The following is a 57,671-nucleotide window of genomic DNA, read 5'->3' as shown; positions in this document are numbered from 1 at the left end:
GGCCAATACCGATGAATAACTCTTGATATTCGTCGTTCAGATTGGCTATTTCGCTAGTGCTAGCAGATTGCTTCAAGGCGTGCCACGCTTGTTGCATGGCACTGCTTTCTGTTTCTATATCTAGTGACGTTAAAAACGCAATGATTTCAGCACTCGGCGGCTGTCGAAACAGCGTAGCAATCAGTAAATAGATGTCAGCACGTATTTCTTGATGTTGATTATCCAAAATGCGCTCCTAGTAAGTGAGTTGTTTCGTTGGGTCGTCAGCCATTGCTTCGAAAACGTCTTTGACTCGACAGTCTTCGCACATCGCGATACGGTTAATAGCGACATCATCTGCAAACATAGAGTGACCGCGTAACCTATCTTGCAACATAGTTATCATCGATTGCGGGGCGAAAGGTTTGCTACAACGTAAACATTCGGCAGGCTTCTCGTGATGCAATACAATAGCTTTGTTACGCTGTTCTGAATCCCAATTGATGCGCGGTGACAATGAAAGCGCAGATTCAGGGCAGGCCTTCTCGCACATGCCGCATTGAATACAGTCTTGTTCGATAAAAAGTAGTGAAGGAGACTCACCATCGTGGTGAAGTGCTCGCGTTGGACACACGGCTACACACGCCATACATAAAGTGCAATCTTTTGATTCGCAATCAACGCTGCCATAGGGCGCACTTTCCATTAGTGGTGTTGTGTTTTCAGTGGGTTGATGATGACGAGTAAGGGTATCGAGTGATTCGAATAACCGATGACGTTTAGATCCACTCACCCCACCCATGATTGGGCTCAACACTTTCGTTTGTAAACTCGGTATTTGACGATCCGGGGTTTGAAGATCGAGAGTGTTCACCGCAGATGTCTGATCTTGCTGAGTACCTGAATCTGCCTTAACTCTGTGCATCGATTCTAAATACAAGATCTCTATGCAGTCAGAAGCGATACCCAATGGCGCTAATAGTGCTTGTGCCATGGCGACTTCTTTGGTTAAAACTCGAATAATCGTTGGGGGCATGTGCTGGTTGGCTGCAAAGAGCACCTGAGTCGCTCCATTGGTTAATGCGGCGAACCAAGTATCAATACCCACTGAGGGTAGTTCTTCTACCACGATCGGAATGACGTTATCTGGCAATTGTTTTAACGCCATGATGGTGTATTGTTCATGGCGGGCGCTGCAAAATAAGACAATTGGGTGCTCGCCACCCGCTTTGCGGTAATTCTCAAGCGTACGTTCTACAAATTGCTGTGTTTCTTCAGGATTGGGTAAGGCGTAACGAATGGCTTCTGTCGGACACGACGTTGCGCAAGTGCCTACTCCCTGACAGAGATAAGGGTTTATCTCAATGTTATAACCTGTTTTGTCACTGCCTATGCTTGAAAGAGCTCCAGCTGGACAAGCATCTACACAACGATCGCACCCTTTTACACCTCGTGAGCTGTGAGCGCATAAATCGGTATCTAATCGGAAGTACTTGGGTTTATCGAAGGTCCCCATAAGTGTTGGGATTTCCGATAGCGCTTGCTGCATGCTTGGGTAGCCCCTCCCGACAGGATAATAGCCCGGAACAGGCACTTCTTCTTTCATGATTCCTGTGAGCGAAAGATCGAGAATGACATCAAAGCATTCTCGGTTAACTGCGATGGTAGCGAGGTTTCTTTTACTTTCTGAGCGGAAACCTCCAGCGTTTAGATCGGCCTCACCATGATGGGATATATGGACGTGAAATGTCCCCAAAAAGCCTGACACTTCGATCGAGGACGAGAAATAAATGTTGTTACTTTCGCCTTTCTCTCCATCAGTAGAAAGCAGAGTCAACGAGGCCATGCTCGATAACTGTTTTGCTGTAGCCTGAATAATATCCGTCGGGCCGATAATTAAGGTGTGACCACCACTTTCGTAGCTTACGGTCGGTGGAATAAGATTCGTCAGTTCTACGGTATTTTCTATTGCGTAAGAACGGGCCTTTCCATTATTTGATGTCGCTTGTTGTAGTAATTCTTTTAGCATTGCTCGGGTCCATGTGAGAACAGGGATTCACATACAGTGCAATGCAATTAGTATTCCAAAAATTTTATTATTTAAAAACAATATGTTAAGAGTAAGTTGGATTGTATTTAAAACGAGGAGATAAGAACAGTAGCGAGGTGCGACATAATGTCGCACCTCGAATTTCTCGATTAGGTCAAAATGTACCTATTAATTGTAAGGTTACTATTTTTCTTCTAACGAATCGCTGAGTAAATCAGTATTTGATTCACTACCCAGCACAAGATCTGTTTCTGATGTGCCTAATGTTTGTTGTTTTACGTCGTTCGATGCACCACACTCAGAATTATCATCCTCCGAGACAGGTTCTAAGTCGGGGTCTGGTTGTGGTGAATTAGAATCCGACTCTTTTTGGACTGTCTCATCAGCACTTTCCTTCGATGTAGGCTTAATCCATTCCCGCAGTGATTGAGCGACGTCTTGGGATAAACTCGGAATGGCACTGTAGTCATGGTCATAATCATTGAGTGCATCGACATGATTAAACTCTTCACCACTGAACAGCGCCCTCAGTGCCGCTTTTTTTAGCAAAGGGTCGCTGTCACTCTTTAAGAGTGAAGCGATAGAAAGGGATCCTTCCTCAATAGAGTCTCTTTCATCCCGTTGGCTATCCTCTAATTCATCCGCAACAGAAACCGCGCTTCGTTCTTCCTGTGAGCTCTGACCCATTCCCTGCAACGATTGATTCGTTGGGGAGACATGGTCTATCGTGGCTTTGTTTGTTGTTTCTCTGTCTATTGTCACTTTGGCTAAGGGGTCATTTTCTGCTAGAACAACGGCTTCTGTTGCTATGTCACTTGCCTCAGGTAATGTTGTAGCCGATTTTTGTAAGGTCGATGCTTCAAGGTGTTTCTTGCTTGACCAACGTGATAAAAAGTTATTTGCCACTGGCTCTACCCGCCCCTTTACGCTTTTTCCTCTTCTGCTCTAACAATTCCCCATGCCGACCTATGTAGGCTTCCATCCAAGCTTGTACAGCCAATGGCATATCAGTAGAAAGTACGAGATAGTCGCCGTCCATGTATTGACTGGCGACACTTTGTGACGCCGTAAGTGTCACGACGGACTGAACTTCTGCATCATCAAAATTATCTAACACTAAGAATAATTTAGGCTGATTTGAACTCAAGTTAAAGCGATAGTCTGTTCTCTCATCTTTAAATAGCTCTAAAATGACCAGTGGGTTGTTGCTACTGGTTTCTGATTCGCACTTGTCTGGTGTGCGAGCGTTCAAATCAAAACCTTTTAATTGCCATTGAGTCGTTGTCCAAACTCCAGTGGTGATCTCATGCGATACTAAATGGCAGCGTATTGGCCATAGATTTTCATCTTTAACCAACTCTGTGTTGGGATAGTCGTTGTTAGACATGGTTCACCTATTTCACATTTACATGTTTATTGTGGTATTTATGGCACGATAAAAGCAATATTTACGCCACCTTTAACTTATTTATCTCAAGTACCGATTTTTGAGGTTACTTTGCTTCGACAAACATCAGTATTGACTTCCCTTTAGAGGAAATAGCTTAAAAACAATAGCGCATTGCAGCATGAAAGGTGTCACATGATTAAGAAATCTCAATGTGAACGCGAGAGCAGCATACAAAGGCTGTCATTTTTCACCATGCGCCTCTTTACTAAGGTCAACAGGCCCTAACCATAAGACAGGAATTTAGAGTGACTCAACCTAGTATTATCAAAACCCAAGAGAACCCAGTACAAACCATTGAAGTCGAAGTGTTCGATGAATATGGTGAGAAATTACTGAAACAAATCGCTTGTGAACGCCCTCTTACGGTTCTTCTAAATTGGAAAGAGATTGTTACCTTGATGACCCTAGGCTCACGCCCGGAATCACTTGTTCTCGGTTATTTAAAAAATCAGAGCTTCATCAAGGATCCTGATGCGATAGAATCGATCATTATTGACTGGGAAACGCACAGTGCAGCGGTGGTGACGAAAGAAGACACTTCTCAGTTAGAAAAGGCGTTGAAGAAAAAAACCGTCACCTCGGGTTGTGGACAAGGCACAATGTATGGAAACGTGATGAAGCAGCTTGAGGGTTACCAAGTTCCTCAAGTCAAACTAAAACAATCAGATATCTACTCTGCCCTCGAAGCCTTAACTCATTATAACGATACCTATAAAAAAGCGGGTGCCGTACATGGTTGTGCAATTTGTAACGCCAGCGAAGTGATTTCCTTTGTAGAAGATGTTGGCCGCCATAATGCGGTTGATACCTTAGCCGGAGAGCTTTGGTTAAACAAAGACACGGGTGCCGATAAGATTTTCTACACAACGGGCCGCCTAACTTCAGAGATGGTGATTAAAGTCGCGCAGATGGGAATCCCCATTTTATTGTCACGTTCAGGAGTGACCCAAATGGGACTGGATCTCGCGAACAAATTTGGCATTACGACTATCGCTCGCGCTAAGGGCCTGCGTTTTCAAGTATTTACGGGCGCAGAAAAAATCATCTTCGATGTTAAAGGCTAATTTCTCTATTTTTTGTCATTTTTTGCAGGTCGTTTAATTCAGCTTTCAACTTGCAAAACCATACCCAGCTGCTATTCGTTGTATATCCACTGTAATAAAAAGTTCACATAATAAGCTAAAAGTGGGTATTCAACGTCAATCTATCACCATTACTATGGGAGGTGCCTATGGCTGGGTCACCGAGAACAACGTCATTTCTACAAAATGTATCGATAAAAGCAAAGTTGCTAACAGTGGTTTGTACTTTAGTCATTGGCATCGTGAGCTATGCCCTGTACCAGCAGGCGAGCTTCTCTACTCTTGAAGACATTGAAAAAGCAGCAAAACAGAATCAACTTAGTGCGATAGATTTGTTAACGTTAAGGCGGCACGAGAAAGACTTTCTTTCTCGTAAAGATCCTAAATACGTCACCCGCTTTGATGAAACTTTCGAGCAGTTAGAGCAACGTGTTTTATTTTTGCAAGACACCCTTTCAAAATACGACTCTTCGGCCTTAGGTCAGCTCACCACGATCACTAGTACATTAAGACAGTATCAGGGGCAATTTCATCAACTAAGCAAGCAAGTATCGCTGCTGGGGATGGATCAACAGTCCGGTTTGGGTGCGAAACTCAATGATAATCGTCTAGGTCTTCACTATGCAGTCAAACAAACACAAAGTGCTGAGCTAGAGGCGAGCTATTTGGCCCTAGTGAAAGCCGACTTCCATTACCTTATCGCCCCTTCTCAAGAGGCTGTGCTCGATTTCGAAGCAGCTATCAACAATTTCACGTCCCGTTCATCAGCCTATACTCAGGTTTTAACTGAAATGGTTCGCTACCAGCAGTCATTTCTACGGTTTGTGGCTGAGAACGATGTTTATGGATTATCACCACAATTAGGTATGAGAGGTGCCTTAAGAACCAATGTACACGGAGCAGAAGAAGCTATTCATCAACTTCAAGAATCGATTAATGTGGTGGTGGATAGAACGAGAACGCAGGTAAAGACGGAGCTTAACGTCTTTGGTGCTGCATTAGCGTTTATTATTTCTGCGTTACTTGTCATCATTACCACCAGCATCACGAAGCGAATTGGTCAGATTACCCATTTAATGAAAGATATTTCGGAAGGCAATGGTGACTTGACTGTGAGAATGAACTCAACGGGCAACGATGAGCTCGCTCAGTTATCGAACTCGTTTGATCATTTTGTCTCTAAACTGCATAACAATATCAAAGATATCGCAGGTGTTATGCATGTGCTTAATGAGTGCTCATTGGCCTCAAAACATATTGCCACCGAGAGCATGAATAACGCTCAACAGCAGAAAATTGAATCTGAGTTAGTGGCCACGGCGGTCAATGAACTTGTGATGACGAGTAACGAAATTACAGCCAATATTGAAAGTGCCGCTGAAAATGCACATCTGGTTAAACAAGAGGCGGATAAAAGCTTGGATCTGACTAACGATGCGAGTAATAGCCTTCATATACTGACCAGTAACATCGAGAACTCTCAACAAATGGTCGCGGAACTTGAAAAACACAGCAGCGAGATTCACTCCGTCATATCAACCATTCAAGGTATAGCGGAACAAACTAACTTACTCGCGTTAAATGCCGCCATTGAAGCCGCGCGTGCGGGCGAGAATGGTCGTGGCTTTGCAGTGGTTGCTGACGAAGTGCGCCAATTGTCATTAATGACCAACAACTCTACCCAGCAAATTGAGTCAACAATAAATGGGTTAACAGCAGGTGTAAAAGGAACGATTGATTTAATGCAAAATAGCTTGGAACAGGCACACATAACCAATGATAAAACGGCACAAGCGGTCTCCGCAATTGGCTTGATTACCGAGCAGATCAGCGAGATGTTTGATATGAACACTCAAATAGCGACAGCATCCGAGGAGCAGTCGATGGTGTCGTCAGATATAGACCGTAATATTACGCAAATTGCTGACTTGGCAGGTAGCACGTACACCACGATTTCAGAATCAGCAGAGTGCAGTGTTCAGGTTAATCAGGTGGGGGAAAAACTGGAGCGTATTGTTGGCGAATTTAAATACTGAAGGCGAACTTAAATGCTTAAGGAACATTGGAATACTATCGATTAATGTGTATACCGAACAATATGAAATGCCATTATGAAATAGAAAAGCCCATCTTTGATGATGGGCTTTCGTTAATGGGGAACGTAACGATTATTTGCTTTCAGCAGCTCGGGCCTTAAGAAGCTCTGCATAGGTACCGCGGAAATCATGAATCATATTATCTTTGATTTCAAGAATACGGGTTGCAAGAGAGTCAACGAATACTCGGTCGTGAGAAACAAAGAACAGGGTTCCTTTGTAGTTCTCAAGCGCTAGGTTTAACGCCTCGATAGATTCCATATCCATGTGGTTGGTTGGCTCATCCATCAACAGAATGTTAGGTTTGTGCATCATGATCTTACCAAGAAGCATACGACCTTGCTCACCACCAGAAATTACTTTGACCGACTTCTTAATATCATCCTGACCAAATAGCATACGACCAAGGAAACCACGGACAACTTGCTCGTCTTCGCCTTCTTGACGCCATTGGCTCATCCAATCAAACAGATTCATATCATTTTCGAAATCATGAGCATGATCTTGGGCATAGTAACCAATGTTAGAGTTTTCAGACCATTTGTACTCACCGGTACGCGCTTCTAAGGCACCTGCTAGCGTGTTAAGCAGTGTGGTTTTACCAACACCATTCTCACCAATAATGGCAACACGTTCACCAACTTCAAAGATCGCATCGAACTTACTGTATAAGTCTTCTTCAAAGCCTTGTGATAGATTTTCCACTACTAGCGCATTACGGAACAATTCTTTTGATTGCTCGAAGCGAATGAATGGACTTTGACGGCTAGAAGCTTTGACTTCTTCTAATTGAATCTTATCGATTTGCTTAGCTCGTGATGTTGCTTGCTTCGCTTTAGATGCATTCGCAGAGAAACGCGATACGAACGTTTGTAGCTCAGCAATTTGGGCTTTTTTCTTCGCGTTATCGGTCAATAGACGTTCACGCGCTTGTGTTGCTGCCGTCATGTATTCGTCGTAGGTGCCAGGGAATAGGCGTAATTCACCATAATCCAGATCGGCCATATGGGTACATACAGAGTTTAGGAAGTGACGGTCATGGGAAATAATGATCATCGTACAATTACGCTGATTCAATGTTTCTTCAAGCCAAGCAATGGTATCCATATCCAAGTTGTTGGTGGGTTCATCAAGCAACATGATATGCGGGTCTGCAAACAGAACTTGTGCGAGTAGGACACGAAGTTTCCAACCAGGAGCCACCGCACTCATCAGTCCGAAATGCAACGACTCTTCAATACCAACGGCTAGGAGAAGTTCGCCTGCTTTGGCTTCGGCCATGTAACCGTCCATTTCAGCAAACTGGACTTCTAGATCCGCAACTTTCATGCCGTCTTCTTCACTCATTTCCGGCAGTGAGTAAATACGGTCACGTTCTAGCTTAACTTCCCAAAGCTCTTTGTAACCCATAATGACGGTATCAATCACAGTGAACTCTTCATAAGCAAACTGGTCTTGGTTTAGTTTAGCGACACGTTCATTCGGATCGTAACTGACGTTTCCACCAGTAGGCTCTAATTCACCGCTGAGGATTTTCATGAACGTTGATTTACCACAACCATTCGCACCGATTAAACCATAGCGATTGCCTTCGCCAAATTTGACAGAAATATTTTCAAAAAGTGGCTTAGCGCCAAACTGCTGGGTGATGTTCGCTGTGGAGATCAATGCGGTTACCTTCAATTTAATGGATGACATACAAACGGCGCAACGTTACTTGTTCGTAGCAAGAACTTCAAGTCTTGTTTGCTTTAGATCACATAAATTACACCGCAAACCTGGATAAATTTCAACTTTGTCCTTTATTTACTGACCGATACACTAAGTGAGTAATACTGAATGCGTATTGTCATCTTTCTTGGGTAAATAAACACTAAATACGCTGCCTTTCCCCAATGCCGACTCTACTTTTATTTGCCCACCGGATTGGCTGACGATACTTTGCGATACTGATAGCCCCAGTCCCGTGCCATCACGCTTGGTCGTATAAAAAGGGTCAAAGATGCGTTTCAAATGTTCAGGGCTAATACCACACCCTTCATCAGCAACTTGAATGACAGCGCCTTTGAGAACCTCATTTTCATACCAATCGTGACTCGAAATAGTAAGCGTCCCCTGCCCGTTCATTGAATAAATTCCATTCATCTGAAGATTAACTAACACCTGAAGGAACTGGTGGCGATTAACTTCGACGGAGGTTCGGGCATGCAAATCAGCGATAAAGGTAATGCCTCGTTTGTTCGCGCCAGTTTTAACAAGGGTCATACTTTCTTCTATGATCGGATTGACGCGTTCCCAATTGATTTCATCTTGTATGCCGCCCTGTCTGCTGTACTGTAGAAGGCTGCGGGTAATGTTTCGTATTCGATCAATTTGCTCCAAAATAGAATCAATTTCTTCTTCGATTTTTTTTGCATCATCACCAAGTTCTATTTTGATCAACTCCGCATTGCCAAGAATTACGGCGGTTGGGTTGTTTATTTCATGAGCAATGCCCGCGGTTAGCTCGCCTAATGCGGCCAGCTTTTCGTTAATGATGAGTTTGTCTCTTGTTTGATTGAGCAACGTGATGTGGTGCTCCAATTGAGCGGTTTTCTCTTCCAAGCTTGCGGTTCGGGTTTTGACTTTAACTTCCAGTTGCAATGCGGCCTGTTCTATTTCTATCTTTCGCTGCTGAAGAGAATCGAGCATATTATCGAACTGCCGAGCAAGTTGAGCTAACTCATGCTGCTCATCAAGGCCTAGCTCTCCTATCCTTTTGTCTTTTCCCAGTTGAATGAGCTTGACCACTCTATGAATGCGTTCAATCGGTTGAAACAGATCTCGCGATCCTCGGTACACTACATACCCCGAGCCCAATAGTAACGCCAGTGTCATCAGGCTGACTTCAATAATGTTGGTCATGTACTCTTTAAAAAACGGCCAGATCAAATAGCCGGTATACAGCATACCAATAACGCTATCTTGGCTATCCTTGATAGGTCGATACGCCGTGATATACCAAGCATCGTAGACATACGCGCGATCCACCCATTGTTGACCATCAATAAGAACCGCTTGCTTAACCTCCTCGGATACCCTTGTACCAATCGCTCTACCTACTTCAGTATCGCTGTCTAAAGGCACGTTGGTACTAACCCTCACATCATCAAGAAATACCGTTACCGTTCCTTTGGGGCGTCGACTGTCTAGTGTGTCGTTTGGATAGATAAGCTCTTTAATCTGGTCAACAAGAATGGTGCTATTGTTCAGTAACAGTCCCCCATCAAGATACCCAACGAGTTGATTATTGGAGTCTAGAATCGGAAGAATTGAACGACTTACCAACCCATCGGTTTTTATTTGACTCGATTCACCTATTTCACTTAATTCGACTAAGGGGATTTGCGCGTACAGGCTCAGATCACTCCCGAATGCTTCAAGCTGCTGTTGAGAGAAGCGGTCGAAAAAGGTGTGAGCAGTAGGAAGAACACCTGACTGCGATTGAATTGGAAAGATCTTTTTATCGAGCTCCTGTTGAGTTGATGATTTGGGAAACAGGTTCTTATTATTTGGGGAATCAGCAGCAGAATCGATCGGATAAAACGCGAGAAAATCGAGATCATAGCGATATCTTTGTGATTCGACCCATGACGTAAATTGTTCAGATGTAAAGTGACCATTTGAGTGCGTTTTATTCAGACCAATACGAAAATCGTAGGATTGAGAAAGTGACTCAATGGCCTTAGCTTGCTTTTGTTGAAGCAATGCGATGCTATTGTTTGCCACCCCTAGCCGTTCTGACACATCAACTAATGCGGCATTCCATGTGTAAGTAATAGACCAGTAAATCGTAATACCAATCAAGGAGATGAGCGTAAGAACAATGGGCGCAGAAGTGAGGATTAGCAGTCGATAGCGCACCATTGAATTAAATCGATAACGCCACTTCCCCAAGATATCCCGCCGAGTGCTATGCGTTGCTCTTGAAGAAGCGTCATTATTTTTCAAGTTCAGTTTCCTCTGTGAGCCATTCTTTGAATTTTCGCTCGAGTGTTTTCCTAGCCACCCCTAACTCACGTGCCGCCGCCGATTTATTGCCATCATATCGATCGACAATTTTGAGTATGTGGGCTCTTTCTACTTGTTTTAAAGACCAGGAATCTGGGTAACCGCTTTGACTGCCAGGACCTGTTGGTGAACTTCCATCCGTGCTGATTAATTCGGATTGTTCAGCTTCCACGTTCATCGGATGAACCGTCTCACCATTTAACTCACGCCAATAGTGAGCGGGAGGCTTGCCAAGTAAAATGCACCGCTCAATCAGGTTTTTTAGCTCTCGTATATTGCCTGGCCAGTTGTAATCGTTAAGTGCTGAAATATCTTCATAGGCCCAATTTGGTGTGGGCATGCTTAATTCACTGGTAAGCATTTTTGTAAAGTGAGGCACCAACTCTTTTAGGTCTGATTTCCTTTCTCTTAAAGGAGGAACGCTAATTTTTAGTACATTAAGGCGATAATAGAGGTCTGATCGAAATAACCCGTTTTTTACTTCCATTTCAAGATCACGGTTGGTTGCCGCAACGATACGAACATCAACGCTGACTTCTCTTTCGCTACCCACGGGTCGAATCGTCCTTTGTTCAAGCACGCGCAGCAACGACGCCTGCATAGTCAAAGGCATCTCACCGATTTCATCTAAAAACAATGTGCCCGCGTTAGCTACCCTAAATAGTCCTTCTTTGCTTTTCTTTGCGCCCGTGAATGCGCCAGAAGTGTGCCCAAACAGCTCACTGGCAAGTAGATCGGGTGTCATCGCGCCACAATTGATAGGAATAAAAGGCCCTGAGCGTTCACTGGCTTCATGAACTCCTCTTGCCACCAACTCTTTTCCAGTGCCTGATTCTCCTTCAATTAGCACCGATCCTTTTGATGGCGCAAACATCGCGATCATCTGTTTTAATTGCTGAGTTTTGCTGGAGTGGCCAATAATGCTCGTTGCGCAATGACGCAGCACATCACGCTGCAGTGCGTATTGCATCCTTTGGGCAAGTTTCTTTTCCATGCATCGCTGAACAGCTTGAAGCATCTGCTCTAGATTAAAAGGTTTAAGGATGAAATCACTAGCACCAAGCTTTAGTGCTTTAATAGCGGTTTCAAGATCCGCATACCCTGTCATAAAGATCACGTCGCAACGTTTGTCGGAATCGCTGAACGCTTCATGCCAATCAACACCGGATCGACCAGGTAAATTAATATCTAATACAATGAGGTCAAAATGATGTTCTGACCGAATCCCCTCTGCTTCTTCAATGCTGGCAGCGCACTGCACTGTCGAAAACCATTTACTTAACGCTTTTTTTAATATGGTTTGCATTCCAATTTCATCATCTACAACTAGAACTGAAAACGCACCGTATTTTTGATTATTGTTTGCATTGAGTAAGGACGACATAAGTATCTCGTGTATGAACAAAAAGTTACATCCGATTGTAGCAATGTTTTTCGATCCGACTGTGACTTATGTGCGACATTTTGTCCTTTCTCTCTCATAAGTTAATATTTATCTCGTTATTCTCATGTTTTTAATTGCAATAGCCTTGTATTTCAATAGATTACAAGTTGGCATTTGATTTGCTTAATAGGCATAACTTTTAAACCTATTTATGCATTTTATTATTCAACGGAATTATTAATATGGACTTCGCTCGTTCGGCTTTAATCACTGTGTCACTTGGCTTATTCAGTTTTACTTCTTACGCGGCTAACCAAGAGTTACCTCACGTTCGCTTAGCAACCACGACCAGCACATATCATTCTGGGTTACTCAATCATTTGTTACCTGAATTTGAAAAAGATACCGGTTATAAAGTGGATGTGATTGCTGCGGGAACAGGTAAATCCTTGAGAATGGGCGAAAATGGTGACGTTGATCTAGTCATGACCCACGCACCTAAAGCAGAAGCGACTTTTGTATCCTTAGGCTACGGTGTTCAGCCGAGAAAGTTGATGTATAACGATTTTGTGATTGTCGGACCTAAAGACGATCCCGCTAATATCGTCGGTGAAAACACCGTTCTTACCGCTTTTGAAAAAATAGCTCAGAAAAATGCGACGTTTATTTCCCGTGGCGACGACTCTGGCACTCACAAAAAAGAAATGGGCCTATGGGAACAAAGCAAGATCGACCCTAATTTCGGTGGGTATCGCTCTGTTGGACAAGGAATGGGGCCAACGTTAAACATGGCCGCTGAGATGCAAGGTTATACCATGACCGATAGGGGTACTTGGCTGGCTTACAACAACAAACTGGATCTCACCCTGCTTTTCCAAGGCGATAAAAAGTTATTTAATCCTTACCAGGTTATTCTGGTTAACCCAGAGCGCTACCCAAGCATTAATTATCAAGGGGCTAAGGTTTTAAGTGATTGGTTAGTCGCCGAAAAAGGACAAGCGCTGATCAATCAGTTCAAGCTCAATGGCAAGCAGCTGTTTGTCTCTAACGCGGCTGAATAGTAAAAACCTTAACCCAATAAAGTAATGCAAACCCCATTCTTCGCTGAAACGAAAACGGTCGTATTTAAACGAAAACAACTTTTTTAGCGAAGAAACTTTTTAGGCGAAGCGTCTTGGGATTTCAATAATGAAGAGAACAATAACCTCATGAGCCTTTGGCAAACAACGTTAGATGCGTTAGCGCTTTTATTCAGTCTTGATCATGAACTGTGGGAAATCGTAGCGGTATCGTTTAGCGTCTCATTGTCAGCGATCTCTGTGGTGTTACTTCCTGCTATCGTATGTGCGTTTGTCCTCGCGTACAGTGAATTTCCTGGTAAATGGTTTTTATTGTCTCTTATCAACACGCTTCAGGCTATCCCAACGGTCGTTATTGGGTTGCTCCTATATATGATGCTCTCACGAGCGGGGCCATTGGGAGATTTACAGCTCCTTTTTAGTCAAAAAGCGATGATTGTCGGACAGATGTTGATCTGTTTTCCCGTTCTGGTTTCAATGATGCACGGTTCATTACAATCGAGTGATAGACGCTCAGTTGAAACCGCCGTAACGCTCGGTGTATCACTCTACCGAGTCGCATTGACGGTCACATGGGAATTAAGGTTTCCACTAATGGCGGCTGTTGTTGCGGCGTTTTCTAGAATTGTCACTGAGGTCGGCTGCTCAATGATGGTTGGGGGAAATATTATGGGGCTGACTCGAAACATCCCAACCGCCATAGCAATGGAAAGTCACAAAGGCGCGTTTGCACAGGGTGTGGCTCTTGGTATTGTGCTATTAACGCTCGCATTGGCGCTTAATTCGGCAATGTCGATGATGCGTGGCAAAGGCTATTTACGGACCTAATGGAGGAGGTATGACGATTAAAATTACGACTCAACAACTTTCAATGCGTTTTAAAGATCGTATTCTTTTCCATATACCCGAGCTATCGATCGGCCCCAGTGATGTGGTCTACCTGAAAGGAGACAATGGTGTAGGTAAAACAACGCTACTTAAAATCCTTTCCGGTTTGGTTAAACCGAGTGCAGGTAACATTGTCACCCCCAATCGACACTGGTTAACACGATTTACCGGATGTGTTGGGTACAAAGATATTATCTATTTACATCAGACTCCTTACCTTTTCGATGGCACGGTTTATCAAAATGTTGTTTATGGGATTCGTTTTCAAAAACTCTCAAAAATAGATAAACGATCGCAGGTTATCACTGCCCTTAGAATGGTTGGTTTAGAGACATTAGCCGATGAACATATTTCGGTACTTTCAGGTGGTGAAAAGCAGCGCGTTGCGATGGCAAGAGCCTGGATACTGAAACCTTCAATCTTATTGATGGACGAGCCCAGCGCATCACTTGACCAGGAGTCGATTCACCGATTGGTCGTTATGGCGCAAGATTTAATCAATCGAGGCGCAAGTCTGGTCATTACGAGTCATCAAACTAATGCACTCACTCAATTATGTCGAAAACAATGGTGGATAAAAGATTCGACTCTTGTAGAGTCACCATTATTACAAATTATTCCAGATATAGAACAAGAGAGTTCATATGTTAACACCGGTGCAAACTAGCTGGGTCATCTTAGCTGGCGGACAAGCCACTCGAATGGGCGGGCATGATAAAGGATTGATTAATCTTGCTGGTAAACCGCTCATTGAACATGTGATAGCGAGGTTAGAGCCTCAAACGGATTCCATTAGGATCAACGCAAACAGAAACCTCGCCATTTATCAACAATACGCCTCGGTCATCGATGATCAGTTCAAAGGCTACCCTGGCCCGCTCGGTGGTATCCACGCAAGTCTTGGTAAATCAGAGACCGAATGGGTCGGATTTGTCCCTTGTGATAGCCCACTCATTAATCTCGATCTGGTCGAACGTTTCGAGAGCCAAATAACCGAGAGTGTCGATATTTTAGTGGCACACGACGGCGAATATAAACAGCCTGTCTTTACCTTATTTAATAAGCGCGTGTTACCTAAGCTTGATGCGTTTCTTGAGCGTGGCGAACGAAAAATCATCTTACTTTACAAAGAATGTCGCGTTGAATACGTTGATTTTAGCGATTCTCCAGATTGCTTTCTTAATTTGAATACCCCCGATGAACTGACCCAATTTGGAGCGATCGAATCATGAACATGCCTTCTATTCAATTACCACTGCTGGGATTTGCCGCCTACTCAGGGACGGGAAAAACAACACTGCTGGAAGCTTTGCTACCGAAGCTGGTTAACTCAGGATTGCGCGTCGGAGTACTCAAACACGCGCACCATGATTTTGATGTAGATAAACCCGGAAAAGACAGCTTTAGACTTCGAAAAGCAGGCGCTTCTCAGATGTTGATTTCTTCAAGAAACCGCCATGCGCTGATGACCGAAACGCCGGATTCTGAATCTGAATTTGATTACCTATTGACACGTTTTGATGTAAATAAGCTGGATTTGGTTTTAGTCGAGGGATGTAAAAATATCGCATTCCCAAAAATTGAGTTACACAGAGAAGAAGTCGGCAAGCCTTGGATCTACCCACATGACGAGAATATCATTGCCATCGCTGCGGACTTAATAGTTGATGCGCCATTGCCTCAGATGAGTATCGACGACATTGAAGGTATTGCGCAGTTCGTGCTGAGTTATGTAAACGATCATAATGAACAGTCTCATGACGACATAGCGAAACGAAACACAGCGATCAGTCAAAGTTCAGTAGCCCCTGTTATTTCAGCGTGTTGTGACACCTTGTCTCCTGCGTTTTTATCGGTTGAACAAGGAAGAGACAAGATTCTTTCAATGGTGTCTGGTGTCGAGTTACACGAATCGATAGCCATTGAACAATCGTATGGCCGCGTACTAGCAGAAGATATTACTTCGCCAATTAATGTGCCATCGTATACAAACTCAGCAATGGATGGCTATGCGATACGCGGAGACGATTTAGGGCGCTCTTTCTATAAAGTGGTCGCCGAGATACTTGCTGGTCATTCTTACGATAAATCATTAGACAAGGGTGAAGCGGTTAAGATAATGACGGGTGCACCGACTCCCGATTTGGCCGACACCGTTGTCATGCGTGAACAAGCATCATTAAACGGTGACACGGTCACTTTTGGTGATGCATCCATCAGCAGTAAACAGAATGTACGCCAAGCTGGTGAGGACTTAGCACAAGGAGAGGTTGTTTTTACTCATGGTACTCGTATTCAATCTCCTGAAATGGGTATGCTAGCCTCACTCGGTTTTGACAGATGCCAAGTTAACAAGCCACTCAAAGTTGCTATTTTCTCTACCGGAGACGAAGTACAGGCACCAGGAAGCAAGCAACAACCCAATACTATCTACGACTCGAATCGCTATACGTTAATGGGCCTATTGGAAACACTAGGCTGTGAAATCATTGATTTTGGTATTCTAGAAGATAATGAACAAAAAATGATAGACGCGTTGGAAATGGCCTCTAAACAAGCGGATCTTGTTCTTACCTCTGGCGGGGTTTCAGTAGGTGATGCTGACTATATAAAACTCGCCTTAGAAAAACTCGGTAATATTGATTTCTGGCGTATTAACATGCGCCCAGGTCGCCCTCTCGCTTTTGGTCATGTCGCCAATAAACCGTTTTTTGGCCTACCCGGTAACCCGGTTGCTGTAATGGTCTCATTCATTAATTTCGTTGAACCTGCGATCAGAAAAATGCAAGGGCAAGCCCACTGGCAGCCATTAAAAGTATCAGCGGTGGCAGAGGCCCCGTTACGTTCTAGGTTAGGCCGTACGGAATTTAGCCGTGGTGTTTATTCTATCGATTCTTCAGGTCAGTTATCTGTTCGTACGACGGGAAAACAAGGATCGGGTATATTACGTTCAATGAGCGAAGCCAATTGCCTGATTGAAGTAGCTCCTGCGGTTGATACAGTAAAAGTCGGAGAAAGCGTGACAATTATACCGCTTCAAGGCAGAATCTAGCCCCTATAACCTATGTTAACTAAGGTCGGAAGTTCCGGCCTTTTATTTTGAGAACTATTTTTATGGCACGTACTATCCTTTACACCTACAAAAGTGAAGCCAAAGAGCTTGTATTTTCTTACGAGAAACACCGCAATATTCACGAAGCGGTTGCCGAAGCTGAAGGGATTGATTTAAGCGGCTATTTAAAAATGGAACAACAAATTGAAGCGGTATCAGATACTAAAGCGGTTCGTAATTACCGTGATAATCACTTTGCGCGACTTGGCTTTGGTAAAATCACCTTAAAGCAAAAAGAAAACTTGGGTGTTGGTGAGAAAGAGGTTGGTGAGAAAGGCGTCGGTAAAAAATAACGTCCTCGATTATCGATATTCATTTCTTGATACGATTTGTCTAGACACTTTTCTCATCTAGAGAATAGTGTCTAGATGAGAAAAGGGCTTGCCGATGCAAGCCCTTTTCTATTTGTATTGTAGCTAAGCTCCAATCTACGCAAAATTCCGTACAGAAAATCAAAGTGGTATGTACAAAGCAAAACTACTTTATATTAAGAAACGCAGCACCACGTACACCACCAGAATCGCCATGTTTTGCTTTAATGATTTTTGGACACTTCGCAACCGACAATAGATACTTTGGTATACGCTTAGGCATCTCTTCATAGATCATCTGGAAGTTTGAAAGGCCACCACCGAGTGCAACTACATGGGGATCATTACCCGTAAAAATGTTAGCAAAACAGATAGCAAGGAGCTCCATAAAACGCTCTACATGCGCTACTGCATTAGCCTCGCCTTCTGCTTGGGCCTTAATAATATCGATAGCTGCTTTCTCCTCGCCATAATAATGCGCGTAAAGAAGTTCAAAGCCACGCCCCGACAGATAATTGTCTAAACAGCCTTTCTTACCACAACCGCAACTCAGTAAAGGCGCGTTGTCCCCTAAGTGAAACCATGCATCGATAGGTAAACGAGCGTGACCAAGTTCACCCGCAACGTTGTTTCTGCCGCCAAACACTTTTCCTTCATAAACCAAACCGCCGCCGAAGCCTGTACCAAGAATTAGCCCCATAACACTCGGTTGATCTTTTAGATCGTCATCCCATGCTTCAGACAAAGCAAAACAGTTGGCATCATTTTCTATCTTAACTTGGCGACCTAAGCTTTTTTCTAGATCTACGCGTAATGGTTTCCCTTTCGCGGCAGGAACGTTAACCGTTAAAACCGTACCATCATCAGCATCTTCCATTCCCGGTAGGCCTAGCCCTACTTTGCCTTCACACTCAAATTGTTGGTCGTACTTTTTCACTAATGAGGTAATGGTTTCGACTAATAGTGGATAATCGTCCGTTGGCGTTGGTACTCGTTCCGTCGCGACTCTTTCTAATTTCTGATTAAAAGCCCCAAATTCAATTTTTGTGCCGCCCACATCAAAGCCGTAATACATTCCAATCTCTCCTTAAAAAGCACCCAAGCGAGGTGCTAAAATTATTCTCTTGTCATTATCCATATAGCTCAGCCTACAAACCGTGACATACGACAAATTTATCTGGCACTTAAATGCAACTGTACATTTATAGACCAACGAGTTTCCAATTATTAGAGTTACTTCTCGAAATTAGTTTCACTTAGGAAACGTTTCAGCGCGGGTTTAGTGAGATCCGGTTTCAAGCGCGTCTTTGTTAATAGATAACTTTCGCGAAAAGTCTCAAACCACATTTCTAGTACCTGAGCCGCTTGGTTTTCGTTCACTTTGCTAAGCACAATAGAGGCAACTTCTGCGGTAGAAAGATGGTCATCGTTATCAGACTTCCTCATCATATATTGAGATACGGATTCCGGCTTAATTGAAAAGACGGGAAGCTGGCTTAAATAATCGGACTTTCTAAATATCTTTCTCGCCTCTCGCCAGCTACCATCAATAAAAATCAGCAATGGCATTTTATTGTGGGGTAAAGGAAAGCTTTGTTCATTAATCAACCGAGATTTGTCATCAACATAGTCTTCAGGAAAAACAATGAGTGGGAAATACTTGGGATCGTTAAGCTGGGCCAACATCGCTTCGTCTGGTTCGGTACGATTCCACTGATACACGCTTGTTTCTTTCACAACATCCGCTATTAATCGCCCTGTATTACTCGGTTTAAACACTTCATTGTCAGAAACGATCAGCATAACCGCCACATTAGTCTCGATATCTGGCTGATATTCACAGAGGCAGTGCTTGGTGGCGACTTGGCAATAATCGCAACGGGATACTTTAGCCCCTCGTGCTTTAAACGTGCGAGTCGACAGGCTCTGACGATATTTAAGTAGGTGGTGGAAGGCGTGAATTCTCATGATGCTTGATTAGTACTAGAAAGTTGACGGCATTGTACTTACAGTACACTAAGAATCAAAGGAAGTTGTTATGAATAATCCAGAGTCAATCCGACTGATATTTTTTGTCTCTATTTTCATGTTGTGCGCAATATGGGAGTGGGTATTACCGCGTAAGCGCCTAACACAAAGTAAAAGCGTTCGATGGCTAAATAATATTGGACTGGTTTCTTTAAACAGCGTACTTCTCGCTGTGCTTTTTCCTGTTGTCGCATACCAAGCCGCCCAATACGCGACGATTAACGAAATAGGACTCTTTAATCGAGCCTCGATGCCTGCTTTCCTTACGCTTATTGTTTCAGTATTGCTGCTGGATCTCGCGATTTATTGTCAACACGCGGTTTTTCACAAGATTCCTTTTCTTTGGCGATTGCATCAGGTGCACCATGCAGACCAAGACATCGATATGACGACAGGCGCTCGCTTCCACCCCGTTGAAATCATTCTTTCGATGTTTATCAAGATTGCTATCGTTATGATTGTGGGTATTCCAGCAAGCGCTGTGGTTATTTTTGAGGTGTTGCTTAACGGCAGTGCTATGTTTAACCACAGTAATGCTCGACTTCACCCTACCATTGATTCGGTGTTAAGAAAGTGGATAGTGACTCCCGATATGCACCGTGTACATCATTCTATCATCGCACGAGAGACTCACTCTAACTTCGGTTTTTTCTTATCAATTTGGGACAGGCTGTTTAACACTTATATTGCTCAACCGAAGCAAGGTCACGACCAGATGACCATAGGCTTACCCGTATTTCGCTCAAAAAGAGAGCAATGGTTGGACAAAATGTTAACTCAACCTTTTCGTAAGCGTTGAGTTAACTAAGCACTTAACTAACTTAGCACTTAACTGACTACGCACTGAATAAACTCAGATTTCATCTGTGATGAATTTACAGTGAGTATTTGTGAAGCATGGTTTGCTGATGCCCAGCAATCGTTGCCACTTGCTCTGAGCTTTCGACCATGGATTGCAGCTGATATTTCGTTTGGTCACCTTGCTTAGAGACAAGAGCAATGGATTGACTCACTTCTTTGGTCGCGCGCTCTTGTTCTTCTGTCGCCACAGTAATTTGCTCTACCCTTGTTTGAATTTGATTGACCGCTTGTTCTATATCGGAAAATGTCGCCTTTACTTCCACACTTGACGCTAATGCTGACACCATTTCTACACGAGAATGCTCAACCGCCACACGAGATTTATCAGCAGCGGCGATCAATTGGTTCATTTTGACTCTGATATTTTTCGTCTGTTGTGAGGTTCCGCTCGCCAACTGCCTTACTTCATCAGCAACCACGGCAAATCCTCTTCCTTGTTCCCCAGCCCGTGCGGCTTCAATGGCAGCGTTCAACGCCAATAGATTCGTATTATCAGCAATGGCCGATATCATCTCTACCATTTCGCGTATTTGTTTTACTCGATGATCAAGTTCGACCATTGAATCTTCATTTGCATTGAGTGTTTCTTCTAACTGTTCCAGTCGTTGTCGATTGGTTTCAACGACGTCCAAACCTCGTTGCGAGTGTTCTGAGGCTTGACATGAATCTTGATACGATTGGTGGGTGATCGAGGATATTTGACTAATTGAAGCCTCAAGTTCATTCACTGTCGTGATCATGCTCTCTAGTGACGTATTTTGCTCAATTAAGGTAGCATTTGAACTTTCTGCCGCGTTATGGCTAATTTCGGCTGTTTTATATAAAGTTTCACAGTTATGGGTGACGGTAGAAATAGATCGGCTTGTGGATTCAATAACAGTATTGAGTTTCTTTGATACTTCCTGAAATTCACTAGGGCCGATAATAGGTACACTCGATGAAAAATCATGATCACTTAAACGGTTAAGATGAATAGTGATGTTTTTGAGGCTAGTATTTAGCCAACGTCTTAAACCGAGACCAAATGTAACAATAATGAAGGCAATCGTTGTCCCAATCATTGCAATTCGACTGAACGTTGAAATGATCGTTTTATTAACCGCTAACTCTCGCTGTTCAATCAGTGATAATGCCGTTTGAGAAATAGCTTCAAGTGCCGCTACGGTTGTATCTCCAAGGCGCACGACTTCGGCTATCTGCGTTTTTTGGCTAGTCGACAATGACAATTTAGTCATGATATTTTTCAAAATTCCTTGCTGTTTGAACCCATCGTTTACCATAGTGTAAGGGGTGGTCAAGCTGGAAAACTCTTCGATATCTGGATGCCAATCCTTGAAGTCATCATAGGCAAGATTGATCCCTGCAATTCGGTTTCTCATTTCTTGATATTGCTCTTCCGCTTTTTCTAAGTCTACCTGCATCATCAGCATCAAAAATGTACTCTCTATAGAGCTAGCGCTGGCGATAAACCGATTAGCAGCGTCAGATGACTCCGGATTATTGTTGCTTAGAAAGGAAGCGATACGATTCATCTCTGGGCCAATGGAACTGAGCCCATAACGAAATGCTCCCACTTGGTCATCGATTGTGTTTTGTTGTTCAAGTAAGCTTTTCTGAGTATCGAGTATAGAAATGGTTGACGCGTTTAATTTTTGTAGGCTATTTTTTAATGTCGTCAGTAGACGGGAATTTTCATCTTTTTCTTCACGCGTCGTGAACCCATCGGAAAACTGACTGACATTATTCAATAGCAGGTTACTTTTCTTCATTAACTCATGAATGTTTACTGTGTTCTCGTTTAGTGCTTCCACCGTTGTCCCCTGTGTGGCATAGCTTATATGTTTCACTTGTTCGAGAATGGTCTGAGTCAACTTGGCATTATTGATCGCTAACGGCAGCGCTTTTTCCGATAAAGCACTAAACTCATGGCCAACTCGATCAACACTTTTTGTGGTAATAAATGACAGTGCAAGAATTAAGAGTAAAATGCAGATAAATACCGCACTGATGGTTTGAACTAACGATAGAGAAAATGATGTGTTTCTTTTTTTGTTCATGTTTTTACTAGCTACTTTGACGAACACGTTATCCGCTATGCTAGTTGTCACTCATTACAAATAAATTTCAACGATATTTCAATAAGATGTCAAATGACTAAACTAAAGATCACTACAATCATCATTATCGGCATTGGCTTTTTGATCGGTTGTACAAATACATCTGGTCCTTCGAAACCCGTAAGTGGATCTTCAAGCTCTGCATCAGGTTCTCCGACCTTATCTGCCTACGAGCATAAGGTTAAGCAATCATTTATGAACGTATATGAACGCTGGAAAGGAGTGCCGTATCGTTTGGGCGGCACGTCATTTCAAGGCATTGATTGCTCTGCATTTGTGCAAATCGCTTATCACGATGCTTTAAATGTGAAACTTCCAAGGACGACACTTCATCAAAGTAAAGTTGGGTCAAAGGTGGGCTATGACGAAGCGGAAGTGGGCGATCTGATATTTTTTAGAACATCGAGAACCACTCGCCATGTGGGTGTTTATCTGGGAAACCGTCAGTTTTTGCATGCTTCCACATCAAAAGGCGTGATTATTTCTAGAGTTGATAACCCCTATTGGGCATCTAAGTTTTGGCACTATAGGCGAGTAGAATACCCGCCTATAGTCAACTGATTGGGTATGTTTGAAATGGGAAATTAATCGTAGGTCGCCACTGCAACGTCGAACAGGTTTTTCACCAAGGCAATGTATTCGTCAAGGAAGGTGATCTGTTCGTTGGTTGCAGGTTTAGTCCAGGCTCCTGCCAATACCTCTCCCAAATCCTCAACAACGGAATCCGCTTCTTTTAATAACTTAAAGCGTACACTTGAATGCAGCTCTGGATTTTGTTCAAAAATGGCCATAATGTTGCTTGAAACCATGTCAGTCACGACATCTTCAATACTTTCAGCACCCGTATCGCCGTCTGCAGATGTAAACACATCTAGGTTCAATGCTAAATGTTCAATTAAGGCTAAATATCCATCGGTTTCTACAACCACACTTAAATCTCCTAGTTACTGCAATACATGAGAATAGGTTCTCATTAATATTAAGACAAGTATACGCACTTTAACAACCTGATTATGCTTTAGAGCTCACTTTATAGTTTACTAATCACGTCGCTGTCAAAGAAACGAGGCTTCAATTCAATAAGGGAGTCCGTATTGGTGAATTAAAATTGGCCATTACTCATCGATTACAAAAAAATCGAGAACTCATTAGTGTTAACTGCGCTTGACTAAAGTCACACTTCTCCGCATTAACGATAAAAAGGGCGAAAATTCTCGCTTTGTGTCAACTCTTGAGCAGGTAATCGAAAAAAATTGTCCTAAACTTAATGTAAATAAGTACTTATCTGAAGGTTATTATTATGTGGCAAGCATTGACTCAACAACTCTCTGAAGCACTTATGTTCAATTATACGATCACCGAGCGCGCAAAGATGAACGGTGGTGACATCAATGATTGCTACATGATAAGTGACGGTGAGCAACGTTATTTTGTAAAATCGAATACGAGAAACTTCATTGACAAGTATCTCATTGAAGCCGACAACCTTAATCTTCTGCGTAGCACTTCTACCGTCTCTATCCCCGAGGTTATCTTGACCGGTACCAGCAAAGATCATTCTTTTATCGTATTTAATTATTTAGCCACTAAGCCACTTGAAGATGATAAACAGAGTTATAAGTTTGGCGTGCAACTTGCGAAGCTGCATTTATGGGGTGAGCAGAAAGAGTTTGGGTTAGATGAAGATAATTACATTGGCACGACATTACAGCCAAACAAATGGGATCGTAAATGGCATCGTTTTTTTGCCGAGCAACGCATTGGCTGGCAACTTCAACTTCTCAGAGAGAAAGGTATAGAGCTGGTTAATATCGCAGAATTTACTGAGCGAGTTTCAGAGATCCTGTCCAATCACCACCCTCGCCCGTCATTAATCCATGGCGATCTATGGCACAGTAATGTCGCCAATTCTGCGTTTGGCCCAATTTGCTATGATTCGTCTTGCTACTGGGGCGATCGCGAATGCGATATTGCCATGACTGAGTTATTTGGTGGGTTTCAGCCTGAATTCTATCATGGTTACGAAAGCATATTACCCTTAGATTTTGGCTACGGAGAAAGAAAAGATATTTATAACTTGTATCATGTTCTGAATCATTACAATTTATTTGGCGGGCATTACCTTGCCGAGGCAGAAGGTTTGATAAACAACATAAATAGTTATTAGCGAGTCTTTATGCATGATTTTAACCCTCCAACAGCACTCATATAGGCAAACGATCACTACTTTCAAATAGCAGTTTGTTATGACAACCGAAAGTAGTGTGGTTTGCATAATAAAATACAGGCACCCCCTCCATAGTTTTTCCACCTTTCAATTTGCTTAGATTGGTAAAACACAACGTTATTTCTTAGTGATTTAATATGACGCAAGTCAACGAAAGCGAGAGTTGTGGTAATGAACAAGTGATCTCGTTAGAATACGCGCTCAAAAATTATAAGTTAAAAACACTGAGCGGTTTCAAATGAGCAGAAAAATTGAATTATTAGCCCCTGGCGGTGACGTAGAAGCAATAAAAGCGGCTATCGTGGCAGGTGCGAATGCAGTCTATTGCGGTTTAAATACGTTTAACGCGCGAAATAGAGCATCAAACCTATCACTTGATGAACTGAATGGCGTTATACGGTTAGCTCACCAATATGGCTGCGAAGTTTTTCTGACATTGAATATCGTGCTGTTAGAACACGAAATTAAAAGCATTAGTAAACTGCTTAACCAACTCGTCAATACCAAGCTTGACGGTATTATTGTTCAAGACTTAGGGTTATTTGACTTAGTTAAAAAGCACTTTCCATCATTAGATGTGCATGCCTCTACTCAGTTGACGACCCATAACGAAGGTCAAATCAAATTCTTAGCCAAAATTGGGGCAACACGCGTTAACCTCTCTCGAGAACTCAACCTACCTGAAATTAAAATGCTCACTGAAGTCGCTCATGATCACGATGTCTTGACGGAAGTCTTTGTACACGGTGCTTTGTGTATTGCATTTTCGGGTCAATGTTATTCAAGTTCCGTCAGTGTTGGTAATTCCGGAAACCGTGGCCGTTGTAGCCAAGCATGTCGTGATGAATATGAAATCACCGACGCCGGTAATAAGTACCCACTCAACTTAAAAGACAACTCGGCCTACTACGATCTACCCGAACTGGTTGACGCAAAAGTGGATTCGCTCAAAGTTGAAGGGCGCATCAAAGGCGCTCACTATGTGTATACCGTTGTCGATACATGGCGTAAACAAATCGATAGCTTCGTCGAAAAAGGCTTATTGATTGAAGATGACGCTAATCTGCACAAAGTGTTTAATCGTGATTTCACGAACTCGTTCCTCAAAGGTAACCTGACGAAAGACATGTTTATTGATAATCCACGCGACAACAGCGTGAATTATGCGGTCGACAAAGCGACGTCGGAAAACGAGTCGATCTCCGTTGTACAAATTCAAGAAGTAACAGACAACCTCTACACGTCAAAAAATGAAATCGGCGCAGAGATGCGAGAAAAAATTCAATTCCTCGATATCTCTAAGACACAGGTTATGCTTTCATTTGATGCAAAACTGGGACAGCCGTTAACTGTCTCTGTTATTTCAAAAGACGAGACATTTACCGTTCAGTCCTCTTCTGCTCTATCGGTTGCGGGTGAAAAAGCCATTACTCAAGAGTTGTTGACCAAACGTTTTAAAGCGTTAAAAAGCCCTGTACATACATTGGCTGAGTATGATTTTTCTCGTATGGAAGAAGGACTCAGCATTCCATTGAAAGAAATTTCAGCGCTGAAAGAAGAAATTGATTTCATTTTAAATGGTTCTGTCGATGTCATTAAGCATGTCGATGTTCCTGCGCTTGAAAAGCACCCTAAAGTGAACGAAACGCCAACGCTTTCAATGCTAATTGCTGACGTCGCCGATCTGCACATCTGTGACATTACTGATGCGGATGTTTATTTTAAATTACCCGAAAGCTTTAAAAAACGTTGCAATAAATACATCGATATTTTGGCTGAAAACCCTCGTTTGATTCCTTGGTTCCCTGCGGTATTGATTGGTAAAGATTACGATGAAGCAGTGCGTATCTTAGAAGAAGTTAAACCTGAGCGTATCGTCACTAACAATACCGGCATTGCCTATAAAGCCTATGAAATGGGCATTGAATGGGTGGCTGGGCCATTCATGAATACGACCAACTCACACGCGTTAGTTACCCTTAAAGAAGAGCTAAACTGTGCCGGTGCGTTTATTTCAAACGAGATCAATAAAGGCCAAATCCGTCATATCACCCGCCCAGAGAACTTCAAACTGTTCTACAGCATTTACCACCCTATTCTTATGATGACGAGCCGACAGTGCTTTTTCCAAAGAACCGTTGGCTGCAATAAACCGAGTATCGAAGCGGGCTGTATGCTCAAGTGTGAGAAAGCAACAACCATTACCAATGTGAAAGGCATTTCATTTGCGGTTGATAAACAAAAAGGTGGCTACCCGAGTATCTACAATCACGAGCAGTTTTTAAATCATGAGGCTGTGACTGATTTCTCGGATTTGTTTGATGAATTCTTCATTGATCTAACCAATATTGGTGCAGGCTCTAAAGAAGTGCAAGATAAGGCTGAATTGATTAAGCACTTTGAAGGCTTGATCAACGGCGTTAGCGGCTCTCGACAGAATCTAGAACAGCTCGTCACGATTAGAACCAACGACCAATACGTTCAAGGTTTATAATGAAATAGGCGGTTCACTAGAAAGGCCGCTAATTTAGTGGCCTTTTTCATCACAAACAGATGCTGATTCTTTTTTACATTCTAGCTTGAGATTCTTCAACTAAGACATGTGCTTGAACTGTAACTCAACCAATCGTTGATACAACTCACAGCTGTTTAGTAATGATTGGTGATCCCCAACATTGACTAATCGCCCTTGGTCGAGCACTGCTATTTGGTCGGCATGCTTAATTGTCGATAATCGATGAGCAATAATGAGCGTCGTTCTTCCACGCATCAACTCTTTCAACGCTTGCTGCACATGATGCTCACTTTCGCTGTCTAGTGCGCTCGTCGCCTCGTCTAGCAATAGAATGTTAGGATCTTTTAAGATCGCACGCGCAATAGCAATCCGCTGTTTTTGTCCACCCGATAAACGTACTCCTCTTTCACCAAGAAAGCTTTGATACCCCTGAGGCAAATTCATAATAAATTCATGCGCATGGGCTTTTTTCGCCGCGTCGATCACTTGTTCATCAGTGGCATCGGGGTTGCCGTAACGAATATTATGAAATACATCGTGGCTAAATAACGCTGGCTGTTGAGGAACCAGTGCCATTTGTTGACGTAGCTCATAAGGATCAAACTCACGCAGGTCGATACCGCCAAGAGTGACCAGACCTTTCTGTGGATCGTAAAACCGTTGAAGAAGCTCAAACAGCGTGGTTTTACCCGCTCCTGATGGCCCGACAAGCGCTAAAACCTTACCTTCCTCTGCCCTTAGAACAAGGTTATCGGTGGCTGCTTGGTCAGGTCTTGACGGGTAGTGAAAAGTGACATTCTCAAATACCACTTCGGCTGGTAAGCTAGCTGGTGACCGAGTATTACGATTAGGCGCGACAATATTGCTTTCCACTTGAAGCAGTTCGATCAACCTTTCTGTTGCGCCCGCTGCCCGTTGGAGTTCGCCTAGCACTTCTGAGATTGTCCCCAGAGATGAGGCAACCATAATGGCATAAAAGACAAAAGCCCCGAGATCCCCCGCTGACATATTACCGTTGATGACATCACTTCCACCTACCCAAAGCATCCCTGCGATCGCACTGAACACAATCACAATAACGCCCGAAATTAAGATAGCGCGCTGTTTTACTCGTTGGCGACCAATTTCAAATGCTTTTTCCACTTCAATCGAGAACGCTTTCTTTTCTTGCTCTTCGTGGCTGTAGCTTTGAACGGTTTTGATATGTTCAATGGCTTCACCGGCGTAGCTGCCTACGTCCGCCATCGAATCTTGGCTCTTTCTCGACAACGCTCTGACTCTGCGGCCGTACACTAAGATGGGCACGATAATAAACGGCACCGACGTTAATACGATTAAGGTCAGCTTTATATTGGTGGCAAAAAGCATAACCACTGCGCCAATACACATGAGTGCACTGCGCATCGCCATAGAAAACGAGGAGCCGATAATACTTTGTAGCAGTGTGGTATCGGTAGTGATGCGAGACATAATGTCTCCACTGCCATGGGTTTCAAAGTAGCTGGGGTGTAAAGTGATGACATGATTGAACACAGCGAGTCTTATATCTGCACTCACGCGTTCCCCCACTGAGGAGACGAGGTAAAACCGGAAAAATGTACCCACAGAGATAAAAACGGTCACCAGAAGAATAAATTGAATGGCGCGACCAAGATCGTCAATGGATCGCTGAGAAAATCCTTCATCAATTAACATTCTGACGCCATGACCCACCGACAGTGTCAACGAAGCAGTAAACATCAGCGCGAGAAGCGCCGCAATAACACTTACCTTGTAAGGTTTAACGAACTCGACGAGATTAAACAAAATGCTCAGATTTTTATTGTTCTCCCCCTGCTCTTTTTGTTCACTTGCTGGCGACGGATTGAGTGGAGATGAGGTGTTTTTATGTTTCGATTGCATCGTTTACCTTAAAGTTCTCCACTCACACAGTGGATATTAATAACCTTAGACTACCTGATGCTCAGGAGTTGGTAAAAGCATACCTAGAGCGAAACCACAAAAAACATTCATCAAACTCATAATGGTACGAATAACGATTCCCCGATGAAATAACCCTCTTATTTACCGGCAAATAGTATTTATAGAAATCAATGAGCAATATTATATTCGACGCGTTTTTATGGTGTAACTCAAACTTTCCACTTAATTCACGACCATTACTAACTTCGGCCATTAAAATCGTTTTATTGCATAGATGTCATGGAGTACGCAATGAGAATTTATACAGAGAAAAATATCACTTGTCCCAATTGCGATCATACTATTGGAGTCACTCTCGACGCTTCTAGTGAAAGCCAAGAGTTTTACGATGATTGCCCGTTTTGTCACCGTTCTATCCACCTAAATATGCATATCGATCATAGCCAGCAACAAGTTAGCTTGATCGCGAGTATTGAAGACGAACCCTTTAGTTAATAATTGGTTAACGCATAGCTAACGAACTTTTTCCGATAAAAGAATGTCTATAAAAGAAGTACCCTTAAAGGGTGCTTCTTTTATTTGGATACAGAGATACTATACGCGCTGAGCAAGTACACGTTCCACGGTATCCACAATGGCTTGTGTTTGTGGATCAACTTCAACGTTAATTCGATCGCCCGCTTTTCGGCTCCCAAACAAGGTTCGCGCTAACGTCTCTGGAATCAGATGCACGCTAAATCGCCCTTTCTCCACCTCGCCAATCGTTAACGAACAACCATCCAAACCAATATAACCCTTTTCCAAGATATATTTCATGGCCGATTTATCGACGCAAAACCACAGTGTTCTATTATTGGGCGTGTTGATCACTTGATCTATGGTTGCGGTAAAAGCGATGTGCCCAGACATTGAGTGGCCACCAATTTCATCACCAAATTTGGCTGCCCTTTCAATGTTCACTTCATCACCTTCGCTTATCTCGCCAAGATTGGTCAGTTTCAATGTGGCTTGCATTAAATCGAATGTCACCAAATCACCGTTTATTGAAGTAACCGTTAAACAACACCCGTTATGTGCAACTGACGCACCAATAGCTAGGCCGAATCTGAGCTCTTCAGCAAGTGAAAGAGTATGGCTTTGAAAGTCTTCTTTTTTATCGATTTTAACAACACGTGCTGTGCCTTGGACAATTCCAGTAAACATAGTTAAATTCCATGAGTTTTTTATGGAGCTTAGTGTGACATTTCTTTATCATGCCCGACAACACCATTATTGATGATTTTACATCGGTGGACTCTTTTTCTTTCCTCCTTCCTTTGGAGTTCCTGTGCATCGTTACAAATTAGAGGCATCTCACCTCGTTAAGCTTGCTACGCCCGTTTTTATTGCTTCTATCGCGCAAACTGGAATGGGGTTCGTTGATACGATAATGGCCGGTGGCGTCAGCGCGACCGATATGGCCGCAGTGTCTATTGCCTCAAGTATTTGGCTACCCTCGATTCTATTTGGTATTGGTCTGCTCATGGCGCTTGTGCCAATTGTCGCGCAACTCAATGGTTCTGGGCGTCAAAATAAAATTCCTTTTGAAATCCATCAAGGGATTGCTATGGCGCTGCTGATTTCTGTGCCCATTATTATTGTGCTTATGCAGACTCAACGGATTCTGGACATGATGAATGTCGATGCGTTAATGGCTGAAAAAACGAACGGCTATATGTTTGCGGTCATCTTTGCGGTGCCCGCTTTTCTACTTTTTCAGGCTCTGCGTAGCTACACAGATGGATTAGCACTCACCAAACCGGCCATGGTGATTGGTTTTATCGGGCTATTAGTTAACATTCCACTTAACTGGATTTTTGTGTACGGTAAGTTTGGTGCGCCCGCATTAGGCGGTGTGGGCTGTGGCGTCGCCACTGCTATCGTGTACTGGTTAATGCTCGCGATGCTACTTTTCTATGTTGTGACGTCGAAACGCCTCGCCCACATACAGCTATTTGGCCAATTTCATCGACCACAACCGAAAGCACTAATTCGTTTATTTAAACTCGGTTTTCCTGTTGCGGCCGCGATGTTCTTCGAGGTCACCCTGTTTGCCGTTGTTGCACTTTTAGTCGCACCGTTAGGGGCTCTTGTGGTGGCGGCTCATCAAGTCGCTATAAATTTCTCTTCACTGGTGTTTATGCTACCCATGAGTATTGGTGCTGCGGTGAGTATCCGAGTGGGTCATATGTTGGGACAGAAAAACATCGAAGGTGCGATGATCGCATCTCGTGTGGGCATTATTGTAGGACTTGTACTGGCCGTATTTACCGCTGCGCTAACGGTCGTATTTAAAGAGAACATTGCCTATTTGTATACTGATAACAAAGCGGTTATCACGATTGCGATGCAGCTTTTATTGTTTGCGGCTGTTTACCAGTGTACCGATTCAATTCAAGTGGTGGCAGCGGGTGCCCTTCGAGGATATAAAGACATGACGGCTATCTTCAATCGCACATTCATTGCGTATTGGATACTGGGGTTACCCATCGGCTACATTCTGGGGATGACCGATTGGATTGTTGAACCTATGGGGGCTCACGGTTTTTGGGTCGGCTTTATTATCGGTCTTTCTTCGGCGGCCCTAATGTTAGGCATTAGGCTTCAATGGATGCATAAGCAAAGTGTAGAAGATCAATTGGCTTTTGCAGCTAAGTAATTCTGCTTCTAAAGAATTTAGCTTCTGTGTAATTTTGCATCTAAAGAATTTAGATTCTAAGTAATTTTGTTGCTAAACATTTGTTGCTAAACAATAGAGACAAGTGCTATTGCTTGTCATATTTCTGGGTAATAACGCGAACTAATATGGCCCAGTTCTCTGAGGGATTGATCTTATAGTCAGGTTATGGACGTAACCTGACTATTAAAACAGTTTACGCTCACGTAAATAACGAGCAAATTTTGGAATACCATTTTGTGTCCATCCATTATATCTAAACGTGATCGTTGAACCTATTTGGGGTGGGTTACGTCTTTGTTCATCAGTAAACCCGCTACCAATATTAAACTCAGCGCCCGATTCTAGCCTGACCCGCAACGAACCCATCAACCCTCTGTATTTACCCTCTCCAAGCTTATACCCAATAACTAATGCTTCTGTATCCTCATGCTTTTTCAATTTAAGCATGTCATTACTCCGACCCGCCTGATAACGGCTAGTCACTTTACGCAGCATGATACCCTCGCCGTTGTCACTACTGACATTGTCTAAATGTCGAAACAGCTCTTCCTCTGATGCAATCGGCTTGTGTTCTACGTATCTAAGGTGAGGGGCGCTGTTATGTTCAAGCCAGTGTAAAATATTGTAATACCGTTTCTGATAATCACCGGCAGACTGAGGCATATCAAACAGCATGTAATCGATTCTCTCCCATGCAGAGTCAGAAGGTACTTTGTCTAGAACCGTTTGTTGTACAAGATGAAAATTACCACGTCCCGCCCAAAGCTCTCCTTCTAGCGCAAAGTTGGGCAACGCTTCGGTGAACCAATCTGGCGCATTAATTGGGTTGCCCTTTCTGGTTAACAGCGTCTTTCCTGTCCATATCGCGCGAATACCGTCTAACTTTTCACTTTGCCAGTACTCCTCAATATTTATTCCTGACTGATAACTGTGTGCATTCATCACACCCATGTCATACGCAAGCTCTGCGTAACTTGGGCAGCTAAACGCAAGGCAAATTCCTATTGAAATTACAGATAACCGCACGAAACACTCCTTGTCTGTTGAGTTAACGTATTCTTCCAGAGAACGGCTAACTAAGTTCACCACAATCTTGTCAATGCGAGCAGGCTCATAACAATTCACTCACTTTTCCATACAGTTCACACTATCTGTGGGTTGTTACCCGTGTTTATATTTTGATTCTCAAAATGAGAATAAACGATTTCCAAATTGACAAATCCCTAAAAATACAACCTATCCATCTGATATATATAATATTAATTGATGGCACAGAACCTGCTCTATAGAAATAAACCAAACAGGAGTAATTATCATGGAACTACGAACTATTGAAGCAAGTGACACAATTCTGACATTGGAAATTATGGGTAACCTAGATGCTGAGGGAAGCAAAGATGCGCTGCCACATATCGATCAAGTCATTACTCATGATCGCCATAGTGAGATAGAGCTCGACTTTCGCAACGTGGCATTTCTCGACTCGTCGGGAGTTGGCGCGCTGGTTTATCTTTATAAACGTTTGATAGAACGAGAACGTTTTATGCGCATTGAAAATGTTACGGGGCAACCTTTAGAAATCATCAATTTACTGCGTATAGGACAAGCCATACCGGTAAACAAAAATTCTCACTAAATGCAACTATACTAATAATACTTATAATAAAAGGACGTTGGCAATGAAGGGATTTCATAACTCAATAGCTTTGATTGCATCCTTAACGATTTTGTTTGGATGCACTAGCTATCCAGAAGAAGGCCGTGGAGGGTTAGCTGAAAGTTATGCCGGTTCCGAGTTTTCTCCCATCATGCCGAATGAGCCACTGGGCCCAGAGCATGGTCTAAGATTTGACTGGCAACTCGCTAAACTTCAATTGGACTCGTTAATCAGACAAGGGGCCAACTGGTGTTTTCCTGCCGCGGTCGTTCAAGCGACAGAGAAACAAAATAGAATTGCTCGCGAATTAGAAGGTGGACTGCTTCTTGATGCGGCGAACGACCTAGTAATACAAAGAAAACGTTTGAATGAACTGGAATTGCAACTCGATTATGTTACTTCAGAGACAAGATGCTCCCCGCCTTTGAGTCAGTTCAAACTGGACCAACAGCTTGTGGTTATTGATCAGCTGTTCGAGATTTTGAACGTCGATAATCAATTCGCTACAAATTCAGTAGAGATTAACCCTAAATACATGGGCCATTTAGCAAGAGCCGCTAATATTCTGCTCGAAAATCAAGACTTGAAGCTCTCTGTGACCGGCCATGCTGATTCGCAGGGGAACGACATCGAAAATGAAAAGCTTGCCATGGGCCGAGCAAAGCAAGTCAAACGCTACCTTACCATTTTTGGTTTAGCACCAAACAGGATTACCACTCACTCTCTTGGTGCTCAGTTACCCCTATTTGAAGGTGAAAGTCAGGCGGTTATGCTCACCAATCGACGCGTGAGCATCGAAATTGTATCGACACTTGATCATTCAGTGACGGCGTCACAGGGGGGCTTGTATGATTAACCTTATATTTCAGTTTGCGCTTAGGTTAAAGTTAAAATCAGGACGAAAGTGTAAGCGTCTATCTATCGTATTTCTCTCTGTGGCAATGACACTGAGTCTGACTACTGCTTGGGCGACAGAAGAAGTATCGTCCAAAGAAATCGTACAAGTAGGCGATCTCATCCAAGTGAATCTCCCCGGAGAAGGCACCTTGAATAAGGGCTTTCAAGTGAACAAACGCGGAAGAATCACCCTACCCGAAGTTGGCGCGCTTTATGTCGTTGGCTACGATGAGAAACAATTAAAGAACGCTGTTTTAGGGGCGTTAGAATCCGTATTCAGAGACTTATCAAATGCCGATGTCTATATTTCAGAGCAGCAAATTCTCATCTCAGTTCAAGGGTATGTAAACTCACCCGGTGAATACACGCTAGCGAAAAGCGCCGATATTCAAATGGCACTTTACGCAGCAGGGGGGCTTCGCTCGGGCGCCCAGCTTAATAACATGTTACTTAAACGCGGTGGAGACAAACAGACATTCAACTACAAAGCATTTTTAGATTCCGGTGATGAAAAACAGCTTCCAACCCTTCAATCTCTCGATACGCTGTTTGTTCCTGCCTCACCGTTAGTCAGTAATATCGAGCAAGAATTCGACCCTGCTAAGCTCGCTGATTCAGGTGACAGTGCCGACGGACGCAGTGCGATTAAGGTCTTTGGAGAAGTGAATGCACCGGGTTCTTTCTCGTTTAAGGAAGGCAGTGATTTGGTGGATATTTTAATGCGCTCTGGCGGTGTCACACGTTATGCGAGTGTTGAGCAAATTCGGATCATTACCAACAATACGCCAGAGCTGTTTAATCTAAAGCGATACCTTGATAGCGGCGACTCTTCCCTGCTACCTAAACTCAACCCAGGCTCAACTGTTTTTGTTCCTAAGCAAGAAGAAGAAATCAAATCCGGCGCAAATACCGTTTACATCATGGGTGAAGTCGCTTCTCCTGGTGCTTTTGAAGGGAAATTAGGCGCAACCTTTATGGATATTTTGGCTAACGCAGGGGGGCCAACTCGATTTGCAGAATCCCGTCAAATTCGTGTGATTAAAGCCAGTGGACAAGTCATTCCATTCGATCTGACTGCCTACACAGAAGGTCTTCAAGGATCCAAGCCACCCGCTATAGAGCCGGGGGACGCGATTTTCGTACCTGAAAAGACCGATATGAACGAAAAATCGTGGCTAAAGGTATCACCAAACCGAGCCGTCAATGTGATGGGACAAGTCGTCAGACCCGGTCGTATCGAATGGTCGGACGAAATGAATTTGATGGACTTACTTTCCCATGTTGGCGGCCCGACACTTCGAGCCGACACCACTAAGATCGAGGTTATCGATGCAGAGAAACAATTAGTGGTCTTTGATTTAGACGCGTTCATTTTAAATGGTGCGAAGCCGAATGAACTTCCTTCCATCTCTGCCGGTTCGATCGTCCGTATTCATGACTTACCACAAGATCCTTCTGACAATAAATCTCAATGGGTACGTCAAAGCTCAGATGCTTCTATCTATATTTTTGGTCAAGTGAACACGCCTGGACGCTTTAGATTCACTAAAGAAATGCATTTTCTCGACATACTGGCTGCCGCAGATGGCCCGACAAAAGAAGCAGATATACATAATATTAGAGTCACGCACCGAGACAAAACCTACTCCAAAGTCAGTAAGCTCAATCTATCACTCTATTTTGAAACGGGAGACGAAAACTTATTACCGACCGTGACCATGGGCGATACGATTTATATTCCAGAAAAAAACAAGAATTGGTTAGATCGCTCGAAAGAGTCAACCATACGTGTGCTTGGTGCGGTCAATAAACCCGGTCGTTATGTTTTTGACGACAACATGACCATCTTAGATATCCTAGCAGAAGCTGGTGGTCCAAGTGATAACGCTTATGTTGAAAAGATTTCTGTCGTCAATATGTCTTGCTGTCAGGGACAGGCTAGAACATTTGATCTGATTGAGTTCAGCCGTACCGCCAATATAAGACAGCTTCCTGTTTTGCGTGCTGGTGACACCATTTTTATCCCAGACCAGAGTGAAAGCTTCATGGAAAAGGCCCGTGTAGGTCTAACCGATATACTCCGCCTAACCACTACGATTGTACTAATAGGAGCGCTCTAATGGCTATTCCTGCGACCCATGCTGAAATTGAACAAATTTATTTGTCTGCAGAACTTTCTGGGTGTAAATCACTGTGCATCACCGCTTGCCAATCGCTAGATGGCGTCACTTCAGTCGCTAGTGCTTTGACTGAACGATATATGCTAGCAGGACATAACGCATTATTGGTCGACTTAAACATGTTTAATCCCGCCTTTAAAGAGCTCACCATAAGCCCAGAAGGGAATACGCAGTTGATAGAACATGTCGACAGCCATCGATTGTTCACCGGTGTCGCGATACCGAGCGATCAATCCACACAACTTGCGTATAAAGATCCGACCTTTATGAGCCACGCAGTAAAAAAATGGCAGGGTCAATTTGATCGAGTGATCATCGATACCTCTCCGTTATTACAAATTAACCGTGGCAATATACCCGCACAGAGTGTCGCCAGTGCCTGTGACAAAACGATCCTGGTAGTAAAAGGAGGCAGTACCACTTCATCTCATATCAAAAAAGCGGTCGAACTCTTGAGCAGTGATCAAATAGATTTGCTCGGCACCGTGCTCAATGTAAAAGATCAACCGACTTTAAGTGCCGAAATTATTCGCGAGCTAAGACGCATTCCTTTCCTCCCCAAAAAGCTTAGAGTCAAACTCGAAAATTGGCTGAGCCGAAATGAATTTTTGTCATTATCTGCCTGACTTTAATCCTCACTCTATCTCTTCAATCTTTGTTTAGGTTTAATCTAGAATAGTTCGGCGTTACTTTCTTGCTTCTTGCTTCACCCTATCGTTATAAGTGAATAAGTGAATAAGTGAATTTATCGCAGCTTATTGATAAATTGAGCTTATTCACATCACAAAATCGCTATTCATTCACCTCTGCGTTGCCAAAATATCAGAATTTTTTTCATACTGGGCTATCATTTTAATAATGAATAAGTGAATGCTGACCAGAGAGAAATTAACCATTGAGCGTATCAAGTGAACTACCCGAATCTATCTCTAAGTACGTTGATGAATCGATATTGAATCAAATGATTGCTGACACCAGTGCAGACGTCATACCGATCCTAATCGATCATTATGTTGAAGAATCTGCGCTTCGGTTAAGCAACATCACCGAGGCAATGAACAGCAAAAATGTGGAACAGCTTGAGTTTGAAACACACACATTAGGAAGCGCGGCTTTCGCCCTAGGTAACCGCGCACTTGCAGAACTCGCTAGAGAAATTGAAAAGCAGTGCTTACAAAAGCAATTTGACGTTGCGCTTGATCGTATCCCACTACTGCTGTCTTTGGCCAAACGTTCTATTGACGCCTTGGTCATGAGAAAAGATTTAGGATTTATAGACGCTTAGATTATTAGACGACGAGTTTGATTGCCCTTATTCATTTTCCAACTTATAGATGTGTTCATTCTATATAGCGTATTTCTATATTAGTTAAAAGGACGTAGCAGATGAGACCCAAAGTACTACTCGTAGAAGATTCAACATCGCTTGCTGTGCTTTATAAGCAATACGTCAAAGATGAACCTTATGACCTATTTCATGTTGAAACAGGCAAAGAAGCCATCGCGTTTATAGAACGTAATGTGCCAGATCTTATTATTTTGGATTTAAAACTCCCCGATATGTCGGGTGAAGATATACTGGACTGGATTGGTGAAAACCAAATTCAAACCTCCGCTGTCATTGCAACGGCTCATGGTTCGGTTGACATTGCCGTCGGTCTCATTCAGAAAGGGGCGAAAGATTTTCTAGAAAAACCCATCAAAGCCGATCGCTTAAAAACGTCTATTTCACTGCACTTGAAGCAGGCAAAGCTTGAGCACCTTGTTGAAGATATTGAAGCAAGATTCGATCGTAACCGATTCCACGGTTTCTTGGGTGGATGCCTTTCCATGCAAGCGGTTTACAAGATTATCGACTCCGTTGCCCCCACCACGGCAAGTGTTTTTATTCACGGTGAAAGCGGGACCGGGAAAGAAGTTTGCGCAGAAGCGATTCATAAAGAAAGCCAACGTTCAAAAATGCCATTTGTCGCTATTAACTGTGGCGCAATACCTAAAGACTTGATGGAAAGTGAAGTCTTCGGCCATGTTAAAGGCGCCTTCACCGGAGCGACGAGTGATAGAAAAGGCGCGGCGTCAATGGCAGATGGCGGCACACTGTTTCTTGATGAGTTGTGCGAAATGGACTTGGACATGCAGAAGAAGCTTTTGCGCTTTTTGCAAACAGGCACATTTACTCCACTCGGTGCGACAAAGGAGGTCAAAGTTAATGTACGGATCTTATGTGCAACGAATCGAGATCCACTTCTTGAAGTTGAGGAGGGTCGATTCAGAGAAGATCTTTACTACCGAGTGCATGTCGTCCCGATTGAAATGCCGCCTTTGCGTGAGCGTGAAAATGATATCGTTATCCTCGCCAATCATTTCCTGAAAATCTATGCGAAAGAAGACCGTAAAAAGTTTACTGGTATCAACAAAGATGCAGAACTGCTGCTTAAGAAATATCAGTGGCCGGGAAATGTTAGGCAACTGCAGAATATTATTCGTAATATTGTCGTCTTGAACGACGAAGCCAAGTTATCCGTCGCTCACCTACCCGCTCAAATTCTGGCCACTAAACAATTGGCCACTAAACAAACCGCTAAGCATGTTCCCAACCACACACATAAAGACGCCTCATCGCCCAGTCATGAGAGAAGAACAGAGGAGGTAGCTCTAGTATCCGCTCCCTCGCCTGCGCAGGATGCTTTGATGGCGTCCCATGACAGTCAGGAATCGACTGCGTCTAAAGCATCCACCATTAGACCTATGTGGCAAATAGAACGCGAGACCATCCAAAATGCAATAGATTATTGTGATGGAAACGTCCTAAGCGCGGCCGTACTGTTAGAGCTAAGCCCGTCTACGGTCTATCGCAAGAAGCAAGCTTGGGAATCGGATGATGAACACAGCACTGCCTGAACCACTCGACGATAAAAGGGTTTGGCTTATCATCGATAGCCTGACATTTGGCGGTATCGAAACCCATGTTTTTGAACTTGCCAAAGGATTAAAGGTATTCGATGTTAACGTTACCGTGGTGTTTGTTGCCCATTATGGACAGCCCGCTCTTCTCTCTGAAAAGCTAGAGCAAGCGTCGATACCTTTTTTTTACTTAAACCATGCCTTTCCTGCGCGTAGTACATTCCAATCACTGACGTCCGCAATAGTGTTTCACAAACCTATTCTTATCCACGCGCATGGTTACAAAGCAAGTATCTACACTCGACTGGCGCGCTTTGCCACTCCAAAAGTATCATTCAGACACATTTCTACTTATCACGCAGGGGAAACACCAAAGGGTCGAGTGAAAATCTATGACTTTGTTGATCGGTACACCTCGATGTTGTCTCACGCCTGTTTATCAGTCAGTGATTTGATAAAGAAAAAAATCCCAACCCCCACTTTTACTCTCAATAACTTTATCGATACGGCCGATGTCTCACAATCTAAGGGCTCTGAAATCGCGTTTGTTGGACGCATGAGTATTGAAAAAGCCCCCGATCGCTTTTTAGACTTGTCCTATCAAAACCCTCAATATCACTTTCATTGTTATGGCAGCGGCCCGATGGAAACCGAGCTAAAAAGTCGTGCGCCCGCTAATCTTGTCTTTCACGGACACCAGACCAACATGGATTCGATTTGGCAAAACATTGAACTTCTTGTGATTCCATCCCGATATGAAGGATTGCCCATGGCCGCACTAGAAGCCATGGCCCGAGGCATACCTATTCTTTGTACCAATGTGGGAGACTTGAACAAACTGATTGAACACGATATCAATGGGTTCATAACGAATAACGAGGCCGAACTCAATCAGTACCTGGCATTGTGGATCTCAAAGAGCGAGTCCGAAAGAGCATCTATGAAGGTGGCCGCGATACATAAAGTAGCCGATCAATATTCAACCCACAGCGTTCTTCCTCAGATATTAGCCATTTATCAAATATGATTCTCAAATTGAGAAACACGAACCCTCACAACACCATAATATAAAATATAGCTATATATCAATGGCATGTGATGGCATTCTTCATGGCACATCAATTGCAATAACCCCTTGTAAGAGAAAAAGTAACTTCTCGCTGAGATAAGGGGCCGAATATGAAACTAGCAAAAAACATACTCTTTGTTCATTGCGGAAACGATGATCATAAAGGCAATGAAAACAGCCTGCTTGGTATCATCGCAAACATCGATCGCGCTCGTTTTACCCCATTTATTTTGACAAACAGCTCGTTACTTCACGAAAAAATGCGCCAGATGGGTCTTCATAGTGAACTGGAGCCTTTTTCAATACTGCTTGGCTGGTCAAGCCCACGGTTCAACATTCGTCAGTGGTTGACGCAAGTTAAATACGCAAAAGCCTACATCGCTAAAGCTAATATTGATTTAATTCATGTAAACAGCGGAGCGCCTTGTCAGTGGATGTATACGGTTGCCAAAGTCACGAATACGCCAATGATTACTCAATTACACTCTGACTACTCTGCACGCGAACGTATCACGTTAGGTCTCCATCACTCGCCTAGAATCATTGCAGTCAGCAAATCAATCACACACCAACTCATCAAAGAAGGTTACCCGCGAGCGCGTTTATCCATTGTTCCTAACGGAATCGATGTGGATCGGCTTGAAAAACAAGGCGCGGTAGACATAAAAGCCCAACTCGATATTGGTGATGATGCTTTTACCTTTGTCACCGTGTGTTCTCTGGTTCACCGAAAAGGGGTCGACCGCCTACTTCTTGCGATGCGTCACTTGGTTATGGAATACCCACACGTTCACCTGGTTGTTATTGGTAATGGGCCTCAAAGAGAGCAATTAGAGCAACAAACTGACTACTTATACCTGTCGGATAATGTTCATTTTGTTGGCGAGCAACGTTACGTACAAAGTTGGTTAAAAGGTGGCAATGCCTTTGTGAGTGGCGCTCGTAAGGAGGCATTCAGTCTCGCGATTGCTGAAGCTGCTCTTGCTGGGCTTCCTATCATCGCGCCTTATGAAGGGGGTGTTCCTGAAATACTGGAACATAAAAAAACCGCCATTTTTTATAAAAACACCAGTGGCACGTGCCCAATACTGAATGCGATGCGAGCGGTGGTTAAAAATCCCAAAAGTGCACAGGCCATTGGACTTCATGCTAAAGAACACATTTTGAATAACCATACCGCTGTTCAAAATATTAGAGCGATCGAGAAAATATACACAAAAGCGATGGCCGACAATACGAAAGACACAGTAAATCTCGTCGGCCCTAGTTGGGTATCGCTCAACCCAATCAAGACCTTTCTAGCGGATCGTTTTGCATAATAACGTGATGATAAATAAACAGAATAAAAACCAGACAAACACGCATAAAATGAAAATGTTATTTGGCGCACTAAACGCTCTTTTATAAAAAAGAGCGTAATCACAAAGGCGAACATTATGATCATTGATAGACTTCCCAGTTCCCTAAAAAACATGCTGACGTATGCGGTAAGTATTTTTTTAGTCAAAGGCATTTCATTGATCATGCTGCCGATCATGGCTCAGTTTTTGTCTCCAGCACAGCTCGGAAAACTCGAGTTACTGGCGACCACCACGGTATTTCTGAGCTTATTGGTTGGCTTGGCGATGCATGAAAACCTCTATCGTTTCGTCGGCGAACTGAAATGCAAAGTCGAGCAATTTAACAAGGTGAGCCAGCTTTATACGTACGCGGTAATGCTGTCGCTCATGGTCGGTTCTATCGTCACCATTGTTCTATTTTTACTTCCCCCTCTTCAATCGGTGTTTACTGTCCTCGATATTGCGCTTTTGTGCACGGTGCTTGGCTTTGAGAGTGCGCTAGGGATAAGTATGGCGTGGTTGCGTTTTAAAGACCGAGCGACCTCATTCCTAGTGATCAGCGTGGTTAGCACGGTATTTCAAGTGTCAGCCATTGTGGTCGTTCTGTATATTGCCCCGGTTGTTACCTATATTTATGCGGTGGGTGTGTTAACCGGGCTGTTGCAGCTCGTCATACTACACAAGACCAATGGTTTCACTTGGTCTTGGGGTGGCCTGAAAAACCTCAATAAACTGCTCAAGTACTCGTTTCCACTGATGCTTTCTACGCTGGTGGCGTTTGGATTGACTGGTGCGGAAAAATGGATCATTGGGTATTCTTTTTCTATTGAAACCCTTGGTCTATATGCCGTGGCAGCTAAATTTTCTCTGGCTATGTGTATTCTGATCCAACCATTTAGCATGTGGTGGATGCCCAAGCGGTTTAACGCATTGTTGTACCGGGGAAATGAATATACGGCACGCGTTACTCAATGTGGTTTCGTCTATATAACGATTCTTGCTATTAGTGCAGCGAGTGTCAGCCAGTTGTTCATCACATGGTCCTTACCGTCAGACTACTTCCCTGCTGTTGAGTTGTTGACTGGGGTCATTATTGTTGCACTATTTAAAGAGCTTTCTGACTTGTTTAACATCGGAATACTACAACAAAAGAAGACCCAGTTATTGTTGGTGATGAATGTTGTTTGTACTTTGGTTGGGCTTGGGTTGTGTTTAACGCTATCGTCGTACGGCATTTGGGGGATCATCGGCTCAATCGCGTTCGCACAAGGATCACGGGCGGCTGCGCTGCTTTATTTCAGTCAGCGACTGGTAAAACTACCGTTTCAATTTACCGCATTGCTCCTGATCCTCATCAACACTCTTAGCTGTTTAGCACTTGGATTTATCTATACGCACCCTGTATGGCTCATTTTAATTACCTTGTTTGGTGCTATATTCAATTTAGCTATCGCGTACCGATATGAATTTCTGAGTGTTTTCGATTTCCCTCGTTTTTCGAGTGACTTACAAAGAACTGTTCGAGGATCCTAATGACCAGTGAGCACCGATTAAACTATGTGGGACTGGCTACCGTTTTTTGTTTGGTGATTGCCATCGCTTGGTATTTGGTCCCTCACCCGATTATTCCGATTATTATCGCGTTGATCCCGCTTGGTGCTTTGTTCGTACTCAGCCAGACTTTTTGGTTGGTGACACTATTCGTTCTTTTTTCATTTTTCCGGATTCACGAAGCAATACCGGCCCTATACTCCCTTAAAATACCTTTGATACTGTCATTGGGGGCGCTCTCTGCGCTGCTATGGCATACCCTAATCAGTCGGAAAATTCAGGTGTATTGGCACCGTTCACTAACATGGCTATCTGTGTTTTGGATCTTAGTCGTTGTAGGAATTGTATTTGCATCGAATATCGGTATTGCGGTGGCCAACTTCAAATCAATCTATTGGAAAATCATTGTCATGACGCTCGCTATAGCGTGGTTAGTGAACAACGACAAAAACATAGGCCGAATCGCGATTATGATCGTTCTGTCAGGGGGGCTCATCGCTTGTGTTGCATTGTACAACTCTGCCAACGGTATCGATTTGGTCGAAGGAACTCGTGTTTCAATTGGCCGCTCTTTTGGCTCAATGCTGGGTGACCCTAACGATTTGTCGTTGGTTTTACTTTTCCCTCTCGCTTTTTCCATTGGATTATCCACTACCCAACGCGTCCCTATCATCACTCGATTTCTTGCTTTATTGGTCACATTTTTACTTATGAGTGCGATCATTGCTACTCAAAGTCGCGGTGGTCTATTGGGTTCGTTAGCGGTTATCGGAATCTATGCCTTTAAGTTGATCCGTTCAAAAACCCTACTGATTTCATTAGGGGTAATCGGTGCCATTGTCCTATATTTTGTTGCTGGGATTTCGGACCGATCATCAGGGGGGGCGGCCGAGGCAGGTATCGACGAATCAGCCATGGGGCGAATCTACGCTTGGGAAGCCGCTTTTAAAATGGCGGTAAGCAATCCGTTGACCGGTGTGGGCTTAGACAACTTTTTTGCCAACTACTTCTTTTATAGCTCTCATTGGGACGGTCTTAATCATGCGGTACACAGTACCTGGTTTGGTGTTCTCGCTGAAACAGGGTTTCTTGGATTAATCGTATTTTTGGGATTCATTACCTCTCTGATACTTAGCGCCAGAAAGACACTGGCCGCTATTGCCCAAAACCCAAACCAATATTCAGTTCACCTCACTGTCGCTGCAAACGCTGTGTATGCAGGCCTATTAGGCACCATCGTTTCTGGCACCTTTCTGACTCAAGGGTTTAACTGGCCGATTTACATACTGGCTGCACTGACTGTCGCGGTTGCCAATATCGCTCAAAATAGTTCTCAAAATGAGAATCAATAAACAACCACCTCAAAAACCTGACTTAACAACATCTAACCACCTGTAAATTAAGCACTTATTTTATGGCACGTTCTGTGTAATGGCTATAGTCATTGGAACAATTGTCAGGTGAAACTATGCTAGATATCCACACTAATAATTTGAAAACCTGGTTACAATGCCACCCTAACCCGGCTTTTCGTCATGTTTTTTTGATTCTCAAAAAGATTCGCATGTTTGAAATCCCCACGCCTCAAATTTTTAACAAAGCTGTCTACCAAATTTATAAGTTCGTCTCTTCATTTTGGAGTTCGCTGACGCGTGTTTTTTTCCACACTCCAGCGTTCAAAGGTCGACTTAATCACTATGGTCGTGGCTTGTACCTTTATGGAGGAATCCCATTTGTATCAGGTCCACTCAAAATAACGCTAGGCGATGATTGTCGAATCTCAGGGCAAACCACATTAAGTGGACGCTCTCTAAGCCAAAACCCACACCTTAGGGTTGGCAATAATGTCGACATCAGCTGGCAAACCACCATTGCGGTAGGTCGAAACGTCATACTAGAAGACAACGTCCGTATCGCTGGTGGTGGATTTTTATTTGGCTATTCCGGTCATCCGTTAGATGCACGTCGACGAGCGCTTGGAGAGCCTGATGATGAATCTCAAGTTGGCGATATCATTTTGAGAAAAGATGTCTGGCTAGGGACTAATGTGACGGTTCGCCAAGGGGTGACTATTGGAGAAGGCACAGTCGTTGGAGCCGGCAGCGTGGTGATTAGTGACCTTCCGCCTTATGTGATCGCCGCAGGCAATCCAGCGAAAGTCATTAAATCCATCTTACCTGAAACTCATGGAGGAGAAAGTCATGCATGATCTCATCGTATTCGGCGAAGACTTTGGCGGCCTTCCTTCCAGTACCCAACACCTGATTAAGCGTTTAGCGCAACAGCGTAAAGTTGTTTGGATTAATTCCATCGGATTACGCCAACCTAAGCTAAATTTGAACGATGCAAAACGTGTATGGAATAAGCTCTTAGGCCGTTCAAAATCAGGGTTTTCGCCAAAACAACCCCACTCTGTCGACAACGTTGCCTTATTACGCGAGAAAGAACACCAAGACGTAAGCACCCCAAATAACACAATGGATCTAACGATTGTCAATTTGAAAACCATTCCCGCGCCACAATCTCGCGTCGCAAGAAAGATCGCGAAGTCTCTAATGTTACGACAACTGAAACCTATATTGACTAAAGCAACACTTCATCACCCTGTGCTTTGGTGCTCTTTACCCACCGCAGCCGATCTCTGTGGTCACCTAGGCGAATCCGCAGTGGTGTATTATTGTGGCGATGACTTTTCTTCATTGGCCGGTGTTGACCATAAAACCGTGAGTGAACACGAAGCAAAACTGATTTCTAAAGCCGACATGATCTTTGCTGCCAGCGAAGAAATGGTGTCTCGTTTCCCCGAACACAAAACTCACTTTATTCCTCATGGTGTTGATGCTCACCTGTTCGCTACCCCAGCACCTAGAGCCCAAGACCTTCCTAATCGAGGCAGACCAATCGCCGGATTTTATGGAAGCCTCTCAAACTGGCTTGACTACGATATGCTCGAACAGGTCGTTAACCATAATCAGGATTGGGATTTTGTATTCATTGGGCCACAAGAGTTGAGCGATTCTCGACTTCCCAAACATAGCAATGTGTTTTATTTAGGGCCTAAGCCACATGAACAATTGCCTCAATACAGCCAGCACTGGGATGTAAGTCTGCTACCCTTTAAATTGAATGGTCAAATAATCGCATGTAGCCCATTAAAACTCATGGAATATTTAGCATCAGGAAAGCCTATTGTTTCCACCTCATTTCCGGCATTAGAAGCGTATAAACGCTACGTAAATGTGGTTTCAAATAGCGAGGAAATGAGCCAAGCTTTACATCAAGCGAGACAACAAAAGCCACTGCCTTCAGGGATTGTAAATCACCACAGCTGGGATGCGCGCAGCAAATTGGTTGATAGGATGTTGGAGCTACTATGAATGAACTCAAGTACCGATTAATCGTTATTTTTAGTGCCGCCTGGAGAAGGCGTTATCTCATTTGTTTGCCGATTGTTATTCTTCCTTTCGTCGGGGCGATAGTCTCTCAGCTCGCCCCAACCTCATACCGTTCGCACACCAGTATGCTGATTCAAGAAACCGCTAAGATGAATCCCTTCTTGGAAGATCTAGCGGTATCAACCATGTTAAAAGATCGACTAAACGCGCTCAGTACCTTACTCAAAAGTCGCCATGTACTCAATTCGGTTGCTTTTGAGCAAGGGTTAATCGATGAGAATTCGTCGCCAAGTGACATCGATAAAGTCATGTATGACATATCAAAAAGTCTGACGGTGACTCAGTTAGGAAAAGACTTTTTAAAAATTGAGCTTGAGTCTAAAGAAAGTGAAGGCATGAAAGAGTTGCTTCAGTCTATCAGTGACCATTTTATTGAACAGTTACTCGCTCCTGAGCGCTCATCGATTAAAGATTCGAGTGAATTTTTGGCTTTTCATATTGAAAAGAGACAAAACGACCTCGATCTCGCAGAAGATGCCCTTGCTGATTTCAAAAATGATAACTCTTCTGTGAGCCCAGAACTTCAAAGCCAAAGTTTGACGCGATTGGCCGTTCTAAAACAAAGTCTTGCTGAAAAACAAGCCGAACTTGCTGGTGTTAAGAAAAGCTTGGGCAGCCTTGATGACCAGCTTTCAAGAACCAATCCCGTGGTTGGAAAAATCGAAGAGCAGATTATAGAAATACGCAGCGAACTCAGTTCTTTAAAAGCCAGATACACTGAATCGCACAGCGCCGTTCAGGCAAAAAACCGCGAATTGTCTCGTTTGGAAAGTGAACGCTCTGCACTGCTTAATGTCGAACAACCGAACCTTAACAGCGATCAACTTTGGGATATTGCCAGTACATCCACCTTAACCGATCTTTCTACGGTTCAGCCTTTGCTTGTGACTCAACTCCACAGCCTTCAAATGGTTCGCAGTCAATTTGAATCTCTTAGTGAAGAGACCAAAAGCCTGAAACAGATGATCTTTGAGCTTGAACAAAAAGCGAATAATTTTGGTGACAATGCCAAAGCGCTATACCGTCTTCAACGGGACGTTCAAATCAAGCGTCAACTTTACGATGAGTTGGTCGAACGCTATGAAATGGCTCAGCTAACGGGATCTTTAGGGGTCTTTGAGGAAAACAAGCGAGTCAAAATCATTGATTTACCTTATACCCCCAGCCGTCCTTCTAATCTAGCTCCTGTATTCTTTATTCTCGCAGGATTAATAGCGGGTATCGCCCTTGGCTGCGGATTGGCCACCGTTACTGAACTCTTTGACACTTCAATTCGACGTAAAGACCAGCTTGAAGATCTTACCGGAATTCCTGTTATTACCATTATTCCAAAGGTAGGAAGCTAACCATTAGCTTTCTGCCTGTTGACAACCATTCTCTAGCGACGCTTTCCCTCATTATGTTTTTCATATCGATTCTCAATTTGAGAGGGATGATTAAAACACTCACACACACCACCTAAGCCATTAAAAATAATAGAGAAATCAAACTGGCACGCTCCCTGCAAACCTCTGTAATAAGCAAGATAAGTGAATATCAATTACCGATGTGGTTAAAACCAAGGAGCGCATATGAACTCGAAAAATTCCCAATTAGGACAGACCGTTGTCCATGTTGTACAGCACCTTGCGCCAGGCGGACTTGAAAGCCTTGCTCTCGATCTTCTCAGTTTTTCTACGCCATTAAACCGTGTCATGATCGTCAGCTTAGAAGGTGAGAAGAACCAATCGATCACAAACTGGCCACGACTTAAACCTTTTGCGAATCAAGTGTTGTTTCTAGAAAAACAACCTGGAGTAAAACTCGGCACGCTAGCTCAACTGATCAAAGTGTTCCGTCAAATCAAACCTGATGTCGTTCATACTCATCATATTGGTCCGCTTGTTTACGCGGGTCTGGCAGCGCGATTGGCGTCTGTTCCAGTAAGAATTCACACCGAGCATGATGTTTGGCACTTAAACAATGTTAAGCACCGTCGTCTTGAAAGAGTCGCGTTAAACATCTCAAAACCCCAGTTGGTCGCCGATGCGGATCAGGTTAAAAACGCCCTGCTGAACCACTTCTCATACGAAAACACCATCACGATTAAAAATGGAATTGACGGTGATAAGTTCCAGCCAGGGGCAATGGGTGTGGCTCGTAAACACTTCCACCTGCCGAGTGATAAAACACTGATCGGTTGCGCGGGCCGCTTAGAGCACGTTAAAGGCCACGACCTCGCGATTGCTGCACTCTCTTACTTACCACGCAACATTGAACTGGTGATTGCAGGTGATGGCAGCCAGCGTCAAAAACTGGCACAACTTGCTAGACAATACGCAGTGAGTGACCGCGTCACATTTTTAGGGATGGTGGATGACATGCAACGATTCTACCAAGCTCTGGATATATTCTGCATGCCATCACGCTCAGAAGGCTTTCCACTCTCTCCTCTTGAAGCGCAAGCCTGTAACGTACCAACCGCAGTCACGGATGTGGGCGCAAGTAAAGAGACGCTTTGCCCAACCAGCGGACGGTTAATAAAAGCCAATGATGTGCATAATATGGTGGATGTGCTTTTTCAAATGGCTCGTAGACATGCCAATTTAAATTCAAGCCTTCAACCCAATGTCGATGACAAACAGACTCCACGCGAATTTGTTCTAAAACACAATAACATTAGAAACATGGTGAAATCGTACGAGAACCTGGCATTGAAAGCATTGAACACGGAGGCGGCAGTATGAACAGTATCGTTGAGCTGCTTCTTGTCTTAATATCTGCATTGAGTGCGATGCTTATCGTTTACCATCACGTCGGTTACCCGCTATTTTTAAAATGGTATTCAAAGCGTCATACACTTAGCCATGTGTCTGACATCGTGAGAGGTTATCGCGGAAGCGATCTGGACTCGACGCGTCCATCCATCACTATTTTAGTCCCTGCTTATAATGAGGAGCGTTGGATAGCAGAAAAGATTCGTAATCTCGCGAGCTTGGATTACCCGAGAAAACGTTTATCGATCATCATAGCGTGCGATGGTTGCACAGATAACACGGTTGAAATCGCGCAGGACACAATACAAGAATCCATTTGCAGTGATGTTCACTTTGAAATCCGCGACTTTGCTGAAAATAAGGGAAAAGTCGCAGTGATTAATCATCAAATGAAAACGATCACCACTGACGTTACCGCACTTTCTGATGTTTCAGCCTTGATCTCGATTGACGCTTTGTTAGTCGCTGAGCAGCACTTCCTTAACGAATCCACTGGTGTGCTGAACGGTCATTACCAATTGCTGTCAACCAACAACGAAGGGGAAGCGAGCTATTGGAAATATCAGAGTCAACTCAAGCAAAACGAAGCGTCACTAGGCTCAACGCTGGGCGCGCACGGAGCATTCTATCTGTTTAGGACGCATCTATTTGAACCTATTTGCGAAAACACCATTAACGATGATTTCATTTTGCCGATGACCATAGTGAAACAAGGCTACAAGACATTGTACGATGAAAAATTGGTGGCGCTAGAGTTAGAAGAGACGAATCAAAACAACGATTTTAAACGCCGTTTACGTATCTCTGCTGGCAATATGCAACAGGTCATTCAACTATTTGGCCTATTCAACCCAAGATACAAAGGCGTCGCTTTTGCCTTTATATCAGGTAAAGGCTTAAGATTGATGACGCCATACTTAATGCTTGTATGCTTGACAACGTCGATGATGTTGATGCATCACACTCTATTTTTTGCTGCCCTGATCGGTCAGTTGACGATCTACTCAATTGCTGGCTTGAGCCTACTATTCCCAAGCGTATTCAAATGCAAATTATTCACACTTATTACCTACTTAGTATCAGGACATTTCGCTAACTTTGTTGGTGGGTTACGTTACCTACTTGGTTTTGAATCTGGTCGCTGGACGCGTGTAAATCACTAAGGATATTATTATGATGACGAATAAATCTTCCCGTATTTCAATTTGGTTCGCAAAACGCGCTTTTGATTTAGTTGGCTCCGTTGTAGCGTTGTTATTGCTTAGCCCAATCATGCCGTTTATAGCCATCGCGATTAAATTGACATCAACTGGCCCTGTGTTTTACAAGCAGCTGAGAGTTGGAAAATCCACCCCTAGCCACATGGCCTTTTTCGATATTATTAAGTTCCGTACCATGTACGAAGACGCAGAATCACGCTCAGGCGCAGTGTGGGCAACCGAGGGTGACCCGCGCATCACTCCTGTAGGTCGCTTCTTACGTAAAACTCGCCTTGATGAAATCCCACAGTTGTTCAACGTCATCCGTGGTGAAATGTCGTTGATTGGTCCAAGGCCTGAACGCCCTAGTTTTTACAATAAATTAGAAACGGCCATCCCATATTTTGCTGACCGAACCTATGGCGTTATGCCTGGTATTACGGGGCTTGCTCAGGTAAACCAAGGATATGACACTTGTATTGATGATGTTCGTCGTAAGGTCGGGTTCGATCATAGCTACGCACTCTCTTTAGGATCTTTGCGGAACTGGTTGTTGATGGATTTGAGTATCATTTCAAAGACCATTTTAGTCATGGTCGATGGTAGAGGCCGTTAACGCGGCGACCATCCTCATCTGAGATTGTTTACAAACACATTGGCCTTTCGCTTCGTTATGTCTTCTACGCCGCGTTGGGCCAATTCAGTCAGTCATGGGGGGGGGGTTCTATAACGCGATAGAAGTTAGAACAGGATCAATACGAGCACAAGACAGATGTTACAGCAAGATGGATATTAGAACGAGATGGACACTAGAACGAGATAGAAGCTAGCGCTGTGCTTTGGTATCATATTGAGAAATTAACAAGCCTATTTATAACGGACTTTTTCATGCTTTTATCTCAATTGACTCAACCTATCTTTGACCATCTTTATCGCGATATTACCGAGTTTCGTAGTACCTTCGACCTGCCTGTTTCTGATGTCGCGAGCTTAAATGAAAAAGCCGATACATTGCATACGTCTTTAATTATCGAAGAGCTGACCGAACTGGCAGAAGCGGACTCAAAAATTGAACAAGCTGACGCCATTGTCGATAGTGTGTACGTTCTCATGGGGCGCCTTGTTCACCTTGGCCATAGTCAGGTCGACGATAACCTTGCCATTAGCTACCTGATTGATCTGCTGCTTAATGTGGCCATTAACCGTGATATTGAGTTCTTGCCATGCTGGGACGAAGTACACTCAAGCAATATGAGTAAGGTATGCCGCAATGAAGCGGAATACACAGAGACAGAAACATTCTATGCAGAGCAAGGAATCGCATTGATGGCGGTACAAAAAGGCAATTACATTATTGCTAAGTGTGCCGAAGATTTTGTAGCGGAAGGAAAAACCATTCGCCAAGGTAAAGTTCTGAAGTCCGTTTATTACCGCCCTGCCGATTTAACGCCGCTTGTTTAATCTAATGAAAATCTGGGCATATTCAGCGTTTCTCGCACAGGCACAGAAACGACACAGAAACCGTATTGAAACCCATTAGGTATATTAGCCCGATCAAAATAGCGAGCCAGTCGCTCGCTATTTTTGTATTGAGTATTCCGTTTAGTCAAAAATCAAATAAGGTCGCTTGTCTACCTGCACTTTTTTAACTGGAATTTGGAACACCTCAGTGAGTAATCCTGGTTCCAGTACTTCATCGACCTTACCCACTTTCTGCATGATGCCATTACTCATCAGAATCGCACTGTCTGCATGGCGCAACGTTCGATTCAAATCATGGTTAGCCATAATGACACAGAGTCCCCGTTTTGCCACGACATCAATCAATCGATAGAGCAAACTTTCACGCGCAATGTCGAGGGGGGCTGCAGGTTCATCTAGCAGCAGCAGTTTGGCATGAGGGTTAATATCCGGCCATACCTGTAAACAGATAGAGGCGAGTCGCACACGTTGCCATTCTCCGCCAGATAAATGGTGAATAGAACGGTGCATTTTATCCTGTATGCCGACTAACGCTGTGAGTGTCTCTATCGCTTGTTGAACCTTGGGCTCATCAACATGGCAACAGTGCGGCACGGATAACGCAAGATACTGGAATACCTCCAAGTTAAATGCAGGTCGATCACTTTGAGACAGGTAAGCCCGGTGCTCCGCGAGGGTTTCTAATGACGTATTTTCCACTTCAAGTGAATCGATAACCACGCTTCCAGTGAAGGGCAATACTCCTGATATCGCGGAAAGCAGTGTACTTTTACCGCTGCCATTTGGACCAATGATGTGTGTCACCTCACCCGCTTTGCATTCAAACGAGAGAGGAAGAATTCTCGACGCGACGGCAACACTTTTAACGTGAATCATGATTTTTCACCAACATCCAAATGAAGATTGGTGCTCCTATGGTTGTGGTCACCGCGCCCAACGGTAACTCTGCAGAATCAAGAGCTAAACGTGCGATCAAATCGGCCACAACCGCCAGTAAAGCGCCACTTAACGCCGAAACTGGGAGCAAATATTTGTTCTCCGTACCAAATGCTAAACGCAAAAGATGCGGTACCACCAACCCAACAAACCCAATAACGCCACCGAGAGCCACAGAACCACCCACCAAAATTGAAACCGCCACAATCAGCTTCCAACGTATGGCATCAATGTTGAGACCCAGTTGTTTTGCGTGCGCTTCGCCCATCATGAGTCGATCAAGCGTCTTCCCTTGTAAACAGAGATAGATAATCACAGGGATCAGGAAGAGTGTCACCGTATGTTGCTGCCAGGTCGTTCCCCCAATACTCCCCATTAGCCAGTACATTAATTGACGTAAACTTAGGTCATCACTGAAGTAAAATGCCCAAGTTACGACCGCACTGGCTAAAATGCCAAGGGCCACACCGACCAGTAACAGCCGAGCGGTGGTCAATCGCATCGCCTTGGCCATGGTCACTAAAATTAACGTAAACAGCATAGCGCCTGCCATTGCCGCTAACATAAACGCGTAGGTGGATGACGCCATCGGAAACAGAAACAACACCACGACCATCGCGACACTGGCCCCACCAGAGATACCAAGCACCCCCGGCTCTGCCAATACGTTACCTAAAAGGACTTGTAATACCGCGCCAGAAACGGCGAGCGAGGCACCGATCGCCATGGCGGCTAACAATCTCGGAAGACGTAATTGATATAGTAATTGGTACTCTAGCGATGAAATCGGTTCAAAGGGAGAAATCGTCAGTTCGCCGACGAGCAAATACACCGCACTGCTGACGAGTAATAGTGTAAAAAGAAGAAAAGAATAGCGCATCCAACGTCGATGCTTTTTTTGGAGAAGCTGATTAAAATCCATGTTCTTGTCAAACAACAATGTTTGAAGACCTGTGAAAAAATAATGGCCTAACCTTAACGTTAAGCCATTAAAATAGAAAGCAGTAACCGTACTTAATCAAAAGACACCCCGTTAAAAGGTACTTAATTGAAAAATGCGATTAGTCGTAAACCGCTTGCTCATTGTCGTAACGTATGGAAACTTCGCAAACCATCAATGCCGCACGTTGACCTATGACGACGTGGCGATTAGGAAAAACAATGGCTTCATCTTCATTTTTTGCCATCAAGGGTTTTTCACCGTCATAACCGAACACTTCACCGTGTTTAAAGCTCGTAAAGTTTTCTACGTCATCATCGAACAAAAAGTTAAACTCATTGTGCATTCTGACCAGTGTTCGACTAACACGATACATCACTGGTTTTCTAGGGAGATGTTCCGGTTCGCTTCTCGCGACCAAATCACGCAATGCCAGATCGAAAGCCACAAGCTTCTCTAAATCATTCTCACCAATTCGTGCCACCTGACCAAGCTCAATCGTCAAGGCCTGAGCTGAAAAGTTTTCAGCACTAAACCAGCTGAACGTATTGGCTGGTGAATTGGAAAATAACACGGCTTCAATATGTGCTTGTTCGACAAAATTGAGTAACGCACGGCCTCTCACCGGGTATCTCGTCTTAGGGCTCACAGCGAACGAATAGTGCTTAGACGTACGAATGGCACAATGGAGATCAAGGTGCCAACGCGTTTCTACTTTGGTGCCGCTGTAAAAACGAGTCACTGTACGCTTTAAATTATCAGCAATGGTGACTTCTCGACTCGGCTCGTGGTGTTTATCATCAAACAGTCGGTTTAAATTTTCTTCAATAAAACGCGTGTGCTGATTGGTCGCTTCAGGGTGAGCGATGATGAATAAACAACGTTCAGAGACGGTTTGAAAACCTGATAATACATCAGAAATAATTTTATCGATGATTTCCATTGGTGACGTTTCATCACCATGGATACCACACGAAATAATAATATTTTTTGTTTTGTCGTCGTAGTCAGCTGGTATCACTTCCAGCACGCCACGTTCATGCAGCTTTAGAGTCACTCCGGATGGCGCGGTAAGATCCGACGCTTCTACTTCTTGATTGATATCTAAGCTGTCTAAAAGAAATGATTGGCGAAAGATAGTTTTCGTCATGTGGTACTCCTTTATTTCACAGCGGTATGTTAATGAATTGAGTGCGCAATTTATGTTGAAAGGATCCCACTTATTAATAGTAATTCGAGTATAAATCGCAAAAACGGCATCGGAATGGGTTACTCGGTGCTTATTGGTGTTCGAAGTAACCCTAAAGAATCCTCAGCGATGGAAGAAATAACAATAACTTAGTACGACATTTATCGACAAGATTAATGGCATCCTATGAGTCATCTTCGGCTAGTTTTCATCGTTTCTTATCGCCAGTAACGCTTCGAATTCTTCCACTTTCTCATTGACCAGATCAATACTCTGTTGCCAAAATTCAGACCCCGTTAACGTCATGCCTAAGTGCTTTTCTACAACTTGTTCAGCGTTCATACTTCCTGTGTCACGCAACAATGACAAATAGTCTTGGTAGAAATGGGCCCCTTTGGCTTCCCTTTGAGCATAAACACCCTTACTAAACAAATAACCAAATAGGTAAGGATAATTGTAAAAGCTAACGTCAGAGATACTAAAATGCAGCTTACTCGCCCAGAAGTACGGGTCTGGCTGTGACATCGAATCCCCATACCACTCTTGCCAGTGTTTACTCATCAACGCACACAGTTTGGCCGCCGAGAGCTCACCATTTTTCCGTTGAAGGTAGAATTCTCTTTCAAATTCAAATCGAACTGGAATGTTGATCATCAATGCGTAACATGACGACAATTCTTCCCACAGCATTTCTAGCTTTTCATCCGTCGTTTTTGCTTGGTTAAGTAGATAGTCTCGAACGATATTCTCAGCAAAGATTGAGGCAGTTTCTGCCAATGTCATAGGGTAACGAGTTTGACACAAGGGCATCCCCTTCATGACCCAGTTATGGAATGCGTGGCCAAGTTCATGGGCAAGAGTAAGAAGATCCGATCGGCTTCCGCCCCAGGTCATAAAGACAAGCGGTGAACGTGTCGCCGCCAGTTTCGTACAATAAGCGCCCAAACGGCGTTGTTGGGTCGGCGCGGCATCTATCCAGCCATTTTCGACCATAACATCGACAAACTCAGCCATTTCGACATCAACGTCCGAAAACGCATTTCGAATGATTTCGATTGCCTCGTCAAAAGTATACTGTGTGGCCTCGCCTTCCCCGAGTACAGGCATAGCTGCTAAGTGGTTCCATGGCTGCATTTGATCGAGTTCATGCACTTTCGCCATCAGTGATCCCGCTTTTTGCCCCACGTGACGATTCAACTTCGTAACGGATATCATAGAATCGAGTGTTTGTTCCGAGATTCGGCTTCCGTGTAAGCTTGATTCCAGAAAATGGATGTCGCGGGTGTGCGAACGTTTGTCTGCCTCTGTATGACGCCACCCTGCTAACGCATTGAGTATGGAAGCAAAGCTCTCTTGATGCAGTGACATAGCGTCTTGAATGGCTTGCCATGCGGCTGGTTGTTTCTCAAAATCACAGCCATAAAGCAAACTTGCCGCTTGAGATAACCCCATCATTTCTTTGGAACCATCTGGGTACTTAAGCGTAACCTCTAGGGTTCCAGTCAGGTTGTCATACATTCTGCCCCAAGCGTCTTTTCCATCAACTTCTAGTGCCGTAATCAATTGCTCCTCCGTCACTGAGAGCCGGCTATCAGCCAGTTGTCGTAAACAATCAAACTGGAACGCTTGCCCCGAAACATCCGGGCTAGGATGAGCCAAAACCTGCTCAATATACGCTTCGTCAGCATGAGTAATGGTATCGCGGTAAGGACTAAAGGCTTGGTTAAGTTCTGAGTTAAGTTTTGCGACTCTCCCCATGAGTGATTTGGCGACATCATTCGATGAATCAACGGAGGCGTAGCAAGTCGCTACGGTATTGATGGTTGCCATCAGTGTGCCCGCCGCTTCAGAGGTTTGCACCGCGTTTTGCATTACGTTCACTTGAGTACGATTTTCGACATGTACTTTGAGGGCTTGGATGCACTGTTCAATTAATTGGATATCTTGTTCAATTTTTGGATCGTCTAAATGTTGATACGCAATAGAGAGATCCCAACTTGGTGCAGTCATCGTTTTTTCCTTAAATGGATAGCAGCCGCTATATTTGTGAGCGTCTATTAGGGCGTGTTGATCTTTCGCGGTTAAATTTTGTTCGAGATAAAATCGTTTTAGGCGCGGCGAGAAGTATGACGACCAGTTATTCTAAGCAAATACTTCTCAACACTTGCTTCTCAACAAAGCATAAAACGATTGTAGCCGAACCCTTCGGGCAGCCCTTGTTGGGTATTGATACTGCGTTAGCGGC

The 57,671-nt window shown here is 43.7% G+C and carries 49 protein-coding genes (1 of these 49 running past the window's edge); 31 read left to right on the top strand and 18 right to left on the bottom strand.

Translation table 11 applies throughout. The features are described from left to right. From A1QO_RS09100 to A1QO_RS09085, 4 genes are all read right to left on the bottom strand, one after another. On the bottom strand, window positions 1-226 hold the start of the coding sequence (locus A1QO_RS09100) for a TorD/DmsD family molecular chaperone (RefSeq protein ID WP_017038588.1). It extends 407 nt beyond the left edge of the window; 226 of the gene's 633 nt are visible here — the first part of the coding sequence; the start codon lies at window positions 224-226; its stop codon lies beyond the left edge, outside the window. A gap of 9 nt (window positions 227-235) precedes the next feature. Further along, window positions 236-2,008, bottom strand: a complete 1,773-nt coding sequence (locus A1QO_RS09095) for a 4Fe-4S binding protein (RefSeq protein WP_017041204.1) — start codon at window positions 2,006-2,008, stop codon at window positions 236-238. 204 nt (window positions 2,009-2,212) lie between these two features. After that, window positions 2,213-2,935, bottom strand: coding sequence for a DUF3306 domain-containing protein (locus tag A1QO_RS09090; protein ID WP_017041203.1), 723 nt, complete (start codon window positions 2,933-2,935; stop codon window positions 2,213-2,215). Beyond that, window positions 2,925-3,416 carry a DUF3305 domain-containing protein gene (locus tag A1QO_RS09085; protein WP_017033340.1) on the bottom strand — a complete coding sequence of 164 codons (492 nt, stop codon included), beginning with the start codon at window positions 3,414-3,416 and terminating at the stop codon, window positions 2,925-2,927. The genes A1QO_RS09090 and A1QO_RS09085 overlap by 11 nt, the downstream gene beginning before the upstream one ends. A 308-nt stretch (window positions 3,417-3,724) precedes the next feature. On the opposite strand from A1QO_RS09085, the gene fdhD reads away from it, so the two are divergent. Then, on the top strand, window positions 3,725-4,543 hold the full coding sequence (gene fdhD, locus A1QO_RS09080) for a formate dehydrogenase accessory sulfurtransferase FdhD (RefSeq protein ID WP_017038585.1): 819 nt from the start codon (window positions 3,725-3,727) through the stop codon (window positions 4,541-4,543). Window positions 4,544-4,710: 167 nt separating this feature from the next. Further along, complete coding sequence (locus A1QO_RS09075; protein WP_017041202.1) at window positions 4,711-6,597, top strand: methyl-accepting chemotaxis protein; 1,887 nt, start codon at window positions 4,711-4,713, stop codon at window positions 6,595-6,597. 132 nt (window positions 6,598-6,729) lie between these two features. Here A1QO_RS09075 and A1QO_RS09070 read toward each other — a convergent pair whose 3' ends face one another. From A1QO_RS09070 to A1QO_RS09060, 3 genes are all read right to left on the bottom strand, one after another. After that, a complete protein-coding gene (locus tag A1QO_RS09070) occupies window positions 6,730-8,325 on the bottom strand; it encodes an ABC-F family ATPase (RefSeq protein ID WP_026026714.1) in 1,596 nt (531 codons plus the stop codon). A gap of 153 nt (window positions 8,326-8,478) precedes the next feature. Then, window positions 8,479-10,563, bottom strand: a complete 2,085-nt coding sequence (locus A1QO_RS09065; protein ID WP_017039235.1) for a HAMP domain-containing histidine kinase — start codon at window positions 10,561-10,563, stop codon at window positions 8,479-8,481. Window positions 10,564-10,636: 73 nt separating this feature from the next. Continuing rightward, window positions 10,637-12,091: a sigma-54-dependent transcriptional regulator gene (locus A1QO_RS09060; protein ID WP_017033345.1), complete on the bottom strand. Its 1,455-nt coding sequence runs from the start codon at window positions 12,089-12,091 to the stop codon at window positions 10,637-10,639. A 242-nt stretch (window positions 12,092-12,333) separates the two neighbouring features. On the opposite strand from A1QO_RS09060, the gene A1QO_RS09055 reads away from it, so the two are divergent. The 6 genes from A1QO_RS09055 to A1QO_RS09030 all read left to right on the top strand — a co-directional run bounded on the left by A1QO_RS09055 (window position 12,334) and on the right by A1QO_RS09030 (window position 17,463). After that, complete coding sequence (locus tag A1QO_RS09055; RefSeq protein WP_017033346.1) at window positions 12,334-13,152, top strand: substrate-binding domain-containing protein; 819 nt, start codon at window positions 12,334-12,336, stop codon at window positions 13,150-13,152. 147 nt (window positions 13,153-13,299) lie between these two features. Beyond that, window positions 13,300-13,998 carry an ABC transporter permease gene (locus A1QO_RS09050; protein WP_017033347.1) on the top strand — a complete coding sequence of 233 codons (699 nt, stop codon included), beginning with the start codon at window positions 13,300-13,302 and terminating at the stop codon, window positions 13,996-13,998. 10 nt (window positions 13,999-14,008) lie between these two features. Then, on the top strand, window positions 14,009-14,725 hold the full coding sequence (locus A1QO_RS09045; protein ID WP_017041201.1) for an energy-coupling factor ABC transporter ATP-binding protein: 717 nt from the start codon (window positions 14,009-14,011) through the stop codon (window positions 14,723-14,725). Further along, complete coding sequence (gene mobA, locus A1QO_RS09040; RefSeq protein ID WP_017041200.1) at window positions 14,703-15,290, top strand: molybdenum cofactor guanylyltransferase MobA; 588 nt, start codon at window positions 14,703-14,705, stop codon at window positions 15,288-15,290. Before A1QO_RS09045 ends, mobA begins: the two co-directional genes overlap by 23 nt. Window positions 15,291-15,292: 2 nt before the next feature. Then, window positions 15,293-17,110 carry a bifunctional molybdopterin-guanine dinucleotide biosynthesis adaptor protein MobB/molybdopterin molybdotransferase MoeA gene (locus A1QO_RS09035; RefSeq protein ID WP_431354863.1) on the top strand — a complete coding sequence of 606 codons (1,818 nt, stop codon included), beginning with the start codon at window positions 15,293-15,295 and terminating at the stop codon, window positions 17,108-17,110. A 62-nt stretch (window positions 17,111-17,172) separates the two neighbouring features. Continuing rightward, a complete protein-coding gene (locus A1QO_RS09030; RefSeq protein WP_017033351.1) occupies window positions 17,173-17,463 on the top strand; it encodes a DUF2960 domain-containing protein in 291 nt (96 codons plus the stop codon). Window positions 17,464-17,647: 184 nt separating this feature from the next. Here the strand turns inward: A1QO_RS09030 and nagK are convergent, their stop codons facing one another. Both nagK and A1QO_RS09020 read right to left on the bottom strand, forming a co-directional pair. Then, window positions 17,648-18,556, bottom strand: coding sequence for an N-acetylglucosamine kinase (gene nagK, locus A1QO_RS09025; protein ID WP_017033352.1), 909 nt, complete (start codon window positions 18,554-18,556; stop codon window positions 17,648-17,650). 158 nt (window positions 18,557-18,714) lie between these two features. Further along, window positions 18,715-19,449 carry a tRNA-uridine aminocarboxypropyltransferase gene (locus A1QO_RS09020; RefSeq protein WP_026026712.1) on the bottom strand — a complete coding sequence of 245 codons (735 nt, stop codon included), beginning with the start codon at window positions 19,447-19,449 and terminating at the stop codon, window positions 18,715-18,717. Between the two features lie 70 nt (window positions 19,450-19,519). On the opposite strand from A1QO_RS09020, the gene A1QO_RS09015 reads away from it, so the two are divergent. Beyond that, window positions 19,520-20,308, top strand: a complete 789-nt coding sequence (locus A1QO_RS09015) for a sterol desaturase family protein (RefSeq protein WP_017033354.1) — start codon at window positions 19,520-19,522, stop codon at window positions 20,306-20,308. A gap of 76 nt (window positions 20,309-20,384) precedes the next feature. Here A1QO_RS09015 and A1QO_RS09010 read toward each other — a convergent pair whose 3' ends face one another. Continuing rightward, window positions 20,385-22,427, bottom strand: coding sequence for a methyl-accepting chemotaxis protein (locus A1QO_RS09010; RefSeq protein WP_026026907.1), 2,043 nt, complete (start codon window positions 22,425-22,427; stop codon window positions 20,385-20,387). A 93-nt stretch (window positions 22,428-22,520) separates the two neighbouring features. On the opposite strand from A1QO_RS09010, the gene A1QO_RS09005 reads away from it, so the two are divergent. Beyond that, window positions 22,521-23,048 carry an NlpC/P60 family protein gene (locus tag A1QO_RS09005; protein WP_017039916.1) on the top strand — a complete coding sequence of 176 codons (528 nt, stop codon included), beginning with the start codon at window positions 22,521-22,523 and terminating at the stop codon, window positions 23,046-23,048. A gap of 23 nt (window positions 23,049-23,071) precedes the next feature. Here the strand turns inward: A1QO_RS09005 and A1QO_RS09000 are convergent, their stop codons facing one another. Continuing rightward, window positions 23,072-23,416 carry a DUF3802 family protein gene (locus A1QO_RS09000; protein ID WP_017033357.1) on the bottom strand — a complete coding sequence of 115 codons (345 nt, stop codon included), beginning with the start codon at window positions 23,414-23,416 and terminating at the stop codon, window positions 23,072-23,074. Between the two features lie 371 nt (window positions 23,417-23,787). Here A1QO_RS09000 and A1QO_RS08995 point away from each other — a divergent pair, with 371 nt between their 5' ends. Continuing rightward, window positions 23,788-24,654 carry a fructosamine kinase family protein gene (locus A1QO_RS08995; protein WP_017033358.1) on the top strand — a complete coding sequence of 289 codons (867 nt, stop codon included), beginning with the start codon at window positions 23,788-23,790 and terminating at the stop codon, window positions 24,652-24,654. A gap of 298 nt (window positions 24,655-24,952) precedes the next feature. Further along, on the top strand, window positions 24,953-27,208 hold the full coding sequence (locus A1QO_RS08990) for a peptidase U32 family protein (protein WP_017039915.1): 2,256 nt from the start codon (window positions 24,953-24,955) through the stop codon (window positions 27,206-27,208). A gap of 99 nt (window positions 27,209-27,307) precedes the next feature. Here the strand turns inward: A1QO_RS08990 and A1QO_RS08985 are convergent, their stop codons facing one another. After that, entirely contained in the window at window positions 27,308-29,131 is a 1,824-nt protein-coding gene (locus A1QO_RS08985) for an ABC transporter ATP-binding protein/permease (protein ID WP_017039914.1), read from the bottom strand. A gap of 312 nt (window positions 29,132-29,443) precedes the next feature. Between A1QO_RS08985 and A1QO_RS08980 the strand changes: the two genes are divergently transcribed. Further along, complete coding sequence (locus A1QO_RS08980) at window positions 29,444-29,647, top strand: CPXCG motif-containing cysteine-rich protein (RefSeq protein ID WP_017033362.1); 204 nt, start codon at window positions 29,444-29,446, stop codon at window positions 29,645-29,647. 99 nt (window positions 29,648-29,746) lie between these two features. Here A1QO_RS08980 and A1QO_RS08975 read toward each other — a convergent pair whose 3' ends face one another. Then, window positions 29,747-30,355 carry a riboflavin synthase gene (locus tag A1QO_RS08975; RefSeq protein ID WP_017033363.1) on the bottom strand — a complete coding sequence of 203 codons (609 nt, stop codon included), beginning with the start codon at window positions 30,353-30,355 and terminating at the stop codon, window positions 29,747-29,749. Between the two features lie 124 nt (window positions 30,356-30,479). On the opposite strand from A1QO_RS08975, the gene A1QO_RS08970 reads away from it, so the two are divergent. Next, window positions 30,480-31,850 carry an MATE family efflux transporter gene (locus A1QO_RS08970; RefSeq protein ID WP_017039913.1) on the top strand — a complete coding sequence of 457 codons (1,371 nt, stop codon included), beginning with the start codon at window positions 30,480-30,482 and terminating at the stop codon, window positions 31,848-31,850. 204 nt (window positions 31,851-32,054) lie between these two features. Here A1QO_RS08970 and A1QO_RS08965 read toward each other — a convergent pair whose 3' ends face one another. Continuing rightward, on the bottom strand, window positions 32,055-32,996 hold the full coding sequence (locus A1QO_RS08965; RefSeq protein WP_017039912.1) for a DNA ligase: 942 nt from the start codon (window positions 32,994-32,996) through the stop codon (window positions 32,055-32,057). 190 nt (window positions 32,997-33,186) lie between these two features. Between A1QO_RS08965 and A1QO_RS08960 the strand changes: the two genes are divergently transcribed. The 17 genes from A1QO_RS08960 to A1QO_RS08880 all read left to right on the top strand — a co-directional run bounded on the left by A1QO_RS08960 (window position 33,187) and on the right by A1QO_RS08880 (window position 52,340). Then, the gene (locus A1QO_RS08960) at window positions 33,187-33,507 is read left to right on the top strand and encodes an STAS domain-containing protein (RefSeq protein ID WP_017033366.1); all 321 of its coding nucleotides are present in this window, start codon (window positions 33,187-33,189) and stop codon (window positions 33,505-33,507) included. Window positions 33,508-33,550: 43 nt separating this feature from the next. Next, a complete protein-coding gene (locus tag A1QO_RS08955) occupies window positions 33,551-34,384 on the top strand; it encodes an OmpA family protein (protein WP_017039911.1) in 834 nt (277 codons plus the stop codon). 85 nt (window positions 34,385-34,469) lie between these two features. Next, window positions 34,470-36,545 carry an SLBB domain-containing protein gene (locus A1QO_RS08950; protein WP_198926683.1) on the top strand — a complete coding sequence of 692 codons (2,076 nt, stop codon included), beginning with the start codon at window positions 34,470-34,472 and terminating at the stop codon, window positions 36,543-36,545. Further along, a complete protein-coding gene (locus A1QO_RS08945) occupies window positions 36,545-37,231 on the top strand; it encodes a hypothetical protein (RefSeq protein WP_017039909.1) in 687 nt (228 codons plus the stop codon). Before A1QO_RS08950 ends, A1QO_RS08945 begins: the two co-directional genes overlap by 1 nt. Window positions 37,232-37,566: 335 nt before the next feature. Further along, on the top strand, window positions 37,567-37,890 hold the full coding sequence (locus A1QO_RS08940) for an Hpt domain-containing protein (RefSeq protein ID WP_017039908.1): 324 nt from the start codon (window positions 37,567-37,569) through the stop codon (window positions 37,888-37,890). 101 nt (window positions 37,891-37,991) lie between these two features. Next, window positions 37,992-39,506 (top strand): sigma-54-dependent transcriptional regulator, encoded by a 1,515-nt coding sequence (locus tag A1QO_RS08935; protein WP_017041198.1) that lies wholly within the window; start codon window positions 37,992-37,994, stop codon window positions 39,504-39,506. After that, window positions 39,487-40,536, top strand: coding sequence for a glycosyltransferase family 4 protein (locus tag A1QO_RS08930; RefSeq protein ID WP_017041197.1), 1,050 nt, complete (start codon window positions 39,487-39,489; stop codon window positions 40,534-40,536). Before A1QO_RS08935 ends, A1QO_RS08930 begins: the two co-directional genes overlap by 20 nt. A 152-nt stretch (window positions 40,537-40,688) precedes the next feature. After that, complete coding sequence (locus A1QO_RS08925; RefSeq protein WP_017041196.1) at window positions 40,689-41,897, top strand: glycosyltransferase; 1,209 nt, start codon at window positions 40,689-40,691, stop codon at window positions 41,895-41,897. A gap of 117 nt (window positions 41,898-42,014) precedes the next feature. Further along, window positions 42,015-43,451 carry a lipopolysaccharide biosynthesis protein gene (locus A1QO_RS08920; RefSeq protein ID WP_017041195.1) on the top strand — a complete coding sequence of 479 codons (1,437 nt, stop codon included), beginning with the start codon at window positions 42,015-42,017 and terminating at the stop codon, window positions 43,449-43,451. Further along, window positions 43,451-44,821: an O-antigen ligase family protein gene (locus A1QO_RS08915; RefSeq protein ID WP_017041194.1), complete on the top strand. Its 1,371-nt coding sequence runs from the start codon at window positions 43,451-43,453 to the stop codon at window positions 44,819-44,821. The genes A1QO_RS08920 and A1QO_RS08915 overlap by 1 nt, the downstream gene beginning before the upstream one ends. A 116-nt stretch (window positions 44,822-44,937) precedes the next feature. After that, window positions 44,938-45,678, top strand: a complete 741-nt coding sequence (locus A1QO_RS08910; RefSeq protein ID WP_017041193.1) for an acyltransferase — start codon at window positions 44,938-44,940, stop codon at window positions 45,676-45,678. Next, window positions 45,671-46,846, top strand: coding sequence for a glycosyltransferase (locus tag A1QO_RS08905; protein ID WP_017041192.1), 1,176 nt, complete (start codon window positions 45,671-45,673; stop codon window positions 46,844-46,846). Before A1QO_RS08910 ends, A1QO_RS08905 begins: the two co-directional genes overlap by 8 nt. After that, window positions 46,843-48,270 carry a GumC family protein gene (locus A1QO_RS08900; protein WP_017041191.1) on the top strand — a complete coding sequence of 476 codons (1,428 nt, stop codon included), beginning with the start codon at window positions 46,843-46,845 and terminating at the stop codon, window positions 48,268-48,270. The genes A1QO_RS08905 and A1QO_RS08900 overlap by 4 nt, the downstream gene beginning before the upstream one ends. Before the next feature lie 225 nt (window positions 48,271-48,495). Continuing rightward, window positions 48,496-49,650, top strand: coding sequence for a glycosyltransferase (locus A1QO_RS08895; RefSeq protein ID WP_017041190.1), 1,155 nt, complete (start codon window positions 48,496-48,498; stop codon window positions 49,648-49,650). After that, on the top strand, window positions 49,647-50,843 hold the full coding sequence (locus A1QO_RS08890) for a glycosyltransferase family 2 protein (protein WP_017041189.1): 1,197 nt from the start codon (window positions 49,647-49,649) through the stop codon (window positions 50,841-50,843). The genes A1QO_RS08895 and A1QO_RS08890 overlap by 4 nt, the downstream gene beginning before the upstream one ends. A 13-nt stretch (window positions 50,844-50,856) precedes the next feature. Further along, window positions 50,857-51,495, top strand: a complete 639-nt coding sequence (locus tag A1QO_RS08885; protein ID WP_026026752.1) for a sugar transferase — start codon at window positions 50,857-50,859, stop codon at window positions 51,493-51,495. 272 nt (window positions 51,496-51,767) lie between these two features. Continuing rightward, the gene (locus A1QO_RS08880; RefSeq protein WP_017038863.1) at window positions 51,768-52,340 is read left to right on the top strand and encodes a nucleoside triphosphate pyrophosphohydrolase family protein; all 573 of its coding nucleotides are present in this window, start codon (window positions 51,768-51,770) and stop codon (window positions 52,338-52,340) included. A gap of 141 nt (window positions 52,341-52,481) precedes the next feature. Here A1QO_RS08880 and btuD read toward each other — a convergent pair whose 3' ends face one another. The 4 genes from btuD to A1QO_RS08860 form a co-directional block, all read right to left on the bottom strand. After that, window positions 52,482-53,237, bottom strand: a complete 756-nt coding sequence (gene btuD / locus A1QO_RS08875) for a vitamin B12 ABC transporter ATP-binding protein BtuD (RefSeq protein ID WP_017038862.1) — start codon at window positions 53,235-53,237, stop codon at window positions 52,482-52,484. Then, window positions 53,224-54,219, bottom strand: coding sequence for a vitamin B12 ABC transporter permease BtuC (btuC, locus tag A1QO_RS08870; protein ID WP_017039897.1), 996 nt, complete (start codon window positions 54,217-54,219; stop codon window positions 53,224-53,226). The genes btuD and btuC overlap by 14 nt, the downstream gene beginning before the upstream one ends. A 139-nt stretch (window positions 54,220-54,358) precedes the next feature. Further along, window positions 54,359-55,387: a succinylglutamate desuccinylase gene (locus A1QO_RS08865; protein WP_017033385.1), complete on the bottom strand. Its 1,029-nt coding sequence runs from the start codon at window positions 55,385-55,387 to the stop codon at window positions 54,359-54,361. Between the two features lie 240 nt (window positions 55,388-55,627). Next, entirely contained in the window at window positions 55,628-57,436 is a 1,809-nt protein-coding gene (locus A1QO_RS08860; protein WP_017041188.1) for a M3 family oligoendopeptidase, read from the bottom strand. Between the last annotated feature and the right edge of the window lie 235 nt (window positions 57,437-57,671).

It is taken from the genome of Vibrio genomosp. F10 str. ZF-129 (assembly GCF_000287055.2).
Classification (GTDB): Bacteria; Pseudomonadota; Gammaproteobacteria; order Enterobacterales; family Vibrionaceae; genus Vibrio.
Note: the sequence above shows the minus strand (reverse complement) of the source record. Positions and strands in the feature narration are given on the sequence as shown.

Bases quoted from the DNA above. Each gene is read 5' to 3' on its own strand.
- A1QO_RS08995 (WP_017033358.1), top strand. From the start codon at position 23,788: ATGTGGCAAGCATTGACTCAACAACTCTCTGAAGCACTTATGTTCAAT.
- A1QO_RS08865 (WP_017033385.1), bottom strand. From the start codon at position 55,387: ATGACGAAAACTATCTTTCGCCAATCATTTCTTTTAGACAGCTTAGAT.
- A1QO_RS09065 (WP_017039235.1), bottom strand. From the start codon at position 10,563: ATGGTGCGCTATCGACTGCTAATCCTCACTTCTGCGCCCATTGTTCTT.
- A1QO_RS08910 (WP_017041193.1), top strand. From the start codon at position 44,938: ATGCTAGATATCCACACTAATAATTTGAAAACCTGGTTACAATGCCAC.
- A1QO_RS09035 (WP_431354863.1), top strand. From the start codon at position 15,293: ATGCCTTCTATTCAATTACCACTGCTGGGATTTGCCGCCTACTCAGGG.
- A1QO_RS09075 (WP_017041202.1), top strand. From the start codon at position 4,711: ATGGCTGGGTCACCGAGAACAACGTCATTTCTACAAAATGTATCGATA.
- A1QO_RS08920 (WP_017041195.1), top strand. From the start codon at position 42,015: ATGATCATTGATAGACTTCCCAGTTCCCTAAAAAACATGCTGACGTAT.
- A1QO_RS09005 (WP_017039916.1), top strand. From the start codon at position 22,521: ATGACTAAACTAAAGATCACTACAATCATCATTATCGGCATTGGCTTT.
- A1QO_RS08950 (WP_198926683.1), top strand. From the start codon at position 34,470: ATGACACTGAGTCTGACTACTGCTTGGGCGACAGAAGAAGTATCGTCC.
- A1QO_RS09055 (WP_017033346.1), top strand. From the start codon at position 12,334: ATGGACTTCGCTCGTTCGGCTTTAATCACTGTGTCACTTGGCTTATTC.
- btuD (WP_017038862.1), bottom strand. From the start codon at position 53,237: ATGATTCACGTTAAAAGTGTTGCCGTCGCGTCGAGAATTCTTCCTCTC.
- A1QO_RS08935 (WP_017041198.1), top strand. From the start codon at position 37,992: ATGAGACCCAAAGTACTACTCGTAGAAGATTCAACATCGCTTGCTGTG.
- A1QO_RS09095 (WP_017041204.1), bottom strand. From the start codon at position 2,008: ATGCTAAAAGAATTACTACAACAAGCGACATCAAATAATGGAAAGGCC.
- A1QO_RS08975 (WP_017033363.1), bottom strand. From the start codon at position 30,355: ATGTTTACTGGAATTGTCCAAGGCACAGCACGTGTTGTTAAAATCGAT.
- A1QO_RS08890 (WP_017041189.1), top strand. From the start codon at position 49,647: ATGAACAGTATCGTTGAGCTGCTTCTTGTCTTAATATCTGCATTGAGT.
- A1QO_RS08940 (WP_017039908.1), top strand. From the start codon at position 37,567: ATGATTGCTGACACCAGTGCAGACGTCATACCGATCCTAATCGATCAT.
- A1QO_RS09050 (WP_017033347.1), top strand. From the start codon at position 13,300: ATGAGCCTTTGGCAAACAACGTTAGATGCGTTAGCGCTTTTATTCAGT.
- A1QO_RS08915 (WP_017041194.1), top strand. From the start codon at position 43,451: ATGACCAGTGAGCACCGATTAAACTATGTGGGACTGGCTACCGTTTTT.
- A1QO_RS09060 (WP_017033345.1), bottom strand. From the start codon at position 12,091: ATGTCGTCCTTACTCAATGCAAACAATAATCAAAAATACGGTGCGTTT.
- btuC (WP_017039897.1), bottom strand. From the start codon at position 54,219: ATGGATTTTAATCAGCTTCTCCAAAAAAAGCATCGACGTTGGATGCGC.
- A1QO_RS08900 (WP_017041191.1), top strand. From the start codon at position 46,843: ATGAATGAACTCAAGTACCGATTAATCGTTATTTTTAGTGCCGCCTGG.
- A1QO_RS09010 (WP_026026907.1), bottom strand. From the start codon at position 22,427: ATGAACAAAAAAAGAAACACATCATTTTCTCTATCGTTAGTTCAAACC.
- A1QO_RS08860 (WP_017041188.1), bottom strand. From the start codon at position 57,436: ATGACTGCACCAAGTTGGGATCTCTCTATTGCGTATCAACATTTAGAC.
- A1QO_RS09015 (WP_017033354.1), top strand. From the start codon at position 19,520: ATGAATAATCCAGAGTCAATCCGACTGATATTTTTTGTCTCTATTTTC.
- A1QO_RS08880 (WP_017038863.1), top strand. From the start codon at position 51,768: ATGCTTTTATCTCAATTGACTCAACCTATCTTTGACCATCTTTATCGC.
- A1QO_RS08960 (WP_017033366.1), top strand. From the start codon at position 33,187: ATGGAACTACGAACTATTGAAGCAAGTGACACAATTCTGACATTGGAA.
- A1QO_RS08980 (WP_017033362.1), top strand. From the start codon at position 29,444: ATGAGAATTTATACAGAGAAAAATATCACTTGTCCCAATTGCGATCAT.
- A1QO_RS08985 (WP_017039914.1), bottom strand. From the start codon at position 29,131: ATGCAATCGAAACATAAAAACACCTCATCTCCACTCAATCCGTCGCCA.
- A1QO_RS09085 (WP_017033340.1), bottom strand. From the start codon at position 3,416: ATGTCTAACAACGACTATCCCAACACAGAGTTGGTTAAAGATGAAAAT.
- A1QO_RS08925 (WP_017041196.1), top strand. From the start codon at position 40,689: ATGAAACTAGCAAAAAACATACTCTTTGTTCATTGCGGAAACGATGAT.
- mobA (WP_017041200.1), top strand. From the start codon at position 14,703: ATGTTAACACCGGTGCAAACTAGCTGGGTCATCTTAGCTGGCGGACAA.
- A1QO_RS09020 (WP_026026712.1), bottom strand. From the start codon at position 19,449: ATGAGAATTCACGCCTTCCACCACCTACTTAAATATCGTCAGAGCCTG.
- nagK (WP_017033352.1), bottom strand. From the start codon at position 18,556: ATGTATTACGGCTTTGATGTGGGCGGCACAAAAATTGAATTTGGGGCT.
- A1QO_RS08945 (WP_017039909.1), top strand. From the start codon at position 36,545: ATGGCTATTCCTGCGACCCATGCTGAAATTGAACAAATTTATTTGTCT.
- A1QO_RS09045 (WP_017041201.1), top strand. From the start codon at position 14,009: ATGACGATTAAAATTACGACTCAACAACTTTCAATGCGTTTTAAAGAT.
- A1QO_RS08885 (WP_026026752.1), top strand. From the start codon at position 50,857: ATGACGAATAAATCTTCCCGTATTTCAATTTGGTTCGCAAAACGCGCT.
- A1QO_RS08895 (WP_017041190.1), top strand. From the start codon at position 48,496: ATGAACTCGAAAAATTCCCAATTAGGACAGACCGTTGTCCATGTTGTA.
- A1QO_RS08955 (WP_017039911.1), top strand. From the start codon at position 33,551: ATGAAGGGATTTCATAACTCAATAGCTTTGATTGCATCCTTAACGATT.
- A1QO_RS08905 (WP_017041192.1), top strand. From the start codon at position 45,671: ATGCATGATCTCATCGTATTCGGCGAAGACTTTGGCGGCCTTCCTTCC.
- A1QO_RS09030 (WP_017033351.1), top strand. From the start codon at position 17,173: ATGGCACGTACTATCCTTTACACCTACAAAAGTGAAGCCAAAGAGCTT.
- A1QO_RS08930 (WP_017041197.1), top strand. From the start codon at position 39,487: ATGAACACAGCACTGCCTGAACCACTCGACGATAAAAGGGTTTGGCTT.
- A1QO_RS08990 (WP_017039915.1), top strand. From the start codon at position 24,953: ATGAGCAGAAAAATTGAATTATTAGCCCCTGGCGGTGACGTAGAAGCA.